Annotated in this window: 60 protein-coding genes (1 of these 60 running past the window's edge); 47 read left to right on the top strand and 13 right to left on the bottom strand. The window is 40.7% G+C overall.

Annotation, left to right across the window (positions count from 1 at the left end; all coding sequences use genetic code 11):
- Positions 1 to 100 precede the first annotated feature (100 nt).
- From WCV65_RS18835 to WCV65_RS18820, 4 genes are all read left to right on the top strand, one after another.
- Complete coding sequence (locus WCV65_RS18835) at positions 101 to 784, top strand: response regulator transcription factor (RefSeq protein ID WP_035405052.1); 684 nt, start codon at positions 101 to 103, stop codon at positions 782 to 784.
- A 470-nt stretch (positions 785 to 1,254) separates the two neighbouring features.
- The gene (locus WCV65_RS18830; RefSeq protein WP_338782366.1) at positions 1,255 to 2,097 is read left to right on the top strand and encodes a DegV family protein; all 843 of its coding nucleotides are present in this window, start codon (positions 1,255 to 1,257) and stop codon (positions 2,095 to 2,097) included.
- 177 nt (positions 2,098 to 2,274) lie between these two features.
- On the top strand, positions 2,275 to 3,963 hold the full coding sequence (locus tag WCV65_RS18825; RefSeq protein ID WP_338778632.1) for an RNA-binding domain-containing protein: 1,689 nt from the start codon (positions 2,275 to 2,277) through the stop codon (positions 3,961 to 3,963).
- 424 nt (positions 3,964 to 4,387) lie between these two features.
- The gene (locus WCV65_RS18820) at positions 4,388 to 4,561 is read left to right on the top strand and encodes a hypothetical protein (protein WP_338778630.1); all 174 of its coding nucleotides are present in this window, start codon (positions 4,388 to 4,390) and stop codon (positions 4,559 to 4,561) included.
- On the opposite strand, the gene WCV65_RS18815 is transcribed toward WCV65_RS18820, so the two are convergent.
- Complete coding sequence (locus tag WCV65_RS18815) at positions 4,558 to 4,707, bottom strand: hypothetical protein (RefSeq protein ID WP_338778628.1); 150 nt, start codon at positions 4,705 to 4,707, stop codon at positions 4,558 to 4,560. The two genes, WCV65_RS18820 and WCV65_RS18815, sit on opposite strands and share 4 nt — an antisense overlap.
- A gap of 176 nt (positions 4,708 to 4,883) precedes the next feature.
- Here WCV65_RS18815 and WCV65_RS18810 point away from each other — a divergent pair, with 176 nt between their 5' ends.
- The 20 genes from WCV65_RS18810 to WCV65_RS18715 all read left to right on the top strand — a co-directional run bounded on the left by WCV65_RS18810 (position 4,884) and on the right by WCV65_RS18715 (position 23,017).
- On the top strand, positions 4,884 to 6,221 hold the full coding sequence (locus WCV65_RS18810; RefSeq protein WP_338778626.1) for a DEAD/DEAH box helicase: 1,338 nt from the start codon (positions 4,884 to 4,886) through the stop codon (positions 6,219 to 6,221).
- On the top strand, positions 6,218 to 6,904 hold the full coding sequence (locus tag WCV65_RS18805) for a ComF family protein (protein ID WP_338778625.1): 687 nt from the start codon (positions 6,218 to 6,220) through the stop codon (positions 6,902 to 6,904). Before WCV65_RS18810 ends, WCV65_RS18805 begins: the two co-directional genes overlap by 4 nt.
- 58 nt (positions 6,905 to 6,962) lie before the next feature.
- Positions 6,963 to 7,379 carry a TIGR03826 family flagellar region protein gene (locus WCV65_RS18800; protein ID WP_338778623.1) on the top strand — a complete coding sequence of 139 codons (417 nt, stop codon included), beginning with the start codon at positions 6,963 to 6,965 and terminating at the stop codon, positions 7,377 to 7,379.
- A gap of 80 nt (positions 7,380 to 7,459) precedes the next feature.
- Complete coding sequence (gene flgM, locus WCV65_RS18795) at positions 7,460 to 7,720, top strand: flagellar biosynthesis anti-sigma factor FlgM (protein ID WP_338778621.1); 261 nt, start codon at positions 7,460 to 7,462, stop codon at positions 7,718 to 7,720.
- Between the two features lie 18 nt (positions 7,721 to 7,738).
- Positions 7,739 to 8,221 carry a flagellar protein FlgN gene (locus WCV65_RS18790; RefSeq protein WP_338778619.1) on the top strand — a complete coding sequence of 161 codons (483 nt, stop codon included), beginning with the start codon at positions 7,739 to 7,741 and terminating at the stop codon, positions 8,219 to 8,221.
- Between the two features lie 18 nt (positions 8,222 to 8,239).
- The gene (gene flgK, locus WCV65_RS18785) at positions 8,240 to 9,739 is read left to right on the top strand and encodes a flagellar hook-associated protein FlgK (RefSeq protein ID WP_338778617.1); all 1,500 of its coding nucleotides are present in this window, start codon (positions 8,240 to 8,242) and stop codon (positions 9,737 to 9,739) included.
- A gap of 10 nt (positions 9,740 to 9,749) precedes the next feature.
- Positions 9,750 to 10,646 carry a flagellar hook-associated protein FlgL gene (flgL, locus tag WCV65_RS18780; protein WP_338778615.1) on the top strand — a complete coding sequence of 299 codons (897 nt, stop codon included), beginning with the start codon at positions 9,750 to 9,752 and terminating at the stop codon, positions 10,644 to 10,646.
- A gap of 53 nt (positions 10,647 to 10,699) precedes the next feature.
- Positions 10,700 to 11,269 carry a DUF6470 family protein gene (locus WCV65_RS18775; protein WP_338778613.1) on the top strand — a complete coding sequence of 190 codons (570 nt, stop codon included), beginning with the start codon at positions 10,700 to 10,702 and terminating at the stop codon, positions 11,267 to 11,269.
- Between the two features lie 21 nt (positions 11,270 to 11,290).
- Positions 11,291 to 11,710: a flagellar assembly protein FliW gene (gene fliW / locus WCV65_RS18770; protein ID WP_338778611.1), complete on the top strand. Its 420-nt coding sequence runs from the start codon at positions 11,291 to 11,293 to the stop codon at positions 11,708 to 11,710.
- Positions 11,711 to 11,722: 12 nt separating this feature from the next.
- Positions 11,723 to 11,941 (top strand): carbon storage regulator CsrA, encoded by a 219-nt coding sequence (gene csrA / locus WCV65_RS18765; RefSeq protein ID WP_035404800.1) that lies wholly within the window; start codon positions 11,723 to 11,725, stop codon positions 11,939 to 11,941.
- Positions 11,942 to 12,114: 173 nt separating this feature from the next.
- Positions 12,115 to 13,356, top strand: a complete 1,242-nt coding sequence (locus tag WCV65_RS18760) for a flagellin (protein ID WP_338778608.1) — start codon at positions 12,115 to 12,117, stop codon at positions 13,354 to 13,356.
- A gap of 92 nt (positions 13,357 to 13,448) precedes the next feature.
- Positions 13,449 to 15,266 carry a 6-hydroxymethylpterin diphosphokinase MptE-like protein gene (locus WCV65_RS18755; protein WP_338778606.1) on the top strand — a complete coding sequence of 606 codons (1,818 nt, stop codon included), beginning with the start codon at positions 13,449 to 13,451 and terminating at the stop codon, positions 15,264 to 15,266.
- Positions 15,263 to 16,264 carry an NAD-dependent 4,6-dehydratase LegB gene (locus WCV65_RS18750; protein WP_338778604.1) on the top strand — a complete coding sequence of 334 codons (1,002 nt, stop codon included), beginning with the start codon at positions 15,263 to 15,265 and terminating at the stop codon, positions 16,262 to 16,264. The genes WCV65_RS18755 and WCV65_RS18750 overlap by 4 nt, the downstream gene beginning before the upstream one ends.
- Before the next feature lie 20 nt (positions 16,265 to 16,284).
- Positions 16,285 to 17,424, top strand: coding sequence for a LegC family aminotransferase (locus WCV65_RS18745; RefSeq protein WP_338778602.1), 1,140 nt, complete (start codon positions 16,285 to 16,287; stop codon positions 17,422 to 17,424).
- Positions 17,424 to 18,554 carry a UDP-N-acetylglucosamine 2-epimerase gene (gene neuC / locus WCV65_RS18740; RefSeq protein ID WP_338778600.1) on the top strand — a complete coding sequence of 377 codons (1,131 nt, stop codon included), beginning with the start codon at positions 17,424 to 17,426 and terminating at the stop codon, positions 18,552 to 18,554. The genes WCV65_RS18745 and neuC overlap by 1 nt, the downstream gene beginning before the upstream one ends.
- Complete coding sequence (neuB, locus tag WCV65_RS18735) at positions 18,551 to 19,621, top strand: N-acetylneuraminate synthase (RefSeq protein ID WP_338778598.1); 1,071 nt, start codon at positions 18,551 to 18,553, stop codon at positions 19,619 to 19,621. Before neuC ends, neuB begins: the two co-directional genes overlap by 4 nt.
- 2 nt (positions 19,622 to 19,623) lie before the next feature.
- The gene (locus WCV65_RS18730; RefSeq protein WP_338778596.1) at positions 19,624 to 20,259 is read left to right on the top strand and encodes an acetyltransferase; all 636 of its coding nucleotides are present in this window, start codon (positions 19,624 to 19,626) and stop codon (positions 20,257 to 20,259) included.
- Complete coding sequence (locus WCV65_RS18725; protein ID WP_338778594.1) at positions 20,256 to 21,308, top strand: nucleotidyltransferase family protein; 1,053 nt, start codon at positions 20,256 to 20,258, stop codon at positions 21,306 to 21,308. The genes WCV65_RS18730 and WCV65_RS18725 overlap by 4 nt, the downstream gene beginning before the upstream one ends.
- Before the next feature lie 29 nt (positions 21,309 to 21,337).
- Positions 21,338 to 22,024 carry an acylneuraminate cytidylyltransferase family protein gene (locus tag WCV65_RS18720; RefSeq protein ID WP_338778592.1) on the top strand — a complete coding sequence of 229 codons (687 nt, stop codon included), beginning with the start codon at positions 21,338 to 21,340 and terminating at the stop codon, positions 22,022 to 22,024.
- A gap of 594 nt (positions 22,025 to 22,618) precedes the next feature.
- A complete protein-coding gene (locus WCV65_RS18715; RefSeq protein ID WP_338778590.1) occupies positions 22,619 to 23,017 on the top strand; it encodes a hypothetical protein in 399 nt (132 codons plus the stop codon).
- 215 nt (positions 23,018 to 23,232) lie between these two features.
- Here the strand turns inward: WCV65_RS18715 and WCV65_RS18710 are convergent, their stop codons facing one another.
- From WCV65_RS18710 to WCV65_RS18685, 6 genes are all read right to left on the bottom strand, one after another.
- Complete coding sequence (locus WCV65_RS18710; RefSeq protein ID WP_338778588.1) at positions 23,233 to 23,568, bottom strand: hypothetical protein; 336 nt, start codon at positions 23,566 to 23,568, stop codon at positions 23,233 to 23,235.
- 16 nt (positions 23,569 to 23,584) lie between these two features.
- Entirely contained in the window at positions 23,585 to 25,540 is a 1,956-nt protein-coding gene (locus tag WCV65_RS18705) for a DUF6792 domain-containing protein (RefSeq protein ID WP_338778586.1), read from the bottom strand.
- A gap of 4 nt (positions 25,541 to 25,544) precedes the next feature.
- On the bottom strand, positions 25,545 to 26,141 hold the full coding sequence (locus WCV65_RS18700) for a hypothetical protein (protein ID WP_338778584.1): 597 nt from the start codon (positions 26,139 to 26,141) through the stop codon (positions 25,545 to 25,547).
- A 352-nt stretch (positions 26,142 to 26,493) separates the two neighbouring features.
- Positions 26,494 to 27,060, bottom strand: coding sequence for a hypothetical protein (locus WCV65_RS18695; RefSeq protein ID WP_338778582.1), 567 nt, complete (start codon positions 27,058 to 27,060; stop codon positions 26,494 to 26,496).
- Between the two features lie 101 nt (positions 27,061 to 27,161).
- Positions 27,162 to 27,791 carry a hypothetical protein gene (locus tag WCV65_RS18690; RefSeq protein ID WP_338778580.1) on the bottom strand — a complete coding sequence of 210 codons (630 nt, stop codon included), beginning with the start codon at positions 27,789 to 27,791 and terminating at the stop codon, positions 27,162 to 27,164.
- A gap of 12 nt (positions 27,792 to 27,803) precedes the next feature.
- The gene (locus tag WCV65_RS18685) at positions 27,804 to 28,427 is read right to left on the bottom strand and encodes a hypothetical protein (protein ID WP_338778579.1); all 624 of its coding nucleotides are present in this window, start codon (positions 28,425 to 28,427) and stop codon (positions 27,804 to 27,806) included.
- Between the two features lie 313 nt (positions 28,428 to 28,740).
- On the opposite strand from WCV65_RS18685, the gene WCV65_RS18680 reads away from it, so the two are divergent.
- Positions 28,741 to 29,181: a cell wall hydrolase gene (locus WCV65_RS18680; RefSeq protein WP_338778577.1), complete on the top strand. Its 441-nt coding sequence runs from the start codon at positions 28,741 to 28,743 to the stop codon at positions 29,179 to 29,181.
- Between the two features lie 116 nt (positions 29,182 to 29,297).
- Here WCV65_RS18680 and WCV65_RS18675 read toward each other — a convergent pair whose 3' ends face one another.
- The gene (locus WCV65_RS18675; protein ID WP_338778575.1) at positions 29,298 to 29,708 is read right to left on the bottom strand and encodes a VOC family protein; all 411 of its coding nucleotides are present in this window, start codon (positions 29,706 to 29,708) and stop codon (positions 29,298 to 29,300) included.
- A 210-nt stretch (positions 29,709 to 29,918) separates the two neighbouring features.
- Here WCV65_RS18675 and WCV65_RS18670 point away from each other — a divergent pair, with 210 nt between their 5' ends.
- The 3 genes from WCV65_RS18670 (at position 29,919) to WCV65_RS18660 (ending at position 32,701) form a co-directional block, all read left to right on the top strand.
- Positions 29,919 to 31,292 carry an acyclic terpene utilization AtuA family protein gene (locus WCV65_RS18670; RefSeq protein WP_338778573.1) on the top strand — a complete coding sequence of 458 codons (1,374 nt, stop codon included), beginning with the start codon at positions 29,919 to 29,921 and terminating at the stop codon, positions 31,290 to 31,292.
- Positions 31,276 to 31,587 carry a DUF4387 domain-containing protein gene (locus WCV65_RS18665; RefSeq protein ID WP_035404779.1) on the top strand — a complete coding sequence of 104 codons (312 nt, stop codon included), beginning with the start codon at positions 31,276 to 31,278 and terminating at the stop codon, positions 31,585 to 31,587. The genes WCV65_RS18670 and WCV65_RS18665 overlap by 17 nt, the downstream gene beginning before the upstream one ends.
- A gap of 712 nt (positions 31,588 to 32,299) precedes the next feature.
- Entirely contained in the window at positions 32,300 to 32,701 is a 402-nt protein-coding gene (locus WCV65_RS18660) for a hypothetical protein (protein ID WP_338778570.1), read from the top strand.
- Between the two features lie 858 nt (positions 32,702 to 33,559).
- Here WCV65_RS18660 and WCV65_RS18655 read toward each other — a convergent pair.
- Together WCV65_RS18655 and WCV65_RS18650 are read right to left on the bottom strand one after the other, a co-directional pair.
- Positions 33,560 to 34,135 (bottom strand): hypothetical protein, encoded by a 576-nt coding sequence (locus WCV65_RS18655; protein ID WP_338778568.1) that lies wholly within the window; start codon positions 34,133 to 34,135, stop codon positions 33,560 to 33,562.
- Between the two features lie 14 nt (positions 34,136 to 34,149).
- Positions 34,150 to 34,809 carry a hypothetical protein gene (locus WCV65_RS18650; protein WP_338778566.1) on the bottom strand — a complete coding sequence of 220 codons (660 nt, stop codon included), beginning with the start codon at positions 34,807 to 34,809 and terminating at the stop codon, positions 34,150 to 34,152.
- 461 nt (positions 34,810 to 35,270) lie between these two features.
- On the opposite strand from WCV65_RS18650, the gene WCV65_RS18645 reads away from it, so the two are divergent.
- From WCV65_RS18645 to WCV65_RS18570, 16 genes are all read left to right on the top strand, one after another.
- Complete coding sequence (locus WCV65_RS18645; protein ID WP_338778564.1) at positions 35,271 to 36,317, top strand: extracellular solute-binding protein; 1,047 nt, start codon at positions 35,271 to 35,273, stop codon at positions 36,315 to 36,317.
- A 12-nt stretch (positions 36,318 to 36,329) separates the two neighbouring features.
- Complete coding sequence (locus WCV65_RS18640; protein WP_338778562.1) at positions 36,330 to 37,481, top strand: ADP-ribosylglycohydrolase family protein; 1,152 nt, start codon at positions 36,330 to 36,332, stop codon at positions 37,479 to 37,481.
- 18 nt (positions 37,482 to 37,499) lie between these two features.
- A complete protein-coding gene (locus WCV65_RS18635; RefSeq protein WP_338778560.1) occupies positions 37,500 to 39,602 on the top strand; it encodes an ADP-ribosylglycohydrolase family protein in 2,103 nt (700 codons plus the stop codon).
- A gap of 535 nt (positions 39,603 to 40,137) precedes the next feature.
- On the top strand, positions 40,138 to 41,085 hold the full coding sequence (locus WCV65_RS18630) for a hypothetical protein (RefSeq protein WP_338778558.1): 948 nt from the start codon (positions 40,138 to 40,140) through the stop codon (positions 41,083 to 41,085).
- 40 nt (positions 41,086 to 41,125) lie between these two features.
- Entirely contained in the window at positions 41,126 to 41,632 is a 507-nt protein-coding gene (locus WCV65_RS18625; RefSeq protein WP_338778556.1) for a DUF5381 family protein, read from the top strand.
- Between the two features lie 86 nt (positions 41,633 to 41,718).
- Positions 41,719 to 42,270, top strand: a complete 552-nt coding sequence (locus WCV65_RS18620; protein WP_338778554.1) for a DUF5381 family protein — start codon at positions 41,719 to 41,721, stop codon at positions 42,268 to 42,270.
- A 494-nt stretch (positions 42,271 to 42,764) separates the two neighbouring features.
- Positions 42,765 to 42,962, top strand: a complete 198-nt coding sequence (locus WCV65_RS18615; RefSeq protein ID WP_338778552.1) for a hypothetical protein — start codon at positions 42,765 to 42,767, stop codon at positions 42,960 to 42,962.
- A gap of 32 nt (positions 42,963 to 42,994) precedes the next feature.
- Entirely contained in the window at positions 42,995 to 43,339 is a 345-nt protein-coding gene (gene flaG / locus WCV65_RS18610) for a flagellar protein FlaG (protein ID WP_338778550.1), read from the top strand.
- A gap of 24 nt (positions 43,340 to 43,363) precedes the next feature.
- On the top strand, positions 43,364 to 44,857 hold the full coding sequence (locus WCV65_RS18605; protein ID WP_338782364.1) for a flagellar hook-associated protein 2: 1,494 nt from the start codon (positions 43,364 to 43,366) through the stop codon (positions 44,855 to 44,857).
- A gap of 16 nt (positions 44,858 to 44,873) precedes the next feature.
- Entirely contained in the window at positions 44,874 to 45,275 is a 402-nt protein-coding gene (fliS, locus tag WCV65_RS18600) for a flagellar export chaperone FliS (RefSeq protein ID WP_338778548.1), read from the top strand.
- Positions 45,275 to 45,625 carry a flagellar protein FliT gene (locus tag WCV65_RS18595; protein WP_338778546.1) on the top strand — a complete coding sequence of 117 codons (351 nt, stop codon included), beginning with the start codon at positions 45,275 to 45,277 and terminating at the stop codon, positions 45,623 to 45,625. The genes fliS and WCV65_RS18595 overlap by 1 nt, the downstream gene beginning before the upstream one ends.
- A gap of 189 nt (positions 45,626 to 45,814) precedes the next feature.
- On the top strand, positions 45,815 to 46,006 hold the full coding sequence (locus WCV65_RS18590) for a hypothetical protein (protein WP_338778544.1): 192 nt from the start codon (positions 45,815 to 45,817) through the stop codon (positions 46,004 to 46,006).
- A gap of 114 nt (positions 46,007 to 46,120) precedes the next feature.
- A complete protein-coding gene (locus WCV65_RS18585; RefSeq protein WP_338778542.1) occupies positions 46,121 to 46,504 on the top strand; it encodes a hypothetical protein in 384 nt (127 codons plus the stop codon).
- Positions 46,505 to 46,857: 353 nt separating this feature from the next.
- Positions 46,858 to 47,427: a ribosome-associated translation inhibitor RaiA gene (gene raiA, locus WCV65_RS18580; protein ID WP_035404754.1), complete on the top strand. Its 570-nt coding sequence runs from the start codon at positions 46,858 to 46,860 to the stop codon at positions 47,425 to 47,427.
- A 173-nt stretch (positions 47,428 to 47,600) separates the two neighbouring features.
- Entirely contained in the window at positions 47,601 to 47,906 is a 306-nt protein-coding gene (locus tag WCV65_RS18575) for an antibiotic biosynthesis monooxygenase family protein (RefSeq protein WP_338778540.1), read from the top strand.
- A complete protein-coding gene (locus WCV65_RS18570; RefSeq protein ID WP_338778539.1) occupies positions 47,903 to 48,253 on the top strand; it encodes a hypothetical protein in 351 nt (116 codons plus the stop codon). The genes WCV65_RS18575 and WCV65_RS18570 overlap by 4 nt, the downstream gene beginning before the upstream one ends.
- A gap of 17 nt (positions 48,254 to 48,270) precedes the next feature.
- On the opposite strand, the gene WCV65_RS18565 is transcribed toward WCV65_RS18570, so the two are convergent.
- The 3 genes from WCV65_RS18565 to WCV65_RS18555 form a co-directional block, all read right to left on the bottom strand.
- Complete coding sequence (locus tag WCV65_RS18565) at positions 48,271 to 49,866, bottom strand: ATP-binding protein (RefSeq protein ID WP_338778538.1); 1,596 nt, start codon at positions 49,864 to 49,866, stop codon at positions 48,271 to 48,273.
- A gap of 1 nt (position 49,867) precedes the next feature.
- On the bottom strand, positions 49,868 to 51,625 hold the full coding sequence (locus tag WCV65_RS18560; protein ID WP_338778537.1) for an HD domain-containing phosphohydrolase: 1,758 nt from the start codon (positions 51,623 to 51,625) through the stop codon (positions 49,868 to 49,870).
- A gap of 245 nt (positions 51,626 to 51,870) precedes the next feature.
- Entirely contained in the window at positions 51,871 to 52,596 is a 726-nt protein-coding gene (locus WCV65_RS18555; RefSeq protein WP_338778535.1) for a LytTR family DNA-binding domain-containing protein, read from the bottom strand.
- Positions 52,597 to 52,830: 234 nt separating this feature from the next.
- Here WCV65_RS18555 and arcA point away from each other — a divergent pair, with 234 nt between their 5' ends.
- The 3 genes from arcA to WCV65_RS18540 form a co-directional block, all read left to right on the top strand.
- Positions 52,831 to 54,081 (top strand): arginine deiminase, encoded by a 1,251-nt coding sequence (gene arcA, locus WCV65_RS18550; protein WP_338782362.1) that lies wholly within the window; start codon positions 52,831 to 52,833, stop codon positions 54,079 to 54,081.
- A gap of 205 nt (positions 54,082 to 54,286) precedes the next feature.
- The gene (gene secA, locus WCV65_RS18545) at positions 54,287 to 56,797 is read left to right on the top strand and encodes a preprotein translocase subunit SecA (RefSeq protein ID WP_338778534.1); all 2,511 of its coding nucleotides are present in this window, start codon (positions 54,287 to 54,289) and stop codon (positions 56,795 to 56,797) included.
- A 532-nt stretch (positions 56,798 to 57,329) separates the two neighbouring features.
- Positions 57,330 to 57,671, top strand: partial view of an alpha/beta fold hydrolase gene (locus WCV65_RS18540; RefSeq protein ID WP_338778533.1) — the 5' end (the start) only. 591 nt of this gene lie beyond the right edge of the window; the window shows 342 of its 933 coding nt (coding positions 1-342); it begins with the start codon at positions 57,330 to 57,332; the stop codon falls past the right edge of the window.

Below are 57,671 nucleotides of genomic sequence, written 5' to 3'. Positions count from 1 at the left end.
TTCGCTGCGGCAAAGCGGAAAACTAGCGACAAAAGGCTCATTGACGGTAGGTATGAGGATTGGACTAGAATGTAGTGAGTTGGGAGGCGTATTATTGACCATGAAAACTAGAATTGTAATTATTGATGATCATCAGTTATTCAGAGAAGGCGTTAAACGAATTCTTGATTTCGAACCAAGCTTTGAAGTAGTAGCAGAAGGTGACGACGGCGACGAGGCAATGCGTATCGTAGACGAGCATAAGCCGGACGTTGTCATTATGGATATAAATATGCCGAACGTAAACGGAGTGGAAGCGACTAAGCAGCTCGTTGAAGCCAACCAGGAAACGAAGGTAATCATTCTATCCATCCATGATGATGAAAACTACGTAACCCGTGCGCTTAAAACTGGTGCCCGCGGCTACCTTCTAAAAGAAATGGATGCGGATACGCTGATCGAAGCAGTCAAAGTCGTTGCTGACGGCGGATCTTACCTGCATCCAAAAGTAACGCACAATCTTGTAAACGAATTCCGCAGACTGGCTACTACAGGTGCAGGCGGCAGCGGACAGCAGCTACAGCCTGAAATCCGCAGACCGCTCCATATCCTGACTCGACGCGAGTGCGAGGTTCTTCAAATGCTTGCTGACGGTAAAAGCAACCGCGGAATTGGTGAAGCTCTGTTCATTAGTGAAAAAACCGTTAAGAACCACGTATCCAATATCCTTCAAAAAATGAACGTAAACGACCGTACACAAGCGGTAGTTGTAGCGATCAAAAACGGCTGGGTAGAAGTACGCTAAGGTAAGCCATTATAGAATTTATACTGGAAAGCTGAAACCTGATGGACGAGGGTCCTGGTGGGATTCAGCTTTTTTTGTGTGTTTTGCGGGGAGGTTGCGGTGGGTGGGGGTGGAACTGCGCGAGTGGGGGCGCCGGGATGAAGCATAGCTGGGGCGAAAAAAGTCGGTGTTTGTCGACTAGTCGCTATTCGACAGGCTGCCGTTGATAATCGACAAATTCTCGTTGCTATCCGACAAATTCCCGCTGATAAACGACATAAGCCCGTTGCTATTCGACAATCCCGCGCTTCGAAATCCGCTTTCGATCCACAAATGGAAAATCAACCACCCAACAATTAAGTCCCATTTCCGTTCCTTCCCAAAATTAAATGAAACATTTAATGAAATTTTACGTAAAGTTCTATAGAATAGAGAGTAATCCATTTGAACTCATTTATTTAAATACGTTATAAGGAAGGTTTCTTTTGACGATGAAAACGGCAATTTTAACCGATAGTACAGCTTACATACCTAAGGAGCTGCTGAACGAGCTGGATATTCATCTTATTCCGCTCAGCGTTATTTTTGGCAGCGAGACATATCAGGAGGAGCTGGAACTGACTGCAGAGGCTTTTTACACAGAGGTAAAATCCCGCAACCAGCTTCCGACCACTTCTCAGCCTCCAGTCGGGAAATTCCTCGACCTTTTCGAAGAGTTTTCCAAGCAATACGACGCGGTCATTTGTATTCACTTATCCTCCGGAATCAGCGGAACCTACAACGGCTCCATTACAGCTGGAAGCATGACGGACAAAATCCGTGTTTTTTCTTTCGACTCTGAAATCAGCTGCATGGTTCAGGGATTCTATGTCATTGAAGCCGCAGAAATGGCGCGTGATGGCAAAGATCCGGAAGAGATCATGAAGCGGCTTGAAGAAATGAAAAAAAGCGTCCGTGCCTACTTCATGGTGGACGACCTTTCCAACCTTCAGCGCGGCGGCCGCTTAAATGGCGCCCAGGCATTGATTGGAAGTCTTCTGCAGGTTAAACCGCTGCTTCACTTTGAAAATAAAGTGATTGTACCGTACGAAAAAATCCGTACCCGGAAAAGAGCGGTCAACCGGATCTATGAGCTTTTTGAAGAGGACGCAAAGCTTGGTCTTCCGATGAGAGCGGCAGTAATTCACGCCAATCGCCCGGACGAAGCACAGACCATGAAGGCAGAGCTTGAAGCGAAATACCCGCACGTCAAGTTTTACCTCAGCTACTTTGGTGCTGTAATCGGAACCCATTTAGGGGAAGGTGCACTTGGGCTGGGATGGTATATGGAATAGAAATGGAGACAATCTGACTGGTGCAGATTGTCTTTTCTATTGAAAAATTGTTTTGTTTTAGGTGAAAGTATTTAATCATTGAATAATTGAAAGTGCGATTCTATCTAGGAGTTTTATATAGCCCATTATTTGTATAAAATATAATTATTAAGAAGTATATAGGAGGGGGGAAATAAAATGAGGAGTAAGTTAGAGATCAGGGATATTATTTTAAAGCTCGATCATCAAATGGCAGATGATTTTGAGGCTCAAGATTTAGATTTTAAGCAATGGAATGAGAGAAGCAGAGAAGATAACATCAAAACAATGATTAGCTATGCAGTATGCATGGCGAATGGCGGAGGGGGAAGTGTAGTATTTGGGGTTGCGGACAAAGTGATTGGTTTAGACAATGCAATCAAAGGCATTCCCGAAGATATTGATGTTTCTTTATTGCAAAAGAGAATTTATGAAAAAACAGATCCTCATCTAACCCCATTCTTTGATGAAGTATTTATCGAAAACAGCAGAATTCTCATCATGAATATCTTCCCGGGAATGCCGCCATATACAACAACAGATGGTGCAGGTACAATTCGCCAAGGGAAAGACTGCCTTCCGTTCACAGGAACGTTAAGAAGACAGATGATGGATTCCTCCGGTCAGGCAGACTTTACTTCAGAAATCATTTATGAGGATTGGCATAACCTTTTTTCTCACTCAGCAATGGAACGTATTAGAGAGTTTATGTCACGTGAGAGAGCGGATCACAATTTGTTATCTCTTTCAGATGAAGATCTCTTAACCTCCATTGGTGCTCTAAAAGAGGGGTTTTTTACAAAAGGAGCCCTGCTGTTAACTGGTAAGCCAGAATCTATTGAGAGGATCATTCCCCAGCATAAATGGTCATTTAGAAAGATGCTGAGCGACACAGATTATTCACACAGGGATGATGGATTTCACGCTATTCCTGTTGCTCTTTATGAATTGGAACGATATATTTCCGTAGATAATCCAATGGTTACAATTGAATCAGGACTTGTTCACCCTGAATTTAGCACTTACCCGACGATCGCACTAAGGGAATCGTTATTAAATGCCTTTGGTCATCGCGACTACAGAATGACTGGGACAATCTTGTTAAAGCAATACAAGGATAAATTGGTGCTGACTAATCCTGGACAATTTATTGGAGGCATTACCCCGAACAATATCCTGCATCATCCTCCTGTAGCGAGAAATAACCATTTAATGGATCTTTTGGATCGATTAAAGTTAGTTAACCGGTCTAATTTAGGTGTCTCCAGAATTTTTAGATCTTTGCTCATAGAAGGTAAAGAACCTCCAATATATAGAGAGATTGGAGGTCATATAGAGCTTTTTTTTATCTCCTCACCCTTAAATAACAGCTTTAAAAATTTGGTGAAACAAATGGTTGACGATGGGAACCATATAGACGTGGATCATTTATTGATTTTGCAATATTTGATTAGACATGAACAAATTAATACAATCATAGCTGCTGAAGTTGCCCAGCGAAGTATGGAGCAAGCAAGAGAATTACTAAGTAAAATGTATAACGAGTTTAATTTGGTTGAGCCAGTAGGTAGAGGAAAAGGCAGGTACTATACATTATCCCGGCATTCATATGATTTGTTAAAAGAAAATATGAAATACGAAAGACAGCAAAGTTTAGATAAGGAAGCAGTAAAAATCAGAATACTTTCTATCTTAAAAGAGCGTCCTCTTTCTAATAAAGAAATAAGACAGCTTACAGGTATGAATAGCAAGCAAGTTCAGCGTTTAATTACGGAGTTAAGGCCTGATGGAGTAGAGTTAAGAGGAAAAGGTCCTGGAACAAGGTATTTATATAATCCAGAGAAATAAGGACATAATGCGGACAAAATAAGGACATAATGCGGACAAAATAAGGACAAAAAAGAGTAATTGAAGTTAAAGAGCAATATTTTTGTTGATATTTAAGGAAACCAATTTCAAAGAATTGTCGAGTTTCTTGAAATAAAATCAAGAAATTCCTTTTAAAAAAGTCCGTACTCGTACGTTTCGTCTAATTTATAATAGCACTTGGTATTTTTGTGTAAAAATATGGATATAAAACCGTACATTGTAAAATTGCAATGACTATATGAATTTGGGTAGATTACGGCATTAGAAAGCCAGAAATAGTGGTTCAGCTTCATTTGTCGGAAAAAGACATTGATATACTAAACAACGAATTGCATGGGGACTTGTTTGCTAATACAACATTCTGTTGACGAGATTAAAAATCGATTAAAAGGGGCTGAAAATGATGAGTAAATTAAAAGCTGCCTTGGAATGGAATAAAACTCTAGAGGAATTAATCATAGAAGAACAAACAATTAGTAAAAAAAGAAATGAAGAAATTCTTGCACGAGCGGTAAAAATGAGAAAAAGTAAACTTTCGATAACAAATAATAGAAAGGCTATCAATGATCAAGGCTAGGAGCGGCCACTCCTAGCCTTTAATTTTTTTAGTAACTCTTTTGATTTTCGAAGAGCACTTTCATTTCGCTGCTTGCCAGCCTCCACTTCATCATCTATCATCATCTCCAAGCTTCTAGGATCTATCATGGGCATTAGTTTTTTCATTTTCGTCAACTCCAAAGAGTACTTTATTTTGTTCTTTATTTTATGTCTCAATTAAAGATTAATACACCAATTAACACACTTGAAATATTAATTTTACTGCTTAATAATTTCTTTTTTTAGGTTAGACAATGATCACACCTTCTGTTCATAATAAAAAGAAAAAAAGGAGTAAAACAATGTCCTCATTACAGTACCACCTCTCCGGCCGCCACCTCCTGGCCTCCGAAATTCCATTCCCCTCAGAAATGCTCGAAAGCGAAGATATTCAAAAAGAGAAAGGTGTCACAGGAACAAACGGAAAATTCCAATGCACGCGCTGCCTCAATAAACAGCGCCACTTATTCGCTGCCTACCAGTGCGCCAAATGCGGCAAGCTCTGCACATATTGCCGGTCCTGCATCATGATGGGGCGGGTGAGTGAGTGTGAAACGCTTTATAGCTGGATTGGGGAAACTCCAGTAACTCAATCTGGCTCAGGATTAGTCTGGACCGGCACGCTTTCTCCTCTTCAAGGTCATGCATCCAATTGCATTAAGCATGCAATGGAGAATCAGTCAGAGCTTCTCGTCTGGGCGGTGTGCGGAGCGGGGAAAACTGAAATTCTGTTTCAAGGAATAGAAGAGGCGCTGAAGCAAAACAAACGGATCTGTCTCGCTACACCGAGAACAGATGTGGTACTCGAGTTGTATCCGCGTTTCCAACAGGCTTTTCCGAACGCCGATGCTGCTGCTTTATACGGAGGAAGTGAGGACCGCTACAAATCCTCCCGACTCGTTTTATCCACGGCCCATCAGCTTTTCCGGTTTAAACAAACGTTTGATTGCATCATTATTGACGAGGTCGACGCGTTTCCGTTCTCAGCTGATCAAACGCTGCAGGAAGCGGTTCAGAAAGCTAGGAAACCGGAGAGCTCCCTCATTTTCCTCACCGCCACCCCTTCCAAAGAAATGCAAAATAGAGTACTTTCAAACAAGCTTCCCTCGGTTCGAATTCCCGGACGCTATCATGGGCATCTGCTTCCCGTACCACGCTTTCAGTGGATTGGCAGCTATAAAGGGCGTCTTCAGCGGAAGAAGCTTCCTAAGCCCCTTCTAAAATGGATTCAGGAGCATCTTGATAAAGAAAAGCCAGCTTTTCTTTTTGTTCCCAACATCCCGGCACTTCATCATGTCACAGCCATTCTGCAGAATATCCATCCTTCAATAGAAGGGGTCCATTCGGAAGATCCAGATAGAAAAGAAAAAGTGCAGCGGTTCCGGGACAGGATTTCTCCATTGATTGTGACGACGACTATTCTCGAGCGGGGAGTGACGGTTCCAGATTCCGATGCTGCTGTATTTGGAGCGGAGGAGGATATTTTTACAGAAAGCGCTCTTGTTCAAATTGCCGGCAGGGTGGGACGGCATCAGGATTACCCAGCGGGCGACGTTGTGTTTTTTCACTACGGGAAAACGAATGCGATGATTCAGGCGAGACTGCATATTAACAAGATGAACCGGGAGGCTTTTCGATGACCTGGTGTATTCTTTGCCACAATAAAATGCAGGAACAGGTTACCTGGGGAATCCTGCTTGGCACGGATCCGGACCCGGTGGCATGCGAGCCATGTACTGAAAAATTAACGAAAATCTATGGCCCAAGGTGCACGAAATGCAGCAGGCCGATGGAAAGTGCGTCACTCTGTCCAGATTGTATCCGCTGGTACGAGCGCGCGGAGTATAAGGACGTGTTCACTCAGAATCATTCCATCTATTCCTACACAGAATCCGTAAAAGAAGTCATGAATCTATTCAAATTCCGGGGAGATGCGGAACTCATCCGTTTGTTTGAACAGGATATCAGGGCTGCTGCGAAGATCATTCCCCGAAAAACGATTTTGGTTCCTATCCCTTTGTCAACTGAACGCCTGATGGAAAGAGGGTTTAATCAGGCTGAGCTGATTGCACGTATTGCCCGACGCAAGATTCTGCATCCGTTAGAAAGAATTGCTTCAGAAAAACAGTCCAAAAAATCCAGAAAAGAACGGCTATCCGGAGGGCCATTGTTTAGAAGTAACCCTGAAATACATGTACAGGGTCTATCCATTATGATTGTTGACGATATCTACACAACGGGCAATACCATCCACCAGGCAGCAAAGCTTCTGAAGGAAGCGGGAGCTAAGGACATCTCGTCTTTTACTTTAATCAGAGGCTAAAGGTTTTGCCCCTTCAGCCGATATTAGAAATAGAGTAAGATAAAGAGGAGATACCTTGATGAACGATCTAGCGAATTGTCCGAAATGCAATGCACTCTTTGTTCAGACACAATTCCGCACCGTATGTGCGGATTGCTATAAAATAGAAGAAAAACAGTTTGAAACGGTGTACAGTTTTTTAAGAAAGCGTGAAAACCGCAAAGCAAAGATCGAGGAAGTCGTGAGCGGGACGGAAGTGGCCGAAGAGCTAATCCTGAAGTTTATCCGGCTTGGAAGACTGCAGCTTTCCAATTTTCCAAACCTTGGTTATCCATGTGAAAAATGCGGAAATATGATACGGGAAGGGAAACTATGTTCTTCCTGTACTAAAGGCCTGTATGACCAGCTTGCTCAACTCCAACGTGAGGAGGAGCATCAGCGCCTAATGGCCCATGAGGAGAAAAAAACCTACTACTCCATTTCTCCCAAAAAGTAAAAAGGCTATTAAAGAGCGGGCAAAGCCGACGATAAGAACGGTAAATAAGCCCGTTAACTCTGGCAGATGGAGGCGTTAAGATGAAAATCAATAACTACGGCGTGAACGGAATCAATCCTTATAAAAAAAATGCAGATCAAATCATGAAGCAGGAAGCCGTTCAGCAAAAACAAGACAAAATCGAAATTTCAAGTGCTGCGAAACAGCTTCAGTCTACAAATAAAATGGCAGAAGCGCGCCAGGAGAAAATCGATCAGCTGAAAGCACAAATCGAGAATGGTACGTATGAAGTGAACCCAAGTGAAATCGCCCGCAAGTTCGCGGATTTTTATAAACAGTAATTTAGAGGAGGAACCGCCATGCAGGCTGGCAAGCTCATACTTACATTAGACAGGCTCCTTGAGCTGCATCTGGATTTATACCAGACTGCTTTGAAAAAAACAGATCAGCTGAAGCACAATCAGACGGACGAGCTAAAGCAAGTATTGCAGCATGAACAGGTTCTTGTGCAGTCCATTAAACAAACGGAGACTGAGCGAATCACTCAAGCCTCTCTGTTTCTCGGACGTCATACGGATCTGACCCTCACTGCATGCGCGGAAAAAGCGGAAGGTGCTGAAAAAACGCGCCTTACCGAATTGAAAGAGGAATTCAAAGAGGTCATGGACAAGCTGAAGGCTGCCAACCAGCTGAACCAGCAAATGACTCAAAGTGCGCTGCAGTTTGTCACCATGTCACTCGATATGCTGATACCAAGAGAGCAGACGCCCAACTACCAGCGGCCTGATACAATGAGAAAAACCGAACCGAATCGAAGATCCCTCTTTGATTCGAAAGCTTAAATCTGGAGGAGATCGAAAATGGGTTCAACCTTTGCAGGACTGGAAATATCAAAACGGGGAATGTCGGCTCAGCAGTCGGCGCTTTATACGACGGGGCAGAATATATCGAATGCGAATACGCCTGGGTATACGAGGCAGCGAGTAAACTTCAAAGCAACGGATGCCTATCCGTATCCTGGTCTTGAAATGCCGAAAATTCCGGGGCAGCAGGGAACTGGAGTAGAGGGAGGAAGCATTCAGCGGATCCGGGATAGCTTCTTGGATGTTCAGTTCAGAGGCGAAAGCACGAAAACGGGCTATTATGAAGCGCGGGCTCAGGCGCTTGAAAGCATGGAAGAAATTATGAATGAACCCTCTGAAACGGGTTTGTCCAAAACGATGGACCGTTTTTGGCAGTCGTTAGAAGACCTTGCAGCCAATCCAAGAAACTCAGGTGCACGTTCCGTCGTGAAGGAACGCGGAATTGCTGTTGCGGATACATTCCAGTATCTTTCCACGTCGTTAAAAAAGGTTCAGGATAACCTTAAAAGTGAAATGGACCTCTCGGCAACTCAGGTTCAATCACTGGCCACCCAACTGAAAAACGTCAACAAACAAATCTCGGAAATTGAGCCGCACGGCTATCTTCCGAATGATCTCTATGATGAGCGGGACCGGATTATCGATGAGCTGTCTTCTTTAGTTCCGATTAAAGTGAGCGATCCGATTAAAAGCGGAGGAAATGCTCTTCCGATTGCGGAAGGAATGGCCGTTGTGGAGATTCTGAAAAAAGACGGAACATCAGCAGGCAAGCTTGTAGACGGATTAAACAGCTCCACTTTTTCCATGGATTACGAGGATGGTTTAGTTACAGGAATGAAGATTGGTGGTACGTCAGTTGCTGTGACGGACATTCAAAGTACAGGTAAAATTCAAGGCCTTGCAAGCTCACATGGCTATAAAGACGCTGGAGCAGCTAAAGGCGAATATGTTGATATGCTGAATGACCTGAACAGCCTGGCTGAGTCTTTTGCAGAAGAATTCAATAAGGTTCATGCTGATGGTCTGAATTTAAAGGATTTTGCAACTTCACCTCCTGGAAAGTCTGCTGTCAACTTTTTTGAGTTTACACCTGGAAGTGGAGCCGATACGATCCGCATTTCGGATAAGATTATGGAATCCACCGATTATATCGCAGCCTCCAAAGGTCAAATCGGAAATGGCGATAATGCCCTTGCACTCGGAAAAGTGAAATCCGGATCCGTAACGATTGACGGAAAAAGCACCAGTGTCCAGAATTTTTACGAGGGTATGATTGGGAACATGGCCGTTCAGGCTCAGGAATCAGACCGGATGCTGAAAAACAGCAATACATTAAAGGATTCTGTTGAACTTCGCCGCCAGTCGGTCAGTGCCGTTTCATTAGATGAAGAAATGACGAATATGATTCAATTCCAGCATGCATACAATGCATCAGCCCGCATGATAACGATGCAGGACGAGCTGCTGGATACGATTATTAATAAAATGGGATTGTAGGTGACCAAGCATGCGCATAACACAAGGAATGCTCGCAAATAACTCGCTGAGGCACATCAGCAACAGCTATGACCGCATGGGAAATCTGCAGGATCAGCTGGCCACAGGCAAGAAAATCACAAGACCTTCACAGGATCCGGTTGTAGCCATGAAGGGGATGCAATACCGGACTGGATTGACCGAGGTCGAGCAGTACAAACGCAATCTGTCGGAAGCGTATCAATGGATGGAAAACTCAGAAGGCGGAATGGAGCATGCAACTCAAGTGTTCCAGCGTGCCCGTGAGCTATTCCTGCAGGCTAAAAATGGAACGAACAGCCCTGAAGATCTGAAGGCAATTGGAGTAGAGATCGGTCAGTTGAAGGAAGATTTAGCTGGAGTCGTGAACACTCAGGTGGCTGGAAGCTATATTTTTAATGGAGATGCAACGGATCAACCGCCTGCGGTCGTAGGCACAGATGGAACGGTAACCTTTGCTCCGAACACAAATCCATTTAAAGTATCCGTCTCCAACGGTGTTCAGCTGCCGGTAAACGTCAACGCTTTAAAAGCATTTGGCGGTGAGGTGGATGGAAAGAATCTTTTTGCTACATTGAAAAGCATGGAAGATGCAGTTAATGGCGCGGACATGAGTAACAGCGAAAAACTTCTCGGAGATTTAGATAAGCACTTTGATAACATTAGTGCTGAGCGTGCAGAACTCGGAGCGCGCTACAACCGCCTTGAACTGATTGATGACCGCATCGGCCAGCAGGAAGTAACGGCCAACCGTATTCTTTCAGACAACGAAGACGCCGACATTGAACGCGTCATCACAGACCTTAAAATGCAGGAAAGCGTGCACCGTGCCGCACTAAGCGTAAGCTCAAGAATCATTCAGCCTACCCTTATGGATTTCCTAAGATAATACACTTGAGCTGTCTTCCTTAAGACAGCTTTTCGTTTAGGAGCTGAAAACATATGCAGGTCCCGCAAATTCGAATCCAAAGCACACAAGGCAGAATCGGTTTAACGACGATCTCAGCTAAAATGGAACAGCAGCAGCCCAAGGCTGATCTATCCATTCAGCAGCCGAAAGCCGAATTATCCATTGAAACTACTAAAGGACAGCTATCTATTGATACAACTGAAGCAAGAGCAGATGTAGATCTAAAGCATATCTCTAGAAGAATTCAGGAATTTGCCCAGCAAGGCTATCAGGACTGGCTCGATGGAATGGCGAGAGTCTCAGCGCAAGGGGACGAGCTTATGCGCATTGAATATGGAGGCAATCCAATTCCCGATCAGGCGAAACAAAATAGCGAATCCCCCATGTATGATTTTAATATTGGTTTCATTCCCCGTGCCGGAAGTGTAAAAGTAAACTATGAACCGGCTAAAGTGAAAATAGACTTCCAGCCTCGCAAACCAATTATTGACGTTCAGAAAAATAAACCAATTCTGGACTACACACCAGGGAAAGTCCATGTAGATATGCTTGAAAATCCGAATCTAACGATTGATTTCGTAACCATCGACATCAAGGTATAATGAAAAAAGAGGTGGGACAACATGCTAAACACAAAATATCATGGAGAAGTAAAAGTTGATGACTCTCAAATTCTAAAATTTGAAGCAGGCATCCCTGGATTTGCATCGGAAAAAGAGTTTATCATTCTTCCATTAGAAGAAGGCTCTCCCTTCTTAATTCTGCAATCTGCCGCAACAGCTGAGCTTGCATTCGTCGTAACAAACCCTTTTCTATTTTTCAAAGACTACGAGTTTGACCTGGACGAAAATATAGTGGAAGCATTAAAAATCGAAGACGTCAATCAAGTTCAAATCATGGTCATCCTGACTGTTCAAGATCCATTCGAAAAATCAACGGCCAACCTGCAAGGGCCCATCATCGTAAACGAACAAACGAAACAGGCCAAACAAGTCATCCTGAACCACCCATCCTACAAAACCAAGCACAGCATCGTGCAATAGGGAGGCAGGAACATGCTCGTACTAACCAGAAAACTAAACGAAGCCATCCAGATCGGCGAAGACATTGAAATCACCGTCGTAAGCATCCAAGACGGACAAGTCAAATTAGGAATCAATGCCCCAAAAAACATCGACATCCACCGGAAAGAAATATACTTATCAATCCAGGAAGAAAACAGCAGCGCTGCCTCTGTTTCTCTGGATTTGCTGAAAAACCTTAAGAAATCTTAAACCTTGAGAAAAGCACTCAAGGTTTTTTATTTTTTTCCAAAAAACTATTAAACCCTGCAAAGGAATGTCGATATAAGATATGTAACAAGCAGTAAATAAAGGCGGCCGACTTTAAACACTGCTTAAAATAACCACATGGATGTGGAACCGAAAATCAGGGAGGAAATTTAATAATGAGAATTAATCATAATATTGCTGCTCTTAACACTTACCGTCAATTAAATAGTGCTACAACTGCTCAAGGGAAATCAATGGAGAAATTATCCTCAGGACTTCGAATTAACCGTGCTGGAGATGACGCAGCTGGCCTAGCAATCTCTGAAAAAATGCGTGGGCAGGTTCGTGGTCTTGATCAAGCTGCTCGTAACTCTCAGGATGGTATCTCTTTAATTCAAACTGCTGAGGGTGCTTTGAATGAAACTCATGACATTCTTCAACGTATGCGCGAGCTATCTGTTCAAGCCTCTAATGATACAAATACTGATGGCGATAGAAGTAATATACAAGATGAAATGACTCAATTAACAAAAGAGATTGATCGTATTGCTGAAACTACTCAATTTAATACGAAAAATTTATTAGATGGATCTCTAGGAAAAGCAGTTAACACGGCTGAAGCAAATGTAAACACAAGTTCAGTATTCAAAAATTCTGCTGGAGCTGCTATATCAGCTGATACTACCTTATTAAGTAACCTTAAAGATTCAAATGGCAATAGCTTAGGTATTGCTAAAGGTGATAAGATTCAAGTATCATATGTTGAAGACGGTACAACTAAATCCGTTGAAGTAGCAGTAGCATCAACAACTGATATTGCATCTTTAGCTGCTGCAATTACAGATGGTACAGTTACAATTTCTGCTGGTAAAATAGTTGTTACTGCTAGTACAGCTGGTACAGCTACTGCTGTCAATGGTATTACTATGTCTGTTAAAGATACAAACGGTAATGTACGTGCTGCTGCTACGAATGCATTATCTAGTTTTTCCGAAACAACTTCTGCTAAAAATGTTCGTACTGATGGAAGTGCTACTTTCCAAATCGGTGCAAATACTAATCAAAATCTAAACTTGGATATTGAAGCTATGACTACTTCTTCCTTAGGTGTTAAAGGATTGCAGTTGCAAACCCAAACCCAAGCCAATACTGCAATGAAGGTCATTGATACAGCTATTCAAAAGGTTTCTACTGAGCGTTCGAAATTAGGATCTGTACAGAATCGTTTGGAGCATACCATCAATAATTTAAATACCTCTTCAGAGAACCTTACCGCTGCAGAATCTCGAGTTCGCGACGTAGATATGGCTAAAGAAATGATGAATCAAACTAAAAATTCAATTCTTTCTCAAGCAGCTCAAGCCATGTTAGCTCAAGCAAATCAGCAACCTCAAGGGGTACTGCAACTTTTAAGATAATAGTTAAAATATAAAAATAAATTCCCCCATGAACTTTGGGGGATTTATTTTTAATTAAGCCTATAATTAACAAGATAGTGAGGAGATGCATCATGGAATTACTGGAAAAAAATATAGATATTTTAACCCAAAACCCTATTCATTGGATAGGTGAGTATAAAAGGGGAAATCAACAAAGTCTTTTAGAAATGGATTTAAATCAAAATCAAAAAAATACATCAAGTAAGAGTCTCTTGTTATTTGATAAAAAACAAAGACCAAATGCTTTGAAGAAGGAACTAATATTTGCAATAGGGATTAATTCATTGCAGGAAATTAAAGTACTGTTTCAAACCATGAGCAAAGAGTCAGTAATAATTATAATTGAACCTAGTAGAACCTTTTTTGATTCTGTACTTAATAATAAGGATCTATCTATTTTAAAATCACAGAATATAATTCTTTTTGCTGATGATTTGACTAACCTTCCTCTTTTCCTAGACCATATATTCTCTACAAATCTTATATACCTTGTAAAGAATATTCGATTTTATTTAACCCATTATTATAGAGAATTCAATGTAAAAGTGAGTACTGAAATAGTTAAAGAAGTAAAGTCAACTGTAAAATACAAAGCTTTAACCTATGGTAATTCAATACAAGATAGCTTGACAGGTTTTAAGCAAAACATGAAAAATATTAAGCATTTGATAGTTTCTAAAAATGTAGCAAAATTACAAGATATATTTAAAAATGTACCTGCCATTATTGTAGCAGCTGGACCATCATTAAATAAAAATATAAAGCAAATAAAAAATATGAAATCTCGAGTAATAATAATTGCTGTTGACACTATCGCAGAAAAATTAATAGACGAGGGAATAATACCAGACTTTGTATGTTCTATTGAACGAGAAAAAGAAACTTATGATTATTTTTATAAAAATAAAAGATTTCCAAAAGAAGTAAATTTGGTTGGCCCTCTGTTACTTTATCCACCTATTTTTGATGAATTTAAAGGTAATAAAATTATTCCAATGAGAGAAAATGTAGGAGAATATATTTGGTTGAGAGAAACACTTGGGCTTTTTGGACAAAATTCAGTTAGTCTTGGGCTATCATGTGCACACGTTGCTTTTGGTTTTGCTGAACATATAGGAGCCTCTCCAATAATTCTAGTAGGTCAAGATTTGGCTTTTGATAGTTCAAATGGTAATTCACATGCTGGGGGGACTATATACGATAATAAGGTATTCGCAAATAATGTATTTTCAAATGTAAATGAGATAAACGTGGAAGGTTATGATGGTGGAACCGTTCCATCTACAGATATATGGGTAAGTTTCAAGAAATGGTTTGAAAAAGAAATAGTAGACAAAGAATTATTTGTAATAAATGCTACTGAAGGAGGGGCAAAAATAGAAAATACTCTTCAAATGAAATTGATAGAAGTAATTGAAAAATATTGTTCAGAACCAGTTGTTGTTAGTGATAAAATAGATTCTGTTGAAAATTATCCTATATCGCTGAAAACTATGAAAACAGTGCTTAATGATCAAAGAAATATATTGGATCAACTTAAGAGGGAATTTGATAATCAGTATCTTAAAATAAATAGATTGAAAATTAATAAAAAATCCACCGAAAAGGAATTAATGAAAAATTTATCTGTTTTGCAAGAAACAGATAATTATTTTCAGCAGGTAAATAATAATTGGTTATTGAGACATAATTTACAACCAGTTTTATTAACCTCGTTATGGGATCTAAATAGTATTGAACAGGTACTTTCTGTAGAAAATTTAAAGAAGAATAAAGAAATTCAATTAGGATTTCTAGAAGCAAGTATTTTCGTTTTAAAAGAATTATATTCAATAATAGAAAATAGCTTAATTGAAATGAAAGTAAACAACGGAGTTGAAAAAGAGTGAATGACAGAATTCTTATAACTGGAGCAGACGGATTTATTGGCTCTCATTTAACAGAAGAACTTGTGAGACAGGGATATAGTGTTCGGGCCTTTGTCTACTACAATTCATTTAATTCATGGGGTTGGCTGGATTCTGCAGAAAGTGATGTGAAAAAAAATCTTGATGTGTTTGCAGGAGATATTCGTGATCCTTATGGAGTCAAAACAGCGATGCAAGGCTGCGACACAGTCTTGCATTTAGCTTCGTTAATTGCAATTCCTTATTCCTATCACTCTCCTGAAACGTATATCGATACGAATATTAAAGGTACTCTAAATGTACTTCAGGCGGCTCGGGAACTGAATGTATCTAAAGTGGTTCATACCTCAACAAGTGAGGTGTACGGAACAGCATTATATGTGCCGATTGATGAAGATCACCCACTCCAAGGGCAATCCCCATATTCTGCATCCAAAATCGGTGCGGATCAGATGGCCTTGTCGTTCTATCGTTCGTTTGAAACTCCGGTCTCTGTTATTCGACCATTCAATACGTATGGACCAAGACAATCCGCTAGGGCTGTTATTCCTACCATTATTGCTCAGCTTGCCAATGGTTCGAATAAAATTAAACTTGGTGCGATTCATCCAACTCGTGATTTTAGCTTTATAAAAGATACGGTTGGTGGCTTTATCGCAACAATGAATTCTAAAAAATCAATTGGTGACGTCGTTAATATTGGGAGCAATTACGAAATATCAATTGGAGAAACCGCTCAATTAATTGCTGAAGTGATGGGGGTGTCTTTAGAAATTGAAACGGATGATCAACGACTCCGTCCAGAGAAGAGTGAAGTGGACAGACTTTGGGCTGAAAATAAGAAGGCGAAGGAATTACTAGGTTGGGAACCTTTATATGGAGATAAAGAAGGATTCAAGAGAGGTTTAAAAGAAACGGCAGAGTGGTTCTCAAAACCCGTGAATTTAAAACAATATAAGGCAGATGTGTATAACATATGATGAATCAATGGCGGGATATAATGGAAACAATTAAAACTTGGGCTCCCGAGCAAGACATTATTCCTCTTCATGAACCGCTTTTTATTGGTAATGAAAAAAAATATGTATTAGATTGCATTGAGTCTGGCTGGGTTTCTTCAGTTGGAAAATATGTGGATGAATTTGAGCGGAACCTTGCAGAGTTCACAGGAGTTAAGCGAGCTGTAGCCGTAGTAAATGGTACAGCGGCGCTTCATATTGCCCTAAAACTTGCAGGTGTTAAAACGGATGATGAGGTAATGATTCCATCATTAACATTTGTAGCAACAGCAAACGCCGTTATTTACGAAAATGCTAATCCGCATTTTGTTGATGTGGACCAGCGAACGTTAGGTATTGATCCCAAAAAATTGAGAGAGTATTTAACAAACATCACTCAGATTAAAGATGGTAAATGTGTAAATAAGAGGACTGGTCGAGTTATAAGCGCTATCGTTCCTATGCATACATTTGGTCATCCAGTTTCAATAGATGAATTAAAAAAGGTAACGGATGAATTTTATATTGCAATAGTTGAGGATGCGGCAGAGTCATTAGGTTCCTATTATAAAGGAATACACACTGGAAATTTTGGTAAAGTGGCGGCTGTAAGTTTTAATGGAAACAAAACAATCACCACAGGTGGCGGAGGGGCAATATTGACGAATGATGATGAAGTAGCTAATCGCGCAAAACATTTAACTACTACAGCTAAAGTCCCTCACCGATGGGAGTATACGCATGATGAAATTGGCTATAACTATCGAATGCCTAACATCAACGCTGCACTTGGAGTGGCCCAATTAGAGCAATTACCCAGCTACCTCAAACAAAAACGCCAATTAGCTGAAAAGTATAAATTGTTATTTTCATGTATGGATGGAGTCAAATTTTATGAAGAGCCAGAGTACGGTCAAAGTAATTACTGGTTACAAACGATAATCCTCGATCCGAATGTGCATGATCGCAATCAAGTGTTAGAGCTTCTAAATAAGCACGGGATTATGTCCCGCCCAATCTGGATGCCTTTACACGAACTGATACCATTTCAATCTTGTCCACAGATGAATTTATCAGCCACAGAGCAATTGAAGAACTCAGTAATTAATATACCAAGTAGTCCTTATTTGGGAGAACTTTGATGAAGAAGCAAAAAGTGTGTATAGTAACTGGAACTAGAGCAGAGTATGGTTTATTAACTCCACTGATGAGAAGAATTAAGAATTATCATAACTTTGATCTTCAAATAGTTGCAACAGGAATGCACCTATCCCCTGAGTTTGGCTTAACTTATAAGAATATAGAAGAAGACGGCTTTAATATTAATGAGAAAGTTGAGATGCTCCTTTCGTCAGATACTCCATCAGGGGTGGTTAAATCAATGGGTATAGGTACTATAGGATTTGCAGACGTATTTACCAAACTTCGACCAGATCTCTTAATAATCCTTGGTGATCGTTTTGAAATGCTAGCTGCTGCACAAACTGCTCTGATATTTGGACTGCCAATAGCCCATATTCACGGTGGGGAGCAAACATTTGGGGCATATGATGATGCAATAAGGCATTCTATAACTAAAATGGCAACTTTCCATTTCACTAGTTCAGAATCACACAGGCAAAGAGTAATCCAATTAGGAGAAAATCCGAGTAAAGTATGGAATGTTGGTGCTCTCGGAATAGAAAATATTACCAAAATGCTTTTGCTGTCAAAAAAAGAGCTATACAGTCAACTTTCTATCCGTAACGATCAACCTTACTTCTTAATAACCTATCATCCAGAAACCGCAGGTGAAACAGATGGAATTCATTCCATTCTTGCTGCATTACAGGAATTAAGAGATTACAATTTAATATTTACTAAGTCCAATGCAGACAATGGTGGAAGGTTAATAAATGAAAAAATAAAGGACTATATATCATCTAATCCCAATGCTCATTTATTTGACTCCTTAGGGCAGTTGAGATACTTGAGTGCGGTTAAACACGCTGAAGCAGTTATTGGTAACTCTTCCAGTGGACTAATTGAAGTGCCATACTTGAATACTCCAACTGTTAATTGTGGAGGGCGGCAATCTGGAAGAGAATGTCCTTCTTCAGTTTTCCATACTGAACTAGATGTGCATAGAATTTCTCTAACAATAAAGGCCGCATTACAGTATAAGGGACCTTATGATCAAATTTATGGAGATGGCAAAACATCTGAAAAAATCATAAATTGTTTAAAGGGATTCCAATCCTTTTCTATTAAAAAGGAGTTTTATAATCTATGATTAAGCAAACGACTATCATCGCCGAAGCAGGCGTGAATCATAATGGTTCTTTAAAAATGGCTTTCCAATTGGTTGATGCAGCTGCCGAAGCTGGAGCAGATGCAATAAAGTTTCAAACGTTTCAGGCAGATCAATTAGTTACTAAGGAGGCAAAGCAAGCTGCTTATCAGGAAAAGAATATGGGCGAAACGATGTCGCAATATGAGATGCTAAAAAAATTGGAGCTATCAAACGATGAGTTTGTTCAGATCCAAAATTATTGTCAAAAGAGGAGCATTACATTCCTTTCTACACCTTTTGATTTAAAAAGTGTGGATTTTTTAATACAAACTCTTGGATTAGAAACAATTAAAATTCCATCAGGAGAATTAAGTAATGCCCCTTATCTTTATAGAATCGCTTCTTACAATGTGAAAATAATTTTATCAACAGGAATGGCCACGATGGAAGAGATTCATCATGCACTTGCATTCATTTCCTATGGTCTTGCTAAAAAGGCACCTGTTACACTAGACTCCGTAAATAGTTTTTATAAAACGAAAGAAGCAAAAATGCTTTTACAAGAATACGTAACAATTCTCCATTGCACAACTGAATACCCAACCCCTATTAAAGATATTAATTTAGCATCAATTGATTATTTAAGATCTGAAACCGGTCTGCAAGCAGGGCTTTCAGATCATTCAGCAGGCATTATTGTTCCTATTGCAGCAGTGGCGAGAGGAGCTGTTTTAATTGAAAAACACTTCACATTAAACAAACAGTTGTCTGGACCGGACCATAAAGCGTCTTTAGAACCGTGTGAATTAAAAGAGATGATTCAAAGTATTCGTCAAGTTGAAATAGCCATAGGAACTTTGGGGAAAAATCCAAGTCAAATCGAATTGGAAAATAAAAAAGTTGCCAGGAAAAGTTTAGTAGCCTGTAAGCTTATTAATGAAGGAGAGGAATTTACGGCAGACAATATTACCGTAAAAAGGCCGGGAAGTGGTATTTCTCCAACATTGTACTGGGATTATGTCGGGAAAAAGGCGACGAAAGATTACAAAGAGGATGAGTTGATTTAATCTTGCGAGAAAAAAAGCCCATTATTATTATCGGAAATGGTGGCCATTCTAAAGTTCTAACTGAGATATTACAGTTAAACCAATGTGAAATTATTGGATTCACGTCCCCTAAGAATGAAGAAAATGTCTATAACCTCTCGTTTCTCGGCAATGATTCAATTGTATATAATTATTCTCAAGAAAATATTCTGCTTGTTAATGCGATTGGTTCAACTCAATTACCCGTTTTAAGAAAGAAAATCTTTCAAAAATTCTCTAAAGCAGGTTATAAATTTGCACAGGTAGTACATCCAAGTGCAATTGTATCTTCTTATTCGCTTTTAGGGGAAGGAGCTCAAATATTAGCAGGAGTAGTCATTCAACCTTTTGCTGAAGTAGCCGATAATACTATTGTAAACACAGCAGCCAGTATTGATCACGATTGCAGGATCGGTGCTCATTGTCATATAGCACCAGGTGCAGTTCTATCTGGAAATGTACTAATTGGACAGGGGTCTCATATAGGTACAGGATCAATCATTATTCAAGGAATAAAGGTTGGTGAGCAAGTGCTGGTAGGAGCAGGGTCATTAATACTCAAAGACGTGAACGATCAAGCTGTTGTTTACGGTACTCCTGCTAAGGAAGTGAGAAAATGAAAGATTGGAACCACGTTGCAGTCTCTCCATATACAACTATTCTTCAAACTATGGAAGTAATTGATCGCTCGTCCCTTCAATTTTCTGTTGTAACGGATGAAGAGGGTCGTCTGCTTGGTACAGTAACAGACGGTGATATTCGCCGGGGATTGTTGAATGGCTTACCTTTATCCACTACGATCAACTTAGTAATGAATCAGAAGCCAACTTATGCTTATGCCTATGAATATCAAGTGTATAAATGTAAACTGTTGGAGGTTAAAGGAGTTCAACAGCTGCCAATAGTGGATCAAGACAAAAAAATTCAGCATATTTTATTTTCAAAAGAAGAAACCCATATTGAACCGAAAGATAATATGGTCATCCTAATGGCTGGTGGTTTAGGAACAAGATTGAAGCCGTTAACTGATAATCTGCCTAAGCCAATGCTGAGAGTTGGAACAAAACCCATCCTAGAAACAATAATAGAGGGCTTTAAACAACACGGGTTTACTAACTTTGCATTCTCCGTTAATTATAAAAAAGAATTGATTAAAAGTTATTTTCAAAATGGCGAGCATTTGGGTGTATCTATATCTTATATTGATGAACATGAGAGATTAGGTACTGCTGGAGCCCTTTCACTATTACCGACAAGACCGAACAAGCCATTCATTGTAATGAATGGTGATTTGCTGACAAAAATTAATTACAATCAACTGTTAGAATTTCATAATGATACCTGTTCAGATGCCACTATGTGTGTCAGAGAATACGAATATCAAATTCCATACGGGGTAATTCAAACTGAGAATCATAGACTGCAGTCCATTGAAGAAAAGCCAATGCACCGCAGCTTTGTTAATGCAGGAATTTACGTGTTAAATCCGGATGTTCTAAATTATGTCCCGCACAAAACATTTTTTGACATGCCAGAGCTTTTTAAAATTGCAATGGAACAAAACCACAATGTGTCTGCTTTTCCGTTAAGAGAATACTGGATGGATATTGGGCAAGTCCATGACTATGATAAAGCGAATCAAGATTTCCTATCAATTTTTCAAAATTAAGTTTTTAGAGTACTATTGAGGGTGATCATTTGATACAAACTAAAAAGGTACTGGCTATCATTCCAGCGAGGGGTGGCTCCAAAGGAGTACCCAGAAAAAACATTAGACCTTTAGCTGGAAAACCATTAATTGCATGGAGCATTGAAGAAGCAAAAAAATCGAAATATATTGATTTTTTAATGCTCTCATCAGAAGATGACGAAATTATAGAATCAGCAAGACAATATGGCTGCAATGTTCCTTTTAAAAGACCAAAGGAATTAGCTGATGATGAAACACCTGGAATTGATCCTATATTACACGCTATAGAACAACTCCCTGAATATGATTTAGTAGTGGTTTTACAGCCAACAAGCCCTATGAGGAGCGTAAATGATATAGATCAATGCATTGAACAAGTTATTGCAAAATGCGCACCAGCATGTGTTTCTGTAACAGAGCCAGATAAGTCTCCTTATTGGATGTATACAATTAATGATGGGGGATTAATGAAACCGTTAATACCACAAGATTCTCAAACAGTACGCAGGCAAGATCTTCCTAATGTTTATGCTTTAAACGGTGCTGTTTATGTGGCTGAGATAAAGTGGTTAAGACAGTGTAAATCATTCTTAAGTGATAAAACCATCGCTTATAATATGTCGAAGAATCGGTCAGTGGATATAGATACTTTAGAAGACTTTGAGTATTGTCGATATTTATTACAGAAAAGCTAACTTGCCTTATAAAGTTTTTGCAAAGTAAAACCGGCTCTATAATTGAGGCGGTTTTTTCAATGGCAAATTGTTAGTTGGTGAGAAGAGAATATTAGCTATATCGTAACCAATCAGCATCCTTCATTAACCGTGCTGAAATCCCTATAACTAATTTATCTTTAAAGAAATCCGTTCTGATGGCTATGTCGTTCATACTCTGGAGGCAGCCCTCTGGTGTCTGGCAATCCTTCATTATTTGAAGAAGCTATTATTTTAAGGGCAGTCAAACTGGGTGATGATACAGATACTGCGGCCTCTATTACAGACAGGTACAATGGCAGGCATTATATATAAAATTGAGGGACACCTGTCCTAACACATGGATGCCATATCCGCTGAATGGATGGATTCTATTGCAAGAAAAGAGGATATTGACAATCTTTTATCCAGGTTCTTCGATTTTTGTGCAGAGAAGGCGGTTAAAGAGGAGTATGAAGAGTAATTGCCAAAGGAGCAATATAAATGGATAAAACTAAAATTGCTATAGACATTAGAGGTACCGTAATTGATTAATTCTTAACCTAACGATGCTTTTTCTGCACTATGAGGTTATCCATGAGAAATGGTATTAGAGCATTATATAATGATTTAGAATTTGAAGTAATAATACATGATCAAATGAAATTTGAATTATTCACCAAGGATCCTTCGGCAGCGAGTCTAGGATTTGTTATAGATTCTACGGGTCACTATTGCAAAAACGTAAGAAGAGATGATATAACGTCTATTTATCGAGGTAGATACATAGCAATCTATAAAGGTCTGGAATTTCCGATATTTAAAGAAGAAAATAACAAAATACTATTAGGTAGCGGAACAGCTGGACCAAACATTATAGAAAAATATGGATTTATTCAAGTAGAACGGTTTGAATATGAGAACTGGGTTGAAAAAAATGAAATAGAAAAGATCATTGAAATTAAAAAACCTATGTGGGGATTTTCCTCACCTTAAATAAGGGGCTGTACAGAAAGTCAATTTCCACTGATTTTCTGGCGCCCTCATTTTATAGGATATAGTGCCAACTCTCTCATAGACTATAACAAAATCATCGTAGCCATGATAGACAGAAGGAAAAATCTGATCAAGCACGTCAAATATCAAACAATTAGTGGACTTAGCTCAATTAAAAAAAGACTGCACAATACAAACACAGTCTTCCAACTCCTTTAAACAAACGCCACCGCTTCCTTATCCTCTTCATAATAAATCGTCGTCATCTGCCGATTCATGCTGTTGATGAAGCTGCTATATTGGTAGGCCAGAGCGGTCATAGAGGCTTTTTGCTGGGAAATGGCATCCTCTTGCATTTTTTGGTGCTGCTGGATTTTTTCGCTTATTTTATCGACGAGTTCGCCTGATTGGGCATCCATTTCGGTTTGAACGGTTTGGGTGAGTTTTGTCCCGGCTGCGTTTAGTTCATCAAGTAAACTCTGGAAGGTCCCGGCTTTATGGGTAAGATCCTGTTCCGGCACAAGCTGATGCAGGAAAGACAGCTGCGGCATTTTCATCCCTCTTCTCTTAAATTAGCTTAAACATTGAGGCTACTTTTTGATCTTCTTGAAAGAATTTTTCAACAGAATTTTTAATTTGATTGATTTGTTTGACTCCTGCTTCCTGTTCGGTTTCATGGTAGTGGAATAGCTCTTGGAAGGTTGCAGTGTTGGCGGGAGGAATCGGGTAAATGGTTTCCTGGACATCAATTTTTGTTACTTTGTAAACCGTAGTGCTGTATCCAAGCCTGCTTTGGGCCCAGGCCGTATCAGACTCTGTTGAGGCAATCGCCTTCATCAGCGTACCTTTTCTTTGTGCATAATCATCTGTATACTCTCGATGGTACGCTTCTTTTACCTGCTTAAGAAGGTTATTCTTTTCCTCATAAATGTTTAGGCCTTCCTTATAAAGGCGGAGGGCAGAGGAAAGGTTAATCATAATTGGTTTGCCGCCGACCATTTTCACTTTGAACATATCATCGCCTTCATATGAGAATCCTTCTATAGAAAGTGCACTGATTACGGCATCCATAAGGTGAGCTTCCGTTGCCATTCCGAACTTTTCCATTAGTTCTTCAAGAATCGTCTTAATGGAACCAAACCCGGCCTTAAATTCATTGAACTCGGTTTTAATGATGTCCGATGTGTTCATTAATACCTCGATCTGCTTTAAAAATCCTTTAAGGTCTCCATTTCGAAGCTTCTCTAAAGTGGCCACATCCCCAATGTTTTCGATCGCAGCCTGCATCGTCTCCAGGTTGTCGACCATCCCGTCTATGACCGATTCAATTTTTTCTCTTTCTTCAGCAGAAACGGTTCCGACAATTGATAATAAGGCAGGCAATTCATCCTTCAGACTTGTCACCTTATCAATCATCAGCCCGACATGATCCTTCATTGCAACAAGCGTTTTCGCAACGGTTATCGCATTCTCTGCACGTTCGACAGGGTTTAGAGTAGTAAGGTCAAGATCTTTAAGCGTTTCAATAGATTGGTCCCAAAACTTCTTATCGAAGCCAGTCACCCCGAAAACAATGCCGTCAATTCCATCCTTTTGGTAATATGGCGCGATCTCTGCCAGCTTCTTTTGAATGACTGCGAGGTCCTCATCGGATACGTTATCAAGCACATCTTTAAGTCCATCAAAATCCGGATTTGTCTCAATTATTTTACGATCTCCGAAAAATAAGAAGCCTCTAAAACCAGATATGGCAAAGAGAATCTCATCTGCAGATGTTGTGTGGTGGATGTTTTTACCACGTTCTTTGTAGTAGTCGGTGGCGAATTTTTCGAGATCGGCGCTTGGGATTGAGTAGATTTCGTCAAATTCGAAAGCTGAAATTCCGAAATGCTGTGCTATATGACGTCTAAATCTTGTATCTATATATGCTAGCTGATAAGCACTGGGAGGAGCATCATTAAATGTATAAACTTCTTTAAAGGAACCTGAATTGAGCTGGAGCATCTGAATTAAATTCCCGCCTAAAGAATGACCGATTCCGTAATTATCCAGTTTTGTTAATCCTTCTTTTGAAGTTTTTGCTGTTATTTCACTATTCACTTCTTTTGCAAATTTCTTTGCATCGTCAAATTGTGTCTTGTTTTTGCCAGTATAAATGCCAAAGACATTATATAGCCAATCCAGAGGTTTTCCTTCACCATTATCTTCCCCCATTTCACTTCCTCTGGTAAGGGTATAGGATTGATTGATTCCTTTTTCCGGATCATAAAAGTGGATGACTGTCCCATCAAAACCTGAATCAGTGATAGACTGATATCTTTTTGTTCCGGAATGATAGATATCAATATTTGCCGGAGGAGGATTTCCGGTTTCTTCAATATAAATTTGCCTGATTTTTTCTTGGAAGTTAGCTATATCCTCATCAGTCGGGTTTTTAGGTATACTATATTCCATTTTGGCAATTCTCGCCCGCAGCATTTCGGTAGATAATATCTCTGAATTCGTACTCTTTTTGTCTGTCATACTTTCACTCCTGTTTAAAGGAAACAGATTTCATAACTTTAGTTGCTTCTTTTTCAAAGATATTTTCTTTTGACATACAGCTTTTATCCTCTTTTTGACACGTTACCGTATATACAATCCGCACAGCTTGATCACTTTTGTCGGCTTTAATAAAGCTTAAGTAAGTGTAGGTTGTAGCTTTTTCAATATCCATGGTGTCTTTCGCAAAATAGTTTGTTTTCCCATTTTCTTTTGACTCATTATATGTTCCTTTATAATCAATAGATGAGGATAACAGACTTAAATTGGGTTCAACTTTTTGAGTGTTTGATTTGTTTTCATACGTAATTTGAGTGTCAATAACAGCTCCATCTATTTCCGAACCATATAAAATGGACTCATACTCGTTACCGTGCTTTTCATTGCCGAAGTTATCTGAAATGACAGCATCTTTTGGAAATAGCATGGTATATCCATTCGTCTTGGACTTAAATTCAAAATAACCTTTTTCCACTTCTTTTGGGGATGTCAGATAGCCTTTAGTGAAGTCGTCCTTCAATGCGGCTGGCTGAGGTGTATTCGTTTCTCCTTGAACCTGTTTATCATTTTGATTTCCTTCCATTCCGCAGCCTCCAATAACTAATAAACTTATAAGTACAAAAATACCGCAATAAAATTTCAATAATAAGCCCCCTCAAATGTCACAAATCTCTACATCTAATTACTACCACATATTCCCACTGTGCAACAATCTAAAACAGGAAATTGGGTATTTTTGAATCGGTTGTCACAGGTGTTTAGACTTATTTGTTTCGAGGTTTAATAAAGGAAGTAGGTTTATAGTCTTGAGGAGGTGAGGATCTGGGAGCGATGAAAAATAAAAAATTTGTATAAAATGGTAAAGGTACTCGAACTTTTCAGATGAACTTTTCTCTAATTCTATCCTTATTACTACTGTTCAAAGTGGACGGACGTCATAACTTTAATGCAGCATTCTCTAAATCTTCCACATTTGATTGACAGCTTTGGTCGTTTTTCTTGCATCTTGTGTTAAAAATGAACTCAACAGCTTGATTGCTGTTTCCAGCTTTGATAAAGCTGAGATAGACGTAAGCATTCGAATTTTTTAATTCTGATGTCTTTTTGGCAAAATAGATGGTTTTTCCTTTTGCAGGAATCTTTTTGTAGGTTCCATCATAGCCTGCCGACACAGACAGTAATCGCTGCTTTTCTTCAATGTCTCTGGTGCTTGGTTTATTTTCGTATGTAATGCGGGTGCTTATTGACGCCCCTTTTAGATTATAGCCATACACAATCGACTCAAATTTATTCTCTCGCTTTTCGTTGCCGAAATCCTCAGAGATTATTGCATCACTTGGAAATAGCATGGTATATCCATCCGTCTGGGACTTAAATTCAAAATAACCTTTTTCCACTTCTTTTGGGGATGTCAGATAGCCTTTAGTGAAGTCGTCCTTCAATGCAGATGGTTGGGGCGTATTCGTTTCTCCTTGAACCTGTTTCTCGTTTTGATTTGCCATTCCGCAGCCTCCCATAATGGAAAAGGCAAACAATACCCCTACTAAAACAGGAATGCTTTTTTTTAACTTCACCTTGAACACCCTCTCAATGTAAACCCGTCTTATTTAAATGTTACAGATTTCATGATTTTCAGAGCGGTTTTTTCTTGAATTGATTCCTCTGATGGGCAGGCTTTATCTGACTTTTCGCAGGCTGCATTGTAAATGAATTCCACAGCCTGATGATCTCCTTCAGATTTAATAAAGCTGAAGAAGGTATAGCTGATTGCTCCATCTATTTCAGATCGTTCTTTGGCATAATAAATCCGTTTGTCTTTTTCTTTAAATTCTTTATATTCGCCTGTGTATCCAACTGCTGTAGAGAGCAAATCCAGATTGGATTCAATGTCCTGTGTTTGCGGTTTGTTTTCAAACGTTGCGTCTGCCATGATGTCAGCATCTTTTCGTTCTGCTCCATAAACAATGGTCTCATAAAAGGTTTCTCTTGTTTCATTAAATTCCTTGGAGATGACTGCATCCGCAGGGAAAAGCATCGTATACGCGCCTGTTTTTGACTCAAAGAGATAAAAGTCCTTTTCAACTTCTTTTGAAGTAGTTAAGTAATCTTTTGTAAATTCATCGTTTAATGCAGCTGTGTTGGCTTCAGGGACAGCTGCTGGCTGATTGCTTATTTCGCAGCCGCCTAGAGTAAGAAGTAAGGCGGCTGCAGAATATCGGAGTGTATTTCTCACATTTCAGCCTCCTTATTCGCTAAAAGTGAAGGAATTCATTATTTTCATTGCTGAATCCTTATGATTTTCTTCCTTGTTTTGGCAGGCGGTTTCTTCTTTTTTGCATGTTGCTCCATAAATGAAATGAACTGCCTGATTTGTTTTTTTCGCTTTGATATATCCAACGTATATGTAGGTTAGATAATCGTCGGTTTTATCGGTTTCTTCACCTTTATAGAGGATGATTTCTTTGCTCTCTGATTCTGAATAGGGTCCATCATAGCCTGAAGAAGAAGATAACAAGTCGAGGTTTTCTTCTATATGTGCTGTAAGCGGTTTGTTTTCATAAATAATTTGAGTATCCACATCTGCCTGATCGATTTCTGCTCCATAAATGATGGCTTCATAAAAATCCTCGTCCCTTTCATTTCCGAAGTCTTTCGATATAACAGCCTGCACGGGAAGGAGCATGGTGTACCCGCCCGTCTTAGATTTAAACCGATAGTACCCTTTCTCCACTTCTTTAGAAGAAGTTAAATAGCTTTTTGTAAAATCATCCTTTAATGCTGCTGTACTGGGTTCTGCAGGCTTCTTTTCGTTTTGGCATCCGCCAATTACTAAGAAACCGAGGGTGATGTATATTAACAACAGTCTCAAGTGAACGGCCTCCTGTTCAATGGAATTTTACGGAACGGATCAATTTGAGTTGGAGGATTCGTTCAAACGGCAGCCTGCTATTACAGATTAAGTTAGTAGGATTAACAAAGTTTTATGTAGTTTCATAAATTCCTCCAAGACAGGTTCATACATTTATAGTAAAGGTAAAATTTACCTCAAGCAAATTCTAGGCTAGAATTTTAGTGGTAGATTTGCGCAGAGCGATATAAGAGTATTGGATAGACAAATCCGTCCAGCCGCTATTCAGACATCATTCCATAATCCCTTCATAAACTATCCTGAGGTGAAAAAAATGCCCAGAGTGAAATACACAGATGCCGATGTTGCCTTGATGGCAAGGATGATGAGAGCGGAGGCGGAAGGGGAAGGCCAGCAGGGGATGCTGTATGTGGGGAATGTCATTGTAAACCGCGCAAAAGCCAGCTGCTCGGATTTTAAAAATGTCCGAACGATCCGGCAGGTCATTTTCCAGGTGCAAGGCGGGAACTATTCTTTTGAGGCTGTTCAAAAAGGAAATGTTTTTTATAACAGGGCGAGGTCAGTGGAAAAAAGACTGGCAAAAAAGAATTTGGATTATTGGCGGGATCATCCGGCCAAGTATGCCCTATGGTATTTTAACCCCTACGCACCATGCCCCCCAACCTGGTACAGCCAGCCGAAATCCGGTCAATTCAAAAAACACTGTTATTACGAACCCAAACCCGGAACCTGTGCCAGTGTGTATAACGGATAATGGCGGTGGGCAGTCGGGCAAAGCTGGCACCTCCAGCCTGATTCACACTTTCTTAAGATGCTGCAAAAAGCCAGCTCCCTTAAAAAAGGCAGCTGGCTTTTCTTTTGCATTTACATTTAGGCCTTCTCAAAATTCAGGTCCCATGTCACACCAAACGGATCCTCAACCTTCGCATATCTTGCTCCCCAGAACGTGTCCTGCAGCTCCATATGTACGGTTCCTTTTTCCGTTAGTTTTGAGTAAATGGCTTGGATTTCTTCTTCGCTTTCCATTTCCAAAACGTGGGTGATATTGGATCCCATTGTGACTGAGCGGTCAGAGGTGGCATCAGATACCATGAAAAATAGCGGTCCTTTTCTAAAGCGCGAATGAAGAATCAGTTCATCGGCTTCTGCTGGAGTAGGGAAGTTTGCCTGGCCGTACGTTTGGACGTCTGAAACTTCTCCTCCGAAAAGTTCCTTGTAATACTCTAGGGCTTCTTTTGCGTTTCCATTGAATGTCAGGTAAGGCGTCGCTTGATGCTTCATTTTAAACACTCCTTTTTATGGTATTCACTCTTTTATTCGTGCTTCTCCTGCTCTTTTCCTTCTTATGGATAAGAACTTTTGTTCGGTTTTCTTTCGACAAAATCACCCTCACCCTTGACTGGAAAAAGAATTACAACTACTATTATTTGTAAGCGATTACATATCATATAGTTATACAGCAGTCTATTACTATATGAGGAGGCCGCCGCTATGGCCGATTTGGTTAGGATTCTTTCACCGTGCGGGATGCTGGGGTACGGATTTCCTGCTTCTTCTTTTCTGAAGGGGCTAGAATATGATTTGCACGGCATCGTTGTTGATGCCGGGTCAACTGATGCCGGGCCGCATAAGCTTGGCGCTGGTGTATCAATTGTCAGCCGAAGGGCAGCGAAAAAGGATCTTGAGCTGCTAATTATTCACGGTCTCCCAAGAAAAATTCCGATTATTATCGGATCTGCAGGCGGAGCGGGAGCGAAGCCGCATCTTGATTGGACGCTTGACATCATTTATGAAATTTTATCCGAACAAAAGCTATCAGCGAAACTCGCCATAATTCCGGCGGACATTCCTCAAAAAACCGTTTTGAATGCAAATAAGCATCATCAAATTCAGCCACTCTCACCAAACATTCCTGCCTTAAACGCAGAAACGATCCTTCAAACCCATTCCATCGTTGCCCAAATGGGGCATGAACCAATTTTAAGTGCATTAGAGAATCGCAGTGACATCATTGTATGCGGACGGGCCTATGATCCGTCACCCTTTGCAGCCATTGGTCTTTTTCATGGAAAAGATCCAGGGCTCAGCTATCACCTTGGAAAAATATTAGAATGCGGGGCTCTTTGTGCCGAGCCTGGGACAACAAAGGATTGTATTCTGGGGACGATTACCGGGGATTCCTTTACTGTCCAATCCCTTAATGCAAAGAGAAAATGCAGTCCCGTCAGTGTTGCCGCCCATACGTTTTACGAAAAAGAGCACCCATATATCCTTCACGGTCCTGGCTTTACTCTCGATTTAGAGCAGTGTTCCTTTATAGAAAAAGAGCCTGGGGTTGTGGAGGTGAAAAACAGCCGGTATCTCCGTTCGGATGAGTATTGGATCAAGCTTGAAGGAGCAAGGAGGGCAGCCTATCGCACCTTCGTCCTTGCGGGGATCCGCGATCCCCTCCTGTTAGGGCAGCTTGAAAGTGTCGAGGAACTTGTGGTCCGGCAGACTGCGGAATATTACTCGGAAATTGATGCGGAAGAATATGAAATCCGGTTTTATCATTACGGAAAAAATGCGGTGCTTGGGCCTCGGGAGCCTGTTCCTTTTTCCGGCCACGAGGTAGGCGTGATGTTTGAGGTGCTGGCGCAAACCCAGGAGCTTGCGAGCAGTATTTGTGCAACGGTCCGGTCTACCTTTTTGCATTACGGCTATGAAAACCGGAAATCTACGGCTGGCAACCTGGCATTCCCGTTTGCGCCGAGTGACATTGAATTCGGGCCGGTTTATGAGTTTTCTATTTATCATTTAATGAAGGCTTCGGGGGATTTCTTTACCGTGCAATATGAGGAGGTCACAGATGGCTGCTCTTTATGAACTGGCAAAAGTGATCCGCAGCAAAAATTCCGGTCCGTTTGAACTGACGCTTGATATTCTGTTCGATTCTGCCAGCACGTACGAAAGAGTAAAGAAATCAGGGAAAGTTACACCTGCTGCCATTTCGAAGCTATACGGTACGGACGAGTCGCAAATCCATCATTTTGTATTTTTTGATCAGGCACTCGGCATTAAAATCACGATGGCGAGGACCGTTTCCTCAGGTACAATCGGCGACAGGGATGTGTACGGAGCCCAGCAGCATGCTCCGCTTTTCTCCATTGAAATCGATTGACCCTTTACAGGTTTACGATCTTAAACGATTCAGATTTTCTACCGTGCACGTACTCTCTGCCTGAAAAGGAGCTGGATTTGGATGTTGCAAGCAACAAATTGTACCCTAATACTTTATTTGAGGCTTAACGCAGCATTTCATGAACGACCAATGGCGCAGTCTACAATGAGGCGTTTGTGCGATGTCCGTTGCTCAAAACCTTCCAAGTGCTGTTAATGACATCGTTCAATAATGCAAATTCCACCGGCATCAAAGAGTAATTTCATTCAGACCAGCTTAAAATCACATCTGAAATGTTTTGTAGATGAGTTGAGCGAGTAAACCACTGATGGCATTTTTAACTGTAAATCAACTTTTTGAATCCAACAGCCTCAAGTTATTTCGAGAGGTATTTAGGCTAGTAATAAGGTACATCTAACAATAAAATGGTTAATTTTGGAATTTGAGATACAAACAATTCATTAGGAAATTGGCTCAATTTAAAGTTAGTAAAATTCCAATAGAAAAGTAAATAAAGGTTGGGAATTTATGTAACTTTTACTAGGGTGTTACGTCAATACTTATAAGATAATATGATCATTCCCGAAAGAAGATTTGGATGGGAATCACAATCAAACAGTTCTCTTGGGGTAAAATGGGTTGTAAGCTTGATGAAATGTTTTGCAGCATTCCCCAAAAACACCAACAAATCAATATACTGGGAGGGTTTTGATTGAAAAAAATTGGAATTATGTCTTTGGTTTGTTTTATTATTTTACTGGCAGGTTGTGATAGCAGTTCCTATGGAAAGAACAATAGTGAGATGCAATTCCTTAATGCTAGTGAAATAAATATAATTTCAACTGAAAATGGCGACTCCTACCTAATCAAAAATAATATTGACAAACAAAATTTTATTAAAATGATAAGTAATTCTGAATACCAAAAGGAAAAACTTGATATTAGAGATCCTGATTATTACATTGAAGTGAATTATAAGGGAAGCATAAAAAAATTAACATTTTGGGCAAGTAAAAAGCCTATTTTTAAAAGTGCAGAAGAAAAAAATGGATATTATTCAATTAATAATCAGGATTATATTAAAGTTTCACATTTATTTAAAGCAAGAAAGTGAGCCTTGAACAAAACTAACCAGAAAGACTGGAATTGGGTTTCGATCAGAGATTTTTACTGATAGGAATTATGTGATGAAGTATATATTTATGGACTTTTATGTGTTCATGGCGGTGTGCTTTTTCAAATCCGCAGCCATGAAGGCAAATCTTAATTCGTTTCCAACCTTATCTTTGCCCCTATCGAACATGGGTTAAAACGCAAATGAGTCTTCATATATACAAACTGGTTTCGCGTCTCATTGAGCGTAAATGGAGCCTGTCTTTTTCCCTTTGAAAGATGCTGTTTGATCTGATTCTTTTGTTATTCTTATTTGCCGTTTTCATATTTAAGTTTGCGTGTCAAAAAATCGGCAAGTCAGTTTCTCAACTTTCCCTTTCAGTTTTTTCTCAATTAAGGAGAGCTCTTCCTTCTAGAGTTCTTAATAATTGTCCTGTTCATTGTCGGAAAAATATCTTTTTCTAACAGTTCATCAAAGAGTTTGATGGACTTCTCCACCAAACGTAAACTTATTGGCGCTGGCTTCGATTTTGATTCCATCATAAAAATCGCTTCGGCATCAATCAGCTTTTTTTGAACCAGTTAACAAACGAAATTAACTTGATCCATGTTATGCTATTTAAACATAAGGGCACCTCTGATGAGGTAACTTTAATTTTATCCGAAGGTGTACTTATTTCCTTTTCAAAATTTATCGAACGTAAAAAATAGAAAGAGAGGCGGCCGCAAACTTATTTGCGGCCGCCTCTCTTATTTACCGGGTTTTGTACAAGCCTTTATCCTGGAATTTTACATTTAATGTATGATATGGACAATAGTGTTTATCTTCATAAATTAATTAGCATGGTGGTCTCTTTTCTTAATGATTAGCCACTTTAGCTCCTGAGATGTCAGAAGCAACCGGATAAGTTACTGTTCTACTAGAGTATCCATACATAAGTTTGCCAGTGTTTGCAAAAGAATAAAGATCATTTAGACCGGTTGCATGTCCCAGTTCGTGTGCTACGGTAGTAGCGTTTGCTGTAGATCCTCTGCCATCCATATGATGTGTATTTAGTTTTATTTTCCAATGGTATAAATGATAATTAGAAGATTGATAATCGTAGAATGCTGCAACTGTATCACTACTACTATCTGTATACCTTAGGAAACTCCCAGTCCTGAAGCTAGTTGCATAATTAAACGTTATTACCCCTGTGTTTTTCCATTTTTGTGCACCATCTAAAATGAAATTTTTGTAACTAGTTGTGATATTTGAATCAAGGCCATAATTTACAACAGATGTACCTGCATGATTCCAAATGTCTACTATATATCCTTCGGTCTCTGAACCAGGGTTAGAAGGATAATGTGCGTATACTGGGTTTATTCCCAAAAATAAGACCGACAAGAATACTGCAAAGCTTATAATTATAGTTTTTGTTTTTTTATGCATTGATTATCACCTCTTTAAACTCTTTTTTTAATTTTCTTTATTTTTTCTTTAAATAGCCTTTTATCTATAAGTTTATATTGTTTATCATCCTTTCCTTTCATTAAGCTTTTCTTAATAATTTGTTCTTTTTCAATATCTTTTAATTCATCTTCATAGGGAGTTGCCCATCTTAATAAATCGCTATCCCCTTGAACTTCGTAAATTTGTGTTTCTTCTCCTCTTATCCAATAAACTGTTTCACCCAAATCAGGCGCTTTTTTCAAAACTAATATATATTTTTCTCCGGGTTTAAACATTCTATTTCCATTAAACTCGTACCTACTATTCCCTTGTTGAAGCACATTAATATCTTTAATGTTTTCATCCCCTTTTAGGACATCCAGTACATTTGCGGAAAATACGGTTTTAGGACCTGGCTCATCCATTTCACTAACCACACTTCTAATTTCTACTTCAGCAACTATGTCAGCTAATTTATTTATTGTATTTTCTAAGGATTCTACTTGAAGTTCAGCATTAATTTTTATCTTTTTCACTGGTTTAGCTGTGGGAATGCTAGAACTATTGAGCATCTTTTTTTCTGCCCCTAATACCAAAATAGTTGTTAAAGACATACATGTAATTAACAGCCCGCATAGAGCTACTATAGCTATTACTTTTTTTCTATTCTTCATTATTTCTATCCTCCAAATTCAATATAGAATTTAATCATAAATGTATTATACCTAAATATGAAATTTTTGTAAATAATTACAATATATTAACATTTAGTAGATATAATAATATTCATTGAGGAATTTTTATAACCCAACTGAGAAGAAAGATATAATCATTAATCATAGTTTATTAAACTCTAGTGTTATAACCATAACTTATAGTTATGGGCCATTCACTTGTCTTTAGTGGTTGTGAATTATTCGTAAATATGTCCTGTTCAAGTTGTGAATTGAATCAGAATAAAACGTTGTATAATAAGGATTATTTATCAAAATAATAGTACGATTAAGATGTTTGGACACAATTACTAAATTGTTGAGCAGCTCCCCTGCTTTTGTTTAACTTTTAAAAAACGGTAATGATTATTAAAAAATCAAAAAACCTATTATCCATCATGGAGCCATACAATGAAAAGAGGATGAAAAATTATCCTTATCTGCTGTGGATCAAGCCGCTTGATTTAAAAACGCCGGTCATCCGCAGCGACTGGTTCAATCAGCTGTCTTCTTCAAAGGCGCTCATGGCAGATCCTACACCGGAAAATTACAAAGCCTTTTTCAAGGAGCTTGTTGAAAAGGCACCTGGCGGAGGCAAGCCGAAAAATGCGATCACGGCAGCCGGGGATATTGCGGAACTGGATTATATCTTCAACATGGCATTCGGGCTGAACCAAACATGGCTGAAAAAGAGTGATGGAACATTTGAGTATGCAAAGGTCTCCGAGAAGGAAAAGGCGAAGCTTGAATTTTACAGTGAGCTTTATAAGGAAGGCCTTCTCGATCAGCAGTTTGCAACAAAGCAGTGGGATACAAAGGAAAAAGCCTTTTACGATGGAGATTCCGGGGTAATTGTCGGAACGAACGGGAAGGTAATTGACATTTATAACGGGAAAATGACGCAGGTGAATGGCAAAGAGGCAGAGCTCACCGTGCTTCCTCCGGCAAAGGGAGAGTTCCAGGGATACGGTGCCACGGATATTTCAAAGGAGTCCCGCGGGATCGCGATTTCCTCCCAATCTAAAAATAAAGAGCTGGCCTTTAAGGTTCTCGATTACCTTGCCAGTCCTAAAGGACAAATGCTGGATCGCATTGGATTTGAAAATGAGCATTATAAAATTACAGATAACCAAATTGAACTGACGGAGAAATATTACAGCGAATGGTATGCCCGATTCTGGGAGCCTGCAGATTTTAAACCCGAAAAAACGCTGAAAACGCCGCTTCTTTCCAAGCCCGCTGAGGAATCGGCAAAGCTGGTGCAGCAATATTACAGCGAGGATAACAAAGTGATTCTGGATGAAGCGTCTTCGGCAAAATGGGATGCAGCGGAAAACCTGTATAAGGAATTTTCAGCCGATATCATCACAGGAAAACGCCCAATCAGCGATTTTGACAAGTTTGCGGAAGAGTGGAAAAAGGCAGGCGGAGATGAGATCACGAAGTTCGTGAACGGAAAACTGAAGTAAGGAGCCAACATCATGATTCCATTTCAGGCACGCGTGAAAGGCGTTATTTATGCAGCGGCACTTGGGGATGCCCTCGGTGCCGCTGTTGAAAAATTGTCCTATGAGGAAATTAAGGCCGCTTACGGACGGGTGGAGTCCCTCAATATTCCCTGGTACAAGGCCAATGCGGATGCAGCAGTGACACTGGGGAAGAAAAGGGGATTCAGCATTGTCACGGATGATACATTGATGATGGGTGCCTTGATGCGCGTTTATATGAAAGAGGAGAGACATTTGGATGCGTACGATCTCGCGAATGAATTTGTAAAAGAGATCGCCTACCGCAGAACGTATATTCCTGAATTTGGACGAGAGGCACTCATGATTGAGCGCCTCTTTTATCCGGAAAAATACATTTTCACTCGCCATGCGCTGGCCAACTGCGAGCCGAGAGAAGGCGGCATCGGCAATATGGTCAATTGTGGGGCGGCTATGTATATCGCACCGGTCGGGATCGTTAATGCCGGGAATCCTAAAGGTGCCTACGACGAAGCGATTCTTTTTGCAATGGGCCATCAGAACAGCTATGGACTGGAAGCGGCAGGGGTAATGGCGGCCTGTGTGGCGAAGGCATTCGAAGATGGTGCATCGGTTGAAGGGATTGTGGATACAGCGGTTCGTCTCGCTAAGGATGGCACGAAGCAGGCGATAATAGCTGTTACCCAGGAGGCAAGGCGCTTGCGGGATAAAAAGGCCGAGATGGATGAAGTGGTCGACTTGCTGCAGGATGTGATGAAAGATTATTCTCCTATGGGAGATGACGTTCACCGAAGTGAAGGGAAAGCGGGTCTGCCATCCAATCACTATACACCGAGCCGTCTTTTTTCCATTGAAGAGCTTCCGATGGCCCTGGCCTTTATCGTTCTGAATGACGGAGCTTTTTATCCTTCGATGTATGACGGCATCAACTCAGGCCGGGATACGGATTCCATCGGTGTCATGATCGGCGCTATACTTGGAGCTCTGTATGGGGATGAAGTGATCAAAGAGGAGGATCAAGTCCTGCTGGAGAAAGCGAATCGAATGGATTTTGCCGGCCTTTCCAGCCGGTTTGCCGAAACAGCAAAAAAAATAATAGCCAAAGATCTTCAGCTGCATACCTATAGAAAGAAGTACCTGACCTAGTAAAAGGGAGGGGTCTGATTGCAGACAGAACAATACCTCGAAAAAGTGTATGCAGGATTTCTTGGAATGAACATCGGGATTCGCCTCGGCGCTCCAGTTGAACCCCGGGAATGGACGTATGAGAAAATACGGGACGTTTACGGTGAAATTAAGGGATATATAAAGGACTACCAGATGTTTTCAGCGGATGACGATGCCAATGGACCGGTGTTTTTTATAAGAGCATTACTGGATGATGCCGTCGATCGGGAGCTTGAGCCGCAGGATGTGGGAAGAGCGTGGCTTAATTACTGCCGGGAAGGCATCGGTATGCTTTGGTGGGGCGGAGAGCAGGTCAGTACCGAGCATCGTGCCTACTCGAATTTGAAAAAAGGAATTCCTGCTCCCCAATCCGGTTCGGCTGAAATCAATGGGCTGGTCCTTGCCGAACAGATTGGCGGGCAGATATTTATCGATACATGGGGTCTAATTTTTCCAGGCAATCCGGAAAAGGCCGCAGAGTACGCCGAGAAAGCGGCGAGCGTCTCGCATGACGGCAACGGATTGTACGGCGCCAGGTTTATTGCAGCGTGCATCGCGCGTGCTTTTACAGCTGACTCTATGGAAGAAATTATTGAGAGCGGCCTGGCTCAGATTCCGGAAGAATGCGAATATGCAAGGCTTGCAAAAGCGGTTATTTCCTTTTACAAAAGAAACCCGGAGGACTTCCGCCTTTGTTATCACTATGTGGAGGAGGAGTGGGGCTATCATAAATACCCCGGTGAATGCCATATCATCCCGAACGCGGGCGTATGCATTCTCTCCCTTCTATACGGAAACGGCAATCTCGCCAGGACGGTTGAAATCGCCACAATGTGCGGCTGGGATACGGATTGCAACGCCGGGAACGTGGGAACCATCTGCGGAGTATTTAGCGGTTTACAGGAAATTCCTCCCCATTACAGAAAACCGATCAACGACACGATCGTCACCTCCAGCGTTTCAGGCTACTTGAATATTTTAGACATTCCCACTTTTGTAAAAGAGCTTGCCATGCTTAAATATCAGGTGGACCGCGAAGAACCGCCTCGTCATTTGAAAGAAGCCGTAAAGCACGGAGAAGTTTACTTTGATTTTCTTCTCCCAGGTTCTACTCATGGGTTTCGAACAAACAATCCGTTCAAAGCCATCCTAAGGCACTCACGAGAGAGAGGGTTCCAGAACAAAGGAAGTCTGGAAATACTTTTCGATCGTATGATCTCGGGCGACAGCAGCCGCATCTTCTGGAAACCATTTTACCGAAGAGAAGAATTTAACGATGAAAAATACAAGCCGGTCTTCTCACCGAAAGCATACAGCGGTCAAACCGTCTCAGCTCAAATCTTCCTCGATCAATGGCGCGGCGAAAAAATCACTCTAACCCCTTACGTACGCGATACCTATACCAAAAATGAACAATACCTGCCTCCAATTCAACTAAAAAACCAATCCTGGCAAGAAGCTGCATTCATCATTCCCGATACTAAAGGCTCCCTCATCGACGAAATCGGCTACAAAATCAGCAGCGACTCCCCCACCTATAACCGGGCCTTCGGCAAGCTGTTTATCGATGAATTCCATATACACGGAGCTGCCGATTACACCATCGATTTCTCCAAGCAGTGCAGGGAATTTGGATCCGTTACCCCGTTTGCTCATCATAGGGGGGAGTGGAGTTTGGAGGGAGATGCACTTATCTGTAAATCTGCGGACAGCTGCTCCTCCTATACCGGGAACTATTATTCTACGGATTACTCTTATTCTGTTGACGTTACCCCTATTGAAGGAACGAGCCATCTGCTCCTCTTCCGCGCTCAGGGCATTATGCGGCATTACCTTGCGGGTTTTGATGGAGAAGGCAGGATTTCATTTATCCGCAATGACTTTGGGTACAAAAAAATGGAAACGGTTTCGTTTGAGTGGGAGCATGGGGTGACGTATACGTTTCGTATTGAATGCAGCGGATCTTCATTTCATTTTTTCATTAATAATCAATCGGTGCTGACAGCGGAGGATGGCCTTTTTACACATGGGATGTATGGCTTTGGCTTCTTAAGCGGCGGGGCTGGTAAATACCAAAATATTATATTTCAAGCACTATAGCTATTGAAAGCATTCGCTAATAAAAAAGCGGGTGCTTTTTAGGTTTCCTGACTAGCAATAAAAGGGAATAGGTCCTATGGATTATTCCTAATGATTTGATTTACTGGTAATTTAATGAAGAATATTTATGGAAAAGTAGGGTGAAAGATGAGGAGAATTTTTGCTTATTTGATCGGAGTATTATTTGCACTTTATATGGGGCTTGCAATCTCGCATAGTGATCTCCCCTTTCCGAGTTCAATGTTTACAATCCTGCTTGTGAGTAATATGCTCGCAGCATTGGCCGCCATCTTCTTGCCTAAGTTAACGCTCTATTTTTACGAGGGAATGGTTTATCACAAAGAAAGGAGTTTTAACCTAAATATAGCGAGAATTGGTGCTCTTATTTTTTTCTCTCTTAATTATTATGTACAAAACATTCTGTATCGTCTTCCATGGTATTTTAGCAGACCGCTAAGTATCCTCTTTTTTTGCTTGTTATTTATTCAGGTTGTCGTAATTGATTTGCTTTTTACATTTTAAGAGGTGAAAAATGATGAAACAGGAAACATATTCGCTGGATGACATACTTATTGTATCGAGAGCATTAGGGCTTAAAGCCATGTATAAAAGCTACGCATTTTTAAGCGTATCCTGGAAGAGGCGGAAGGAAATAAAAAAAGCAGCAAAAACAGCAGATTTGCATGGGAAATACGCTGAACTAAGCCGATATTTAACATCCCTTCAAGCATCGGATTTGTGGATGGAGCTGAACAAACCTGGGGTGGAGGCTACGGTTTCTGATAATCGGATCATGGAAACTCTGATTGAAGATAAAACATATGTATATACGGATCTAGCTGAAAGTGAGACACCTGAATCCATTATTGCCGGATTTTTTGGTTTGGACCAGTATTACCGATCAACTAACTCCTATGAGATCATCCGGATGAGTGATGACTACTACAACTCCCTCCATTATGCAGGGGATGAAGAGTACAAGGAAATCATGGAGGATCCTGAGACGACGCCTGAACTTCGGATATTTCTGAGAGATTTTCAAGCAAACAATAGGGAAATCAATTCAATGACCCTGTACACAGATCAGGATTTTTTCAGCTTTGGAACAGCATTTGTCCCTGCTGAAACTGGAGTTTGGCGCATTGAAATTACGAAAAGCGAACAAATCCGGCTTGTTCATACCTCTGTCCCGGACTATCTATCTTACATAATGAACGCATATATGAATGGACCATTGGAAAATGATATGGAAATAGAAGAGGAAAAAGAAGAGGTAAGAGAGCCAAAATTGGAGATAAAAGCATCCCTTTTTTTCAAAAGAGGCAGTCTCATCCTGCTTTTGGTTATTGGCATCCTTTTCATAAACTCCCAGAGCTGGGTGGAGGAAACCTGGTTTCCCCTTCTTGTGTTTTGGCTCTTTTTCCAGGTGCTAATTGGGATTTTGACTTTGATTGTTTGGAAGTTTCCTAAGGAAAGGCATTAGTGGCCCGGCTTTATTTAAATAGAATGACAGGAGTTATATGATGAGTAACCAAGATGTAATTAAAATTAGGTTCAATAAGACAAGTTTACTATTCGGTCTTATGGCAACAGTCGTTTCATTTGCTGTTTTCTGCAGTATATTTTTGGCTGCAATTAGATTTACCTCTATTTACGATGTCGTAGGAGTATTTGGGGGAGGAATGGGAGCTGTATTTTCACTATATATGTTTATAAATGTTGCACCGGGCCTTTTTAGTAAAGACAGAGTCATCTTTACGATTATTCCCGGACCAGATGGAAGAATTGAATCTATAAAGAAATCAGTGGATATTAAGAACATTAGAGACTATAAAATAGCAAAAAACGGATTTACCCCCCGTGCCATGTTTTTTGAGGATTTAATTATCTATACCCTCGACAATAAAAAGGTGAAAATGCCAACCTATAACCTGTTACACTATCAGGATTTAAACAATGATCTGAAGAAGTATCTTCTTCCATATATAAGTTCGGGTTCGGAAGCACAAGCACAAAAGAATATTAAATGAATGCAGCAAGTTGAAGTGAGATAAGGAGTAAAAAAGACCGTGCAGGAGACGATGGTTAAATTACATTTTCTGAGGAGAGAACCCATTTGCTCAACAATCAAAGCCCAGCAATTATAGAAGTGAAAGCTTTTTCAAGGTTTGTAGTATGGTTCTTCATTTCATCAGCAGGAGTGTTTATATTTTGTTTATGGGTTTTCCTGGATGCTCTTCAGTTTGAATCTAAATATAGTCTATCTGGAATTGTGGGTGGATTTGCTGGAATGATTTGGGGCCTTTATATATTTTTACATAGCTCACCGGGTGTTTTTAAAAATAGAAGGGTCATTTTTGAAATTGTTCCAGGACCAGAGGGAAGAGTTCAATCCAGAAAAAAATCAGTTGCTATAAAAGATATAAGAGATTTAGAGATTAGACGGAGAGGGATTTCTCTGAGATCCATTTTTTATGAGGATCTGGTAATCTATACACACCAGGGTAAGGTTGTTCAAATGAAGACTTATAATTTGGTAAATGATCTTACATTCAATCAGCAGATTCAACAGTACGTACTTCCGTTCATGACACCTGATGCCCAGGAGGCGTATAAGAGAAAATATAAGCAATTTCCAAGTAATACGGGTCATTTAGAAAGGAGATGAATTTGAAGCATGGATCAGCAGGATAAGATCGAAGTGAAGGGAAATCCAAGGTTAATTAGATTTGTGCATGGCTTACAATTGATGCGTTTACATCAGGCTTGAACACCAGCCCTCTGGGAGTTATGGGCGGATTAGCCGGTCTGTTTTTTGGTTTTTATTTTTTTATCCGATCTTCACCAGTGTTTTTTAATAAAAACAAGGTTCGCCTCAAAATTTTTACGGGACCTGAGGGCAGGGTTGAATCTGACAAAAAGTCAATCCCCCTAAAAGAAATTAAGGATGTAAGTATCCAATACAAAGGACTAACTTTAAGATCATGGCTGTATTACGATATTGTCATAACGGATAAGCAAAATAATAAAATTAGAATACCCACATATAACGTGCTGGATGAACAGGAGTTTAAGCCCTACAAGGAATATTATATCCTGCCCTATATACATTCCGCTTCAGCAGTTAATAATGAATCTTAAATGCAAGAGGGAGGATTTGGCTTGGGGAAAAGAGCTGATGAACAAATCATTCCTGTAAAATCTCAATGGAGGCTGATGCTCAGGAAAGCTGCAAATCCAAGTTCAAAAGCTTCTTCCCTGGCAGGCAGAATTTTAATAGGCCCTATATGCAAAACCTCCCGGGCTAATAGGAGGTTTTTTCTATTTCCCCTCAACAACTCCCCAAACTCTCCGATATAACTTTTAGATGATTAAATTGAGGAGTGTCCACTATGGCAGTAAATTCGATTTCAACTCAAGGAATGCCTCGTATGCAAGACACTGAAGCGGTAAGAACGAATCCTGTACAAGATATAGAGTCAGCTTATCAAGTGAAGGAAACTCCCCCTGTTTCGAAAGAAAAGCTTGAGAAAATTGTTGAAAGTTTAAATGAATTTATGGCGCCGGCCAATACTCATACGGAATTTGTGCTTCACGAAAAGCTCAACGAGTATTATGTGACCGTTGTGGATGATGTGACAAGAGAGGTTGTTCGGGAGATCCCCAATAAAAAAGTGCTGGATATGTATGCAGCGATGACAGAATTTGTGGGATTGTTTATAGATGAAAAAAGCTAAACAGGACGGTGAGCAATAGTGGCAATGAGAATCGGCGGATTGGCAAGCGGAATGGATATCGATACGATGGTCAGTGATTTAATGAAAGCAGAACGGATGGGTGTCGATAAGCTAAAGCAAAAGAAAACGACGTTTGAGTGGCAGCGTGACAACTACCGGGACATGAACAAGCTGCTAAAAGAACTGGACGATATGCTGAGTCCGATCAATAAAAATTCACTAACGCTTCAATCCACATTTAATAAGAAAGCAGTCAGCAGTTCAAATGAGGGTGCGGTTAGTGCGAAAGCGATCAGTGCGGGAGCTAATTTTTCTACTTCTATTGAAGTTACCACTCTGGCAACAGCGGCTTCATGGAAGGGAACGAAAGCTCCAGTTGTTGAAGCAGGTGCAAAGGAGCTGCTATTCAAGGTAACCGATCCCGGTTCTTCTACTCCAAGAGATGTAAAAATCTCCATTGCAGAAGGAGATACACTTGATCAAGTACTGAATAAAATCAACTCGTCCTCTCTAGGTGTATCTGCTATAAAGGCTAAAGTGACGGGAGATGCCTTTGAAAGTATCATCATGACAAGCAGCAAAACAGGGGCGAGCGGGGCGATCTCTTCCACAGATGCCAATACACAGTCCTTTATGAACAGCCTTGGATTTTCTTTTTCAGGAAACAACCTTGCGAAGGATCCGACAAAACTGGGAAGCAACGCGACGATCAAATTAAATGGATATGCAATGGATCAAGCCTCAAATACGTTTACAATGAACGGTGTGGAATATAATTTAAATCAAAAGACAACTGAGCCCGTTAATATCTCAAGTACAACAGATGTAGACAGTATTGTTGATTCGGTCGTTAAATTTGTAGATAAATACAACGAAATTATCGGGAAAATCAACGGTGAGATTTCTGAAGACCGCTATCGTTCCTATCAGCCGCTGACGGATACGGAGCGTGAGTCCCTTTCAGATAAGCAGGTTGAGCAGTGGGAAGAAAAGGCTAAGAGCGGCCTTCTGAAAAACGATTCCATTCTTGCATCTGGTTTAAATAAAATGAGAACAGATTTCTATGCACCGGTAAATGGTACAGGAAATGTCAGCGGATATACCCAGCTTTCCGATATCGGCATTAAAACGACGTCCAATTATATGGAAAAAGGAAAGCTCATTATCGATGAAACAAAGCTGCGCGAAAAAATCCAGGCCAATCCGAGTGCGGTATTTGAGCTGTTTAACTCGAAGGGTACAACTCCTGAGACATCTGGTCTCGCCGGGAGATTGCGTGCTACCATAAAAGATACGATCACGAGGGTTGAAGCAAAGGCCGGAAACAGCTTGATGACGACTCAAAAGTTTTCCATCGGAAAAAACCTCGATAGCCTGGATACTCAAATCGACCGGTTTGAAGACCGTTTAGTCCAAATCGAGGATCGTTATTGGCGCCAGTTTTCGGCAATGGAATCAGCCATCCAAAGAGCCAACGCACAATCAGCACAGCTAGCCAACTTCGGCGGCGGAAATTAATGAGGAGTGAAACAACTTGGCAGTAAATAACCCATACCAGGCTTATCAGCAAAATTCTGTGACGACCGCATCCCCTGGCGAATTGACTCTCATGCTGTATAATGGCTGTTTAAAATTTATTAAACAAGCGCGTACGGCTATGGAACAAAAGCAGATCGAAGCAAAAAATACGAGTCTTCTAAAAGCGCAAAAAATCATCCAAGAGCTTATGGTGACATTAAACATGGACCTTGAAGTTTCTAAAAATATGATGTCCCTTTATGAATATATGAACCGCCGTCTTATGGAAGCAAACCTTGGAAATGATACAAGCATTCTGGATGAAGTAGAAGGGTATGTAACCGAATTCCGCGATACATGGAAGCAAGTAATCCAGATGAACCGCCAAGCGCAATTCAAGCAGGGCGGCTCTGTTTAATGAGCTCTGTATTTGAGGTTCACACCCTTACAGCACAGCTCCTGAATTTGCTTGACCAGCCTGCAAAACAGGATGAACGGGAGACCTTGATTGGGCAAATCGACAACAAGCTTAATGAGCGGGAAGCTGCCATGAAGCAAATTGCAGCACCATTTACAGACCGCGAAAAGGAACAGCTTCATGAGATTAATGAGTGGAACAAAGAGATCGTTGAGAAAATGAGCATAGTGAAAACCATCATCCAGGCAGACATGCAGCGCTTGAAAAAAACCAAGGATGGGGCGAACAAATACGTAAATCCCTATCAGTCTGTTCAAGCGGATGGAATGTTTTATGATAAACGGAAATAAGGTGAAACTCTCTTCCCGGTATGGGCAGGGAGTTTTCTTGTTTTCCCAAAAATATAAATTAGTAAAACTGAAGATTTGAGTCTTTCTGGACTGCTAATTTCCTTTATTTTTCCTTATAATGTATTTGGGTTTTTCATTCTATTAAAACGGGTTAACTTGTCGATCCAGATTCACTTTAAAGGAGATCTTATGAACTTTCTAAATCAAAATAAATATAAAAAACCTGTATCGCCCAAGAAAAAAAGGAAAAAAGAATCCAAAGATGGCTGTCTCGATGGCTGTGCAGATGGCTGCTGCAGCTTTGATGGCTGCATGCCGCTTATCATGATTCCTGTGCAAATTGCCTTTTTGGGCCACTGGATCCTAGACAAACTTATTTAAGAATTATTTATTGGTTAAAAATGTTAATTTAATGTGCGCTCTACTATCAACAATCACGCCTAGCGACCGATATAAAATATAGTATAAATGACCTATATATCGAGGGTGGATGACTTGAACGCATATGAGCGCTTTGAATTGTATCATTTCTATTATCACTTGCTGAACACAGTTCAAGAGGGGCTGGATTATGTGCTGGAGAGCTTTCATAAACTTGAATTGACAGAGGCAGAAAAGGTTTTTTCTGATATTATGAGGGCTTTTTATCACATTGACAGTTCAAACGTGCTGATCATGGATTCAGTGGCGGAGGAGGATCCGTTGCTGCTTCATGAAATCAGAAGGTTTGATGAGGTTATTCATGAACTGGATCATTTGGAATTTATGTTTTTTCAGCCGCTGACGTATGAAACGTATTTAAAAGATCGCCTGGCTCCTGTATTTGTATTATGGAAAGATGGGATCCAAAAAAGACTTCAGCCGTATATTTTGCAGTAGCCGCTTGGAATCCAGGCGGTTTTTTTGTTTGATGAGACTTGAAAATTGTCGAAAAGTCGATATATAAAAATAAAAGCCGATATAATTTTAAGATAGCCGATATACTTTTATTTCGGTCGATATATTCTGATAATAGCCGATATATCCAGATAAAAGCCGATATCGACCTGCATTGGAGGCTGATGCGCGCTGCTACACCCTCTCATTCCCTTCAAAAAGGTCAAATTCCCTAACCATTCTGCATGTTTTTACAAATTTCACGATTCCTTCACACTAATTTTACGTTTGAGCAGGAATCCAAGAGGGGAAAGTAGAAATAAGTTTACATATCCTTTACAAAGGAGGAGTTTTTAATGAGATACAGTGTCAGAGGGGAAAATATTGAGGTAACTCCAGCTTTAAGAGATTACGTGGAGAAGAAGATTGGGAAGCTTGAAAGGTACTTTCAGGAGTCCGTGGATGCAGATGTTCACGTGAATCTCAGTTACTACAGTGATATGGAATCCAAGGTAGAGGTTACAATCCCAATGACGAATCTCGTCCTTCGCGGCGAAGAGCATAATGAGGATATGTATGCGGCTATCGATCTTGTGACGAACAAGCTTGAGCGCCAAATTCGAAAACACAAAACAAAGGTTAATCGCAAGTTCCGTGACCAGGATTCAGCTAAACTGATGTTTGCGAATGGAAATCCGGTTGAAACGCCAACTGCCGTTCAGACTCAGGAAGAAGATGAAGACACCATGGAAGTCGTGAGAACGAAGCGTTTCACGTTGAAACCAATGGATAGTGAAGAAGCGATTCTTCAGATGAATATGCTGGGGCATAATTTCTTCGTCTTTACGAATGCAGAATCGAACCGCACAAATGTTGTTTACAAAAGAAAAGATGGAAAATACGGCGTCATTGAGCCGAACGAATAAGCTTTAACTAGAAAGAGGCGCCGACTAGTCTGCGCCTCTTTTTCATGTAGAAAATTGGTTGCTCATACCTTATACTGAAAGTTAGATTGGAAAAATCTTTCCTGTCAAGTTTGTATTCTCGAGCCTGATTTTATGTTAGGTTGAAGAGGATACAAAAAGAGGAGATGAAATCGTTGTATATCGTTCATTCTACATTTAACGTACCTGAGAATAAAGCAGATGAGGTCATTTCCATTTATAAAACAAGATCGAAAATGGTTGATCAGTATGAAGGTTTCCATTCCTTTCAGCTCCTTCAAAATGAAAAGAAAAAGGGAGAGCTTACGGTTCAAATTGAATGGGAAACGAAAGATCATTATATGAAATGGGTCCAAAGCGACGCCTTTAAAAAGGTGCATGAGCATGAGAAAAACTACCCTGATCAAGAGCTTGCAGCCATTGTGCCGACTGTGAAAAAGTATGAGGTGGTTGCGACGTGAATCCGCAAATTAAAGATGAAATTATAGAGCAAGTGGTGGAAGGCATATATGAGCATTACCCTGAGCTACTCGAAAAATATGGAGAGACGGGGAAGCGGAAATGCCGGGAAGATAATGAGCATCATTTAAAGCATTTGGCTACAGCTTATGAAGCGCAGATGCCTAAAATTTTTACGGATTATGCTGTTTGGCTTAACAATGTATTGACCTCAAGAGGAATGAAAAAGGAGCATTTGATGGACAACTTCGAGCGGATTGAAAAAGCGCTAGAAACGGTTGAAGCTCCTGAAAAAAATGATTATGTCCAATATCTTCGCGGTGCAAATCAACTGCTTTCTGAGCGATGAAAGGGTTCTCCCCCTGATTATTTAAGGGGGAGTTTCACCCAAAATAGGCTCCCTTCTCCAAGCGTGCTTTTTACTCCAAGAGATCCTCCCATTTCGTCTGCCAGCTGCTTTGTCAGCGATAACCCCACACCGGACCCTTCCACATCCCAATAATGGCTGTCCGATCTGAAAAATGGATCGAAAATCCGAAGTTCATCTTCCTTTGATATTCCAAATCCGGTATCTTTTATTTGGATGAGAGCGAAGTCTATTTCTTGAGATACGATCACCTCGATACGGCCATGATCGCGATTGTATTTGACGGCATTTGAAAGCAGGTTGAGCATGATTTGCTTTAACCGGACTTTGTTGGCTGTAAGAAATATTTCACCCTGGCCATGAAGGTTTGTTTCAATTGTAATCCCCTTTGTTTCAGCAAAAGGAAGGATCCATTTGATGCTGTCTTTCACAATTTTTTTTACAGGAGTGATTTCATTTTTTATGAATGGCTTTCCTTTTTCCAGCCTGACCAAATCAAGGATATCGTTAATGACGTGGAGCAGATGGTCCGCTGCGTTGGATATTTTACTGATTTTCTCTTTCTGGCGGTTCGTTAATGGTTCGTCCTTTTTATCAAGTAGAATATCGGAGAATCCCATAATTGTATGAAGCGGTGTTCTCAGTTCATGGCTCATCATTGATAGAAAATGAGATTTCGCTTTGCTTGCTTTCTCAGCGGCATCTTTTGCTTGCGTAAGGGCAATATTGTTTTTCTTCAGTTCGGCAATCATGCAAATCCGCTCAAGCAGATTGGATAGCTGGGTACAAGCAGTCTGAATGAGCTCAATTTCCGAAGCTTTGAATTGGGATCGGGTTTTAGAGCCGAATGACAAGGTGCCAAGCAGTTTGCCGTGGGATACGAGCGGATGGGACACATAGGCTTTTATCCCAAGATTTTTAATGATTTTGACTCTGCTTTCCAGCGAATTTTGCACATTTTCAATAATCATTGCATCCTTGCTCTCGGCTACGGCTCCGCATACAGCCTGTCCAAATTCAATTACAGCTATAGCTTTTGCCTCTTTTGCTGTAATTCCTGAATAATTCGCGAGGACCAAACTTCCTGAAGAAGGCTTCGCCATATAGTTAATATAAACATCAAGGTCGAGATAGTCGGATAACTTATTAAATAGGGTGTCAAGGAGCTCAGTTGGTTTCTGGCTCTCAATCATACCGCTCGCTGTCTCGCTTAGCAGTGTTAGTTTTTCATTTTTAGCATGAATGGCCTTCTCAACCTTGTATGCTGCTGTCATGTCTTTGAATACAAGGCTGATTCCGCTTTCTGCAGGATAGACGCAGATTTCGACCCTTTTCAATACACCATCGATTTGATAGGTGAGCTTCAGGCGGCTGCTTTCTTTGTGCTGGATCGCTTCTGTAAAAAGAGCTTTAAACGTCCTGGCATCGTCATGTTTCAAATAATCCATCACGTTTCGGCCGATGCACTTGTTCGGAGTATCTCTAAATAATTTGGCTCCTTGTGCATTGATAAATTGAATACACCATGAACGATCCAGGCTTATGTAAGCATCTTCATTCTCATTTTTTTCAAAGGTTTCAATATGGAAGGACATGTTATTCTCCGTCTGCAGCAGTAAATTTCTCACTAAAATGCCGCTGCCAAAAATCAGGGTTTTCTAAAAGGGAAAGTCTCTGCACAGCCATCTCAGGACTTGATGCAAGGAAGTCGGCTGCTCCCTTTTCAATTGGTTCAGTCGTATAAAATTCCTTGAAAATCATTAGAATTACATTTGGATTGATTGCTTTTAATGCATCAGCAAGTGCAGTGACAGTCGCTAGAGAATACTTATTAGTAACGGTAAAGCAAATATATTTTAGCTTTCTTTTTCCAGCCAGCTCCGCAATCTCCTGCGGTTCAGATCCAAGATGCTTAACCGTCTCCCAGCCATTCGCTGTAAAAAAGTCGTTAAACATCATGCAGGGAAAATGAAAGGTTTCACTCTCGATGAAAACGGTCATCACCTTCAGGCGGTTGGATATCATGCTTGAGTAGCATTCTCTTTTCTTATTCAGAATATGGCAAAGAATATCGTCTGCGATGTGAAGACTTGTTCGGCTGAGAAAACGGTCTTTATAGGACTGGGCGAGTTCCATGGCAGCCTTGCATAAGATAAGTCTGTATATATCCTCTACCCGCATCCCGTCGGCCAGCGCTTCAAAATGTGTGAAAGCCATCTCCTTATTTCCGGATACTAATTCAGAGATAAAATGTTCCCACCGTATTTTTTTGGAAACGCTTTTCTCAGCCCCGCTCCAATCGAGGATATTCTCGACCTTCAGTGAAAAATCAGGAGGAATGTGAAAAAGCTCTCCGCTCTCCAAATTTTCCAGAGATAAAAGAAACGGAAAATTGGGTGTGTGTCCTTTTACCGCACAGGTCCATCCATTTGTTAAGACAACCTCTGTTCCGGCAGGGTAAATATGGAGCAGATGCATAAACTGCTTCAGGACCTCTTGGTCGTAAAGGTGAGCGTCACGGGAAAGAGTAGCTAACGCTTCCTCTGCTGGAAGAGGCGCCCGATACATTCTTTTTAAGGTAAGAGCAGAGTAAACGTCTGCAATCATCAAAATTCTGGAAGCTAAAGAAAGATCTTCAGCAAGCAAACCGTCAGGATATCCGCTTCCATCCATCCTTTCATGATGGACTTTCGCAAGTTCGGCATATCCGGCAGTCTCAGAATGACCTTTTAAATAATCGTACCCCAGCAAAGGGTGAGTCTTTATAATGTCAAATTCCAGTTTAGTCAGTTTGTCTTGTTTTAAAAGGAGCATGCCAGGCAAATCTGCTTTTCCGATATCATGGACCAAGGCAGACTTACTTTGCTGTTCGAGGTCTGGCAGGTTCATTTTTTTAGCCAGCAGGGTAAACAGGATAAATACATCCACTGAATGCAGGAAGGTGTTTATATCATTGTTCTTCAGCTGAAGCATTTTTGAATAGATGGAATCTATTTTCATAATTTCTGTAAAATAGGTTAAAAGAAGATAAATGGATTCATTAAGATTCAGTGAAATTCCATAGCGTTTATCATCTGTTATTTTCAAAAGCGATCCAAAAAATAGATCTTGAATGGTTTGTTCATAATGGGTATTGCCTTCAGAAGGAATGCTCTGAATAAGGGTCATAAGCGCAGGTTTTAATTCACTTGCCGGATGTAATGCCAGAACTTGAGTTACTCCCCATTTTTTCAGCTTTTCAACTAAATAAGAGTCCGTCAAGGTTCCTTTTTTAACAATCAATGTTTGGTCTGCATAAATATCCTCTGCCAATATGATTCCTGGTTGGAGCAGCTCTAATGATGTTTTTCTCATGTTTCATCCCCTTAGTAAAAAATACCCATTCCTCCTTTATAATAGGAGAAGCTGAAAATTCTGTCGATTAGAATGGAGGCATTTTAGGAAGGATATAACGCTTATTGGGATGGATAAACGTCCGTTTGTTCCCGAAAAGAGACATTTTAAGCACAAATAAGAGCACGAAAGTAAAGTCAACTCTCGATGCTCTAAATGTGTTCAGCAATTTCCCTGTATGAAATGATGACAAGAGCTTTGCAGCTTTAAATAAATAAAGATAATTTAGAATGGAATTCATTAATCTTTAATTTAGAAATGTAAGCATGATGTAAGTACCCGCTGAAGAATACCTGGTAGGTTTCATTTCTGGGAGTAATATGAGACACACGGTTTAAATTAATCGCATAAGAGCGGTGGCTGAGGAAAAATGAATGATCCAGGCGCTCATAGAGGGTTTTAATGCCCTCATATGTTTCATAAACCTGGCTGGGCGTATGAACAAAGCATTTCTTCCCGAGCTTTTCTATGAAAATAATATCGTTAAAGGGAATGTAATAAATGGAGCCTGCAGATTTAAGACTCAGCCGTTTATGCGGGGACGGCAGAGAAACAGCATGGCGTTCCAGCAAATTTTTCGCTTTATATAGAGCTGTAAACAGCCTGACCGGTTTAACCGGCTTTACGATATAGTCCACAGCAGATAAGTTAAAAGCTTCAACTGCATAATCATCGTATCCTGTGATGAAGATAAATTTCAAATCAGGATTGATTTGCAGACACTCTTTAATGGCGTCAATTCCATTCTTTTTAGGCATGTTAATATCAGCCAGGATCAGGTCTGGACTTGAATACTGGATTTTTTCAATAAGCTCAAGTCCGTCTCTGCAGATGCCTTCCACTTTAAAATCCTCTGATTGATCAATGTAGTGCTGAATAATTTCCAAAGACTCAAGCTTATCATCTGCAATTACGATCCTTAACGTACGCATGTTCATCCACTCCGTTTAGCTTTCTATGAAAATAGTACACGAATTTAAATAAAATTTAACTAAGAAAAATATGGGTAATTCATCCTCTTTTACTGTAGACTCAGCTTTTTTTTCCATTACAAATGATGGGCAGCTGAATATCATCTCTTTATAAAGGATAACTAGCGTTACTCTCAGGGAGAATCCGGGTACAGATATGAAGGTGAAAAAGGGGGAAGAAACATGATGAGTAAAATGCTGAATGCAGCCGGTACGGATACGCTCAATGTAACTTCAGAGATCGGAACACTAAGAACGGTGATGCTTCACCGGCCCGGAAGAGAAGTGGAGAATTTAACACCGGAGCTCTTACATAAATTGCTGTTTGATGATATTCCTTATTTGCCTGTTATTCAGGAAGAGCATGATATTTTCGCTGAAACCCTTAAAGATCAAGGAGTGGAGGTTCTCTATCTGGAAAAGCTTGCAGAAGAAGCTCTTCATTTTGGAAATGCAAAAGAAGATTTTGTTGATCAGCTATTAAAAGAGAGTAAGTCGAATATTAATGGTGCAAGTGAAAGCTTAAAAGAGTTTCTTCTTGATTTACCTGGCGGGCAGCTAATTTCTAAAATCATGTCAGGAGTTCGGACATCTGAAATTGATCAGGGACGGAAACGCCATTTATATGAATTTATGACGGACCAGTATCCGTTCTACTTGGATCCCATGCCAAATCTGTATTTTACAAGAGACCCGGCAGCAGTCATCGGAAACGGATTGACAATCAATCGTATGCATGAAGGAGCAAGAAGACGGGAGTCCTTGTTTATGGAATATATTATCCGCTATCATCCCCGCTTCGCATCGAAGGAAATTCCGGTATGGCTGAATCGGGACTATGATTTTCCGGTAGAAGGCGGAGATGAGCTGGTATTAAGCAAAGACACGATTGCAATCGGAGTTAGTGCGAGAACATCTGCACGCGGAATTGAACGGTTAGCAGTAAATTTGTTCCAAAAACAGGATCAGGTGAAAAAGGTAGTTGCAATCGAAATTCCAAAATCCCGGGCATTCATGCATCTGGATACGGTCTTTACAATGGTGGATTATGATAAATTTACGATTCATCCTGCGATTCAGGGGCCGGCGGGTGAAATGAACATTTACATTCTGGAAAAGCATGATGAAGATCCGAACAGGGTAGCTATTTCCACCCGGACTAATTTAATTGAAACGTTAAAGGAAGTTCTTCATTTGAACGATGTCACACTCATTCCATGCGGCGGGGGTGACGCAATTGTTGCAGCAAGAGAGCAGTGGAATGATGGGTCAAATACGCTTGCAATCGCTCCCGGTGTTGTGGTGACCTATAACCGGAACTATGTGTCTAACCGGATTATGCGGGAGCATGGAATTGATGTGATCGATATTCCAAGCTCCGAGCTTTCCCGTGGCAGGGGCGGCCCGCGCTGTATGAGCATGCCGATTGTAAGGGATAATTTATAAGAACGACTGCCGGCTTTATGCAGAGCCGGCAGTTTTTTTTTTCCTGCAGAAAAAATGAAGCGTTTTACTCTTCCAATTCTTTACTGATGCCCCCGGATAATGTTGTCCACAGCCTTGAATAGTGTTAGAATTAACGATAGTTCTATGTGTTTTCAAAATTTGTAAAAGAACGGTTAGATATTTAACAGCAGAGGAGCGTTTTTATATGCTTGGAATCTTGAATAAAGTGTTCGATCCAAATAAACGCACAGTGAACCGCTACGAAAAAATAGCGAATGAAATAGATGCGCTGGGTACTCAGATGGAACAGCTCACAGATGAGGCTCTTCAGGCTAAAACAATTGAATTTAAGCAACGTATTGAAAAAGGAGAAAAGCTAGACAGCCTCCTTAATGAAGCATTTGCTGTCGTTCGCGAGGCTTCACGCCGCGTAACTGGCATGTATCCATTTAAAGTTCAGCTCATGGGGGGGATTGCCCTTCATGAAGGAAATATATCTGAAATGAAAACCGGGGAAGGTAAAACACTTACTTCCACCATGCCGGTTTATTTAAACGCGTTATCAGGAGAAGGCGTGCATATCGTGACAGTCAATGAATACCTGGCTAGCCGTGACGCCGTCGAAATGGGAAGAATCTATGAATTTTTAGGTCTGACCGTTGGCTTGAACCTAAATCAGCTTACGAAAGATGAGAAACGTGCAGCATATGCTGCTGATATTACGTACTCAACGAATAATGAGCTTGGTTTTGACTATTTGCGCGACAACATGGTCCTTTATAAAGAAGAGATGGTTCAGCGCCCGCTTAACTATGCCATCATTGATGAGGTCGACTCCATTCTCGTCGATGAAGCGCGTACTCCGTTGATTATCTCAGGACAGGCTGCCAAATCAACAAAGCTTTACATGCAGGCTAATGCATTTGTCCGCATGCTGAAGCTGGAAGATGATTATACGTTTGATATCAAAACGAAGGGTGTACAGCTTACAGAGGATGGGATTACAAAGGCTGAACGTGCGTTTGGCATTGAAAATCTGTTTGATATTTCCCATGTTACGCTGAACCACCATATTAACCAGGCACTGAAAGCCCAGGTTGTTATGCAAAACGATGTTGATTATGTGGTACAGGATGGTGAGGTTGTCATCGTTGACTCCTTTACCGGGCGTTTAATGAAGGGCCGCCGCTACAGCGAGGGCCTTCATCAGGCGATTGAGGCAAAAGAAGGCCTTGATATTCAAAATGAAAGCATGACGCTTGCAACGATTACCTTCCAAAACTATTTCCGTATGTATAAAAAGCTTGCCGGTATGACAGGTACAGCGAAGACGGAGGAAGAAGAGTTCCGCAACATTTACAACATGCACGTTGTCGCGATTCCAACAAACCGCGACATCGTCCGTGATGACCGTGCGGATCTTGTTTACCGCTCCATGCAAGGGAAATTCCTGGCTGTTGTGGAAGAAGTGGCACAGCGCCATGCTGTTGGCCAGCCGGTTCTTGTCGGAACTGTGGCGGTTGAAACGTCAGAGCTTATTTCCCAGCATTTGAAGAAAAAAGGCGTGCCGCACAGTGTCCTGAATGCGAAAAACCATGCCAGCGAAGCGGAAATTATTGAGCTTGCCGGGCAAAAAGGCGCGGTAACCATTGCGACAAATATGGCAGGACGGGGTACCGATATTAAGCTTGGTGAAGGTGTCAGAGAGCTTGGCGGATTAGCCGTAGTCGGCACCGAACGCCATGAATCACGACGGATTGATAACCAGCTCCGCGGACGTTCCGGACGTCAGGGAGATCCTGGTATTACCCAATTCTATCTTTCCATGGAAGATGAACTAATGCGCCGTTTCGGTTCTGAAAATATGATGAACATGATGGACCGTCTTGGAATGGATGATACTCAGCCAATCCAAAGTAAAATGGTTTCACGTGCAGTCGAATCTGCACAAAAACGTGTTGAGGGCAACAACTTCGATGCCCGTAAACAGCTTCTTCAATATGATGACGTTCTGCGCCAGCAGCGTGAAGTCATCTACAAACAGCGTTTTGATGTGCTCGATTCCGAAAATCTTCGCGGCATTGTAGAAGAGATGATCAAATCCACAATCGAGCGTACGGTTGCCCTTTATACTCCGAAAGAGGTAGTGGAGGAAGAGTGGGATTTCGAAGGACTCGTCGAATTCATAAATGCCACTTATTTAGATGAAGGCGCACTCGAACTGAACGAGATCCGCGGCAAGGATACGGAAGAAATTGAAGAAGTCATCCTCGCTAAGATCAAAGCGAAGTACGATATGAAGGAAGAAGCGTTCGGACTTGAGCAAATGCGTGAGTTTGAAAAAGTTATCGTTCTTCGTGCGGTTGATTCCAAATGGATGGATCATATCGATGCAATGGATCACCTGCGTCAGGGAATCCATCTTCGTGCCTACGGTCAAAATGATCCTCTCCGCGAGTATCAAATGGAAGGTTTCGCTATGTTCGAAGCGATGATCGCGTCTATTGAAGAGGACGTCGCTAAATATGTTATGAAAGCAGAAATCCGCAACAACCTTGAACGTGAAGAAGTGGCTAAAGGCCAAACTGCCGTTCATCCTAAAGAAGGCGACGAAGCCCCAAAGAAAAAACCAACCCGCAAAGTCGTTGAAATCGGCCGCAATGAAATGTGTGAATGCGGCAGCGGAAAAAAGTATAAGAATTGCTGCGGGAAATAAATAGTATCAGCCAGGACCTATTCTTCGGAATAGGTCCTGTTTTTTTGTTTGGGCTGCTAAAGTTTTCAGACGAAAGACTGAGATTATGGATTGTGAGAAGTATGGTCGAACTAGGGTTTGTCAGACGAAATTGTCTGAAGAACGGGTGGAACTGTGGTTTGTCAGACAAAATAGTCAGACGAACAGTCGGAACCGGGTTTTGTCAGACAAAATAGTCAGAAGAACGGTCGGAACCAGGGTTTGTCAGACGAAATAGTCAGAAGAACGGGTGGAACTGTGGTTTGTCAGACAAAATAGTCAGACAAACGGTCGAAACAGGGTTTTGTCAGACAAAATAGTCAGACGAACGGCCGGAAACAGGTTTTGTCAGACAAAATAGTCAGACAAACTCACCATCTGTGTCGAAAATTGGCAAAATCCATAATCATGTTGTATACTAATGTTCTTTACGAAAAATTTACAATGACCCTATAAAATTAATAGATTTTGGCGATATAAACGTGTAAACGATAGTAGAAAGGATAATGTGAAAGTGGAACAGCATGCAGTACTCCCGGTGAGACAAAGGCAAAACCGCTGGAGAAAAGCGGCCTTTGTGGGATCGGGTTTAGGAATCGTTGCAGCGAACGCGTTTTATGGATTGAGTTCATATATTATTTGGAGAGCGATGCATCCTCCGAAAATTGCACTGAAAAAGCATCCTGAGAATTACGGAATTCGAACGGAAGAGGTTCAGTTTTCAAGCTCAGATGGGTTATCTTTAAAGGGCTGGTGGATGCCAGCAGGGAATAGCAAAAAGGTCGTGGTGTTTTCGCATGCTTACGGCCTTAACCGTTATAATATGCCATTTCCGATTTTTGATCTCGTAAAAGTA

Origin of the sequence: Metabacillus sp. FJAT-52054 (assembly GCF_037201815.1) — a bacterium.
Taxonomy (GTDB): Bacteria; Bacillota; Bacilli; order Bacillales; family Bacillaceae; genus Metabacillus_B; species Metabacillus_B sediminis.
This window is presented reverse-complemented; position numbering and strand designations above follow the sequence as displayed.

Excerpts from the sequence above, each read along its gene's own strand:
- WCV65_RS18835 (WP_035405052.1), top strand. The coding sequence starts at position 101 with ATGAAAACTAGAATTGTAATTATTGATGATCATCAGTTATTCAGAGAA.
- WCV65_RS18830 (WP_338782366.1), top strand. The coding sequence starts at position 1,255 with ATGAAAACGGCAATTTTAACCGATAGTACAGCTTACATACCTAAGGAG.
- WCV65_RS18825 (WP_338778632.1), top strand. The coding sequence starts at position 2,275 with ATGAGGAGTAAGTTAGAGATCAGGGATATTATTTTAAAGCTCGATCAT.
- WCV65_RS18820 (WP_338778630.1), top strand. The coding sequence starts at position 4,388 with ATGAGTAAATTAAAAGCTGCCTTGGAATGGAATAAAACTCTAGAGGAA.
- WCV65_RS18815 (WP_338778628.1), bottom strand. The coding sequence starts at position 4,707 with ATGAAAAAACTAATGCCCATGATAGATCCTAGAAGCTTGGAGATGATG.
- WCV65_RS18810 (WP_338778626.1), top strand. The coding sequence starts at position 4,884 with ATGTCCTCATTACAGTACCACCTCTCCGGCCGCCACCTCCTGGCCTCC.
- WCV65_RS18805 (WP_338778625.1), top strand. The coding sequence starts at position 6,218 with ATGACCTGGTGTATTCTTTGCCACAATAAAATGCAGGAACAGGTTACC.
- WCV65_RS18800 (WP_338778623.1), top strand. The coding sequence starts at position 6,963 with ATGAACGATCTAGCGAATTGTCCGAAATGCAATGCACTCTTTGTTCAG.
- flgM (WP_338778621.1), top strand. The coding sequence starts at position 7,460 with ATGAAAATCAATAACTACGGCGTGAACGGAATCAATCCTTATAAAAAA.
- WCV65_RS18790 (WP_338778619.1), top strand. The coding sequence starts at position 7,739 with ATGCAGGCTGGCAAGCTCATACTTACATTAGACAGGCTCCTTGAGCTG.
- flgK (WP_338778617.1), top strand. The coding sequence starts at position 8,240 with ATGGGTTCAACCTTTGCAGGACTGGAAATATCAAAACGGGGAATGTCG.
- flgL (WP_338778615.1), top strand. The coding sequence starts at position 9,750 with ATGCGCATAACACAAGGAATGCTCGCAAATAACTCGCTGAGGCACATC.
- WCV65_RS18775 (WP_338778613.1), top strand. The coding sequence starts at position 10,700 with ATGCAGGTCCCGCAAATTCGAATCCAAAGCACACAAGGCAGAATCGGT.
- fliW (WP_338778611.1), top strand. The coding sequence starts at position 11,291 with ATGCTAAACACAAAATATCATGGAGAAGTAAAAGTTGATGACTCTCAA.
- csrA (WP_035404800.1), top strand. The coding sequence starts at position 11,723 with ATGCTCGTACTAACCAGAAAACTAAACGAAGCCATCCAGATCGGCGAA.
- WCV65_RS18760 (WP_338778608.1), top strand. The coding sequence starts at position 12,115 with ATGAGAATTAATCATAATATTGCTGCTCTTAACACTTACCGTCAATTA.
- WCV65_RS18755 (WP_338778606.1), top strand. The coding sequence starts at position 13,449 with ATGGAATTACTGGAAAAAAATATAGATATTTTAACCCAAAACCCTATT.
- WCV65_RS18745 (WP_338778602.1), top strand. The coding sequence starts at position 16,285 with ATGGAAACAATTAAAACTTGGGCTCCCGAGCAAGACATTATTCCTCTT.
- neuC (WP_338778600.1), top strand. The coding sequence starts at position 17,424 with ATGAAGAAGCAAAAAGTGTGTATAGTAACTGGAACTAGAGCAGAGTAT.
- neuB (WP_338778598.1), top strand. The coding sequence starts at position 18,551 with ATGATTAAGCAAACGACTATCATCGCCGAAGCAGGCGTGAATCATAAT.
- WCV65_RS18725 (WP_338778594.1), top strand. The coding sequence starts at position 20,256 with ATGAAAGATTGGAACCACGTTGCAGTCTCTCCATATACAACTATTCTT.
- WCV65_RS18715 (WP_338778590.1), top strand. The coding sequence starts at position 22,619 with ATGAGAAATGGTATTAGAGCATTATATAATGATTTAGAATTTGAAGTA.
- WCV65_RS18710 (WP_338778588.1), bottom strand. The coding sequence starts at position 23,568 with ATGCCGCAGCTGTCTTTCCTGCATCAGCTTGTGCCGGAACAGGATCTT.
- WCV65_RS18705 (WP_338778586.1), bottom strand. The coding sequence starts at position 25,540 with ATGACAGACAAAAAGAGTACGAATTCAGAGATATTATCTACCGAAATG.
- WCV65_RS18700 (WP_338778584.1), bottom strand. The coding sequence starts at position 26,141 with ATGGAAGGAAATCAAAATGATAAACAGGTTCAAGGAGAAACGAATACA.
- WCV65_RS18695 (WP_338778582.1), bottom strand. The coding sequence starts at position 27,060 with ATGGCAAATCAAAACGAGAAACAGGTTCAAGGAGAAACGAATACGCCC.
- WCV65_RS18680 (WP_338778577.1), top strand. The coding sequence starts at position 28,741 with ATGCCCAGAGTGAAATACACAGATGCCGATGTTGCCTTGATGGCAAGG.
- WCV65_RS18675 (WP_338778575.1), bottom strand. The coding sequence starts at position 29,708 with ATGAAGCATCAAGCGACGCCTTACCTGACATTCAATGGAAACGCAAAA.
- WCV65_RS18670 (WP_338778573.1), top strand. The coding sequence starts at position 29,919 with ATGGCCGATTTGGTTAGGATTCTTTCACCGTGCGGGATGCTGGGGTAC.
- WCV65_RS18665 (WP_035404779.1), top strand. The coding sequence starts at position 31,276 with ATGGCTGCTCTTTATGAACTGGCAAAAGTGATCCGCAGCAAAAATTCC.
- WCV65_RS18655 (WP_338778568.1), bottom strand. The coding sequence starts at position 34,135 with ATGCATAAAAAAACAAAAACTATAATTATAAGCTTTGCAGTATTCTTG.
- WCV65_RS18650 (WP_338778566.1), bottom strand. The coding sequence starts at position 34,809 with ATGAAGAATAGAAAAAAAGTAATAGCTATAGTAGCTCTATGCGGGCTG.
- WCV65_RS18645 (WP_338778564.1), top strand. The coding sequence starts at position 35,271 with ATGAAAAATTATCCTTATCTGCTGTGGATCAAGCCGCTTGATTTAAAA.
- WCV65_RS18640 (WP_338778562.1), top strand. The coding sequence starts at position 36,330 with ATGATTCCATTTCAGGCACGCGTGAAAGGCGTTATTTATGCAGCGGCA.
- WCV65_RS18630 (WP_338778558.1), top strand. The coding sequence starts at position 40,138 with ATGAAACAGGAAACATATTCGCTGGATGACATACTTATTGTATCGAGA.
- WCV65_RS18625 (WP_338778556.1), top strand. The coding sequence starts at position 41,126 with ATGAGTAACCAAGATGTAATTAAAATTAGGTTCAATAAGACAAGTTTA.
- flaG (WP_338778550.1), top strand. The coding sequence starts at position 42,995 with ATGGCAGTAAATTCGATTTCAACTCAAGGAATGCCTCGTATGCAAGAC.
- WCV65_RS18605 (WP_338782364.1), top strand. The coding sequence starts at position 43,364 with ATGAGAATCGGCGGATTGGCAAGCGGAATGGATATCGATACGATGGTC.
- WCV65_RS18595 (WP_338778546.1), top strand. The coding sequence starts at position 45,275 with ATGAGCTCTGTATTTGAGGTTCACACCCTTACAGCACAGCTCCTGAAT.
- WCV65_RS18590 (WP_338778544.1), top strand. The coding sequence starts at position 45,815 with ATGAACTTTCTAAATCAAAATAAATATAAAAAACCTGTATCGCCCAAG.
- raiA (WP_035404754.1), top strand. The coding sequence starts at position 46,858 with ATGAGATACAGTGTCAGAGGGGAAAATATTGAGGTAACTCCAGCTTTA.
- WCV65_RS18565 (WP_338778538.1), bottom strand. The coding sequence starts at position 49,866 with ATGTCCTTCCATATTGAAACCTTTGAAAAAAATGAGAATGAAGATGCT.
- WCV65_RS18560 (WP_338778537.1), bottom strand. The coding sequence starts at position 51,625 with ATGAGAAAAACATCATTAGAGCTGCTCCAACCAGGAATCATATTGGCA.
- WCV65_RS18555 (WP_338778535.1), bottom strand. The coding sequence starts at position 52,596 with ATGCGTACGTTAAGGATCGTAATTGCAGATGATAAGCTTGAGTCTTTG.
- arcA (WP_338782362.1), top strand. The coding sequence starts at position 52,831 with ATGCTGAATGCAGCCGGTACGGATACGCTCAATGTAACTTCAGAGATC.
- secA (WP_338778534.1), top strand. The coding sequence starts at position 54,287 with ATGCTTGGAATCTTGAATAAAGTGTTCGATCCAAATAAACGCACAGTG.